At 55.9% G+C, this 57,671-nt stretch carries 49 protein-coding genes (2 of these 49 cut by a window edge); 39 read left to right on the top strand and 10 right to left on the bottom strand.

The window, feature by feature from the left end; genetic code table 11:
• Positions 1 to 965, top strand: partial view of an ATP-dependent chaperone ClpB gene (gene clpB, locus IE156_RS02455; RefSeq protein WP_189390890.1) — the 3' portion only. Its footprint begins 1,627 nt before the window's first position; the window shows 965 of its 2,592 coding nt (coding positions 1,628-2,592); its start codon lies off the left edge, out of view; its stop codon occupies positions 963 to 965.
• Positions 966 to 1,218: 253 nt separating this feature from the next.
• On the opposite strand, the gene IE156_RS02450 is transcribed toward clpB, so the two are convergent.
• Both IE156_RS02450 and glnE read right to left on the bottom strand, forming a co-directional pair.
• On the bottom strand, positions 1,219 to 1,917 hold the full coding sequence (locus tag IE156_RS02450; RefSeq protein ID WP_189390889.1) for an epoxyqueuosine reductase QueH: 699 nt from the start codon (positions 1,915 to 1,917) through the stop codon (positions 1,219 to 1,221).
• A 102-nt stretch (positions 1,918 to 2,019) separates the two neighbouring features.
• The gene (gene glnE, locus IE156_RS02445) at positions 2,020 to 4,773 is read right to left on the bottom strand and encodes a bifunctional [glutamate--ammonia ligase]-adenylyl-L-tyrosine phosphorylase/[glutamate--ammonia-ligase] adenylyltransferase (protein ID WP_189390888.1); all 2,754 of its coding nucleotides are present in this window, start codon (positions 4,771 to 4,773) and stop codon (positions 2,020 to 2,022) included.
• 100 nt (positions 4,774 to 4,873) lie between these two features.
• On the opposite strand from glnE, the gene IE156_RS02440 reads away from it, so the two are divergent.
• Both IE156_RS02440 and bla read left to right on the top strand, forming a co-directional pair.
• Entirely contained in the window at positions 4,874 to 8,479 is a 3,606-nt protein-coding gene (locus tag IE156_RS02440) for a YhdP family phospholipid transporter (RefSeq protein ID WP_189390887.1), read from the top strand.
• A gap of 107 nt (positions 8,480 to 8,586) precedes the next feature.
• Complete coding sequence (bla, locus tag IE156_RS02435) at positions 8,587 to 9,462, top strand: class A beta-lactamase (protein WP_189390886.1); 876 nt, start codon at positions 8,587 to 8,589, stop codon at positions 9,460 to 9,462.
• A 40-nt stretch (positions 9,463 to 9,502) separates the two neighbouring features.
• Here bla and IE156_RS02430 read toward each other — a convergent pair whose 3' ends face one another.
• Both IE156_RS02430 and IE156_RS02425 read right to left on the bottom strand, forming a co-directional pair.
• Positions 9,503 to 10,183: a GntR family transcriptional regulator gene (locus tag IE156_RS02430; protein WP_189390885.1), complete on the bottom strand. Its 681-nt coding sequence runs from the start codon at positions 10,181 to 10,183 to the stop codon at positions 9,503 to 9,505.
• On the bottom strand, positions 10,176 to 10,685 hold the full coding sequence (locus IE156_RS02425; RefSeq protein WP_229840906.1) for a V4R domain-containing protein: 510 nt from the start codon (positions 10,683 to 10,685) through the stop codon (positions 10,176 to 10,178). Before IE156_RS02425 ends, IE156_RS02430 begins: the two co-directional genes overlap by 8 nt.
• 160 nt (positions 10,686 to 10,845) lie before the next feature.
• Between IE156_RS02425 and IE156_RS02420 the strand changes: the two genes are divergently transcribed.
• From IE156_RS02420 to IE156_RS02390, 7 genes are all read left to right on the top strand, one after another.
• Positions 10,846 to 12,369 (top strand): ABC transporter substrate-binding protein, encoded by a 1,524-nt coding sequence (locus IE156_RS02420; protein ID WP_189390884.1) that lies wholly within the window; start codon positions 10,846 to 10,848, stop codon positions 12,367 to 12,369.
• Between the two features lie 82 nt (positions 12,370 to 12,451).
• Positions 12,452 to 13,465: an ABC transporter permease gene (locus IE156_RS02415; protein ID WP_189390883.1), complete on the top strand. Its 1,014-nt coding sequence runs from the start codon at positions 12,452 to 12,454 to the stop codon at positions 13,463 to 13,465.
• Complete coding sequence (locus tag IE156_RS02410) at positions 13,462 to 14,346, top strand: ABC transporter permease (protein WP_189390882.1); 885 nt, start codon at positions 13,462 to 13,464, stop codon at positions 14,344 to 14,346. The genes IE156_RS02415 and IE156_RS02410 overlap by 4 nt, the downstream gene beginning before the upstream one ends.
• Positions 14,346 to 16,232 (top strand): dipeptide ABC transporter ATP-binding protein, encoded by a 1,887-nt coding sequence (locus IE156_RS02405; protein ID WP_189390881.1) that lies wholly within the window; start codon positions 14,346 to 14,348, stop codon positions 16,230 to 16,232. Before IE156_RS02410 ends, IE156_RS02405 begins: the two co-directional genes overlap by 1 nt.
• Before the next feature lie 32 nt (positions 16,233 to 16,264).
• On the top strand, positions 16,265 to 17,578 hold the full coding sequence (locus IE156_RS02400) for an aromatic ring-hydroxylating oxygenase subunit alpha (RefSeq protein WP_189390880.1): 1,314 nt from the start codon (positions 16,265 to 16,267) through the stop codon (positions 17,576 to 17,578).
• Positions 17,575 to 18,207: an aromatic-ring-hydroxylating dioxygenase subunit beta gene (locus IE156_RS02395; RefSeq protein WP_189390879.1), complete on the top strand. Its 633-nt coding sequence runs from the start codon at positions 17,575 to 17,577 to the stop codon at positions 18,205 to 18,207. Before IE156_RS02400 ends, IE156_RS02395 begins: the two co-directional genes overlap by 4 nt.
• A 7-nt stretch (positions 18,208 to 18,214) precedes the next feature.
• Complete coding sequence (locus tag IE156_RS02390; protein WP_189390878.1) at positions 18,215 to 18,826, top strand: flavin reductase family protein; 612 nt, start codon at positions 18,215 to 18,217, stop codon at positions 18,824 to 18,826.
• Positions 18,827 to 18,922: 96 nt separating this feature from the next.
• Here the strand turns inward: IE156_RS02390 and gdhA are convergent, their stop codons facing one another.
• From gdhA to trxA, 3 genes are all read right to left on the bottom strand, one after another.
• Positions 18,923 to 20,263, bottom strand: a complete 1,341-nt coding sequence (gene gdhA / locus IE156_RS02385; RefSeq protein ID WP_189390877.1) for an NADP-specific glutamate dehydrogenase — start codon at positions 20,261 to 20,263, stop codon at positions 18,923 to 18,925.
• Positions 20,264 to 20,404: 141 nt separating this feature from the next.
• Positions 20,405 to 21,661 (bottom strand): transcription termination factor Rho, encoded by a 1,257-nt coding sequence (rho, locus tag IE156_RS02380; RefSeq protein WP_189390876.1) that lies wholly within the window; start codon positions 21,659 to 21,661, stop codon positions 20,405 to 20,407.
• A gap of 69 nt (positions 21,662 to 21,730) precedes the next feature.
• Positions 21,731 to 22,057 (bottom strand): thioredoxin TrxA, encoded by a 327-nt coding sequence (gene trxA, locus IE156_RS02375; protein ID WP_189390875.1) that lies wholly within the window; start codon positions 22,055 to 22,057, stop codon positions 21,731 to 21,733.
• 234 nt (positions 22,058 to 22,291) lie between these two features.
• Here trxA and IE156_RS02370 point away from each other — a divergent pair, with 234 nt between their 5' ends.
• The 9 genes from IE156_RS02370 to IE156_RS02330 all read left to right on the top strand — a co-directional run bounded on the left by IE156_RS02370 (position 22,292) and on the right by IE156_RS02330 (position 33,676).
• Entirely contained in the window at positions 22,292 to 24,253 is a 1,962-nt protein-coding gene (locus IE156_RS02370) for a DNA topoisomerase IV subunit B (RefSeq protein WP_189390874.1), read from the top strand.
• Between the two features lie 20 nt (positions 24,254 to 24,273).
• Positions 24,274 to 26,583: a DNA topoisomerase IV subunit A gene (gene parC / locus IE156_RS02365; RefSeq protein ID WP_189390873.1), complete on the top strand. Its 2,310-nt coding sequence runs from the start codon at positions 24,274 to 24,276 to the stop codon at positions 26,581 to 26,583.
• A 61-nt stretch (positions 26,584 to 26,644) separates the two neighbouring features.
• Positions 26,645 to 27,679, top strand: a complete 1,035-nt coding sequence (locus IE156_RS02360) for a CDP-6-deoxy-delta-3,4-glucoseen reductase (RefSeq protein ID WP_189390872.1) — start codon at positions 26,645 to 26,647, stop codon at positions 27,677 to 27,679.
• 37 nt (positions 27,680 to 27,716) lie between these two features.
• Positions 27,717 to 28,970: a D-amino acid dehydrogenase gene (locus tag IE156_RS02355; RefSeq protein ID WP_189390871.1), complete on the top strand. Its 1,254-nt coding sequence runs from the start codon at positions 27,717 to 27,719 to the stop codon at positions 28,968 to 28,970.
• Between the two features lie 7 nt (positions 28,971 to 28,977).
• The gene (locus IE156_RS02350) at positions 28,978 to 30,291 is read left to right on the top strand and encodes an extracellular solute-binding protein (RefSeq protein WP_189390870.1); all 1,314 of its coding nucleotides are present in this window, start codon (positions 28,978 to 28,980) and stop codon (positions 30,289 to 30,291) included.
• Between the two features lie 104 nt (positions 30,292 to 30,395).
• A complete protein-coding gene (locus tag IE156_RS02345) occupies positions 30,396 to 31,214 on the top strand; it encodes a TcpQ domain-containing protein (protein ID WP_189390869.1) in 819 nt (272 codons plus the stop codon).
• Positions 31,211 to 31,783: a hypothetical protein gene (locus IE156_RS02340; protein ID WP_189390868.1), complete on the top strand. Its 573-nt coding sequence runs from the start codon at positions 31,211 to 31,213 to the stop codon at positions 31,781 to 31,783. The genes IE156_RS02345 and IE156_RS02340 overlap by 4 nt, the downstream gene beginning before the upstream one ends.
• The gene (locus IE156_RS02335) at positions 31,780 to 33,213 is read left to right on the top strand and encodes a hypothetical protein (RefSeq protein ID WP_189390867.1); all 1,434 of its coding nucleotides are present in this window, start codon (positions 31,780 to 31,782) and stop codon (positions 33,211 to 33,213) included. The genes IE156_RS02340 and IE156_RS02335 overlap by 4 nt, the downstream gene beginning before the upstream one ends.
• The gene (locus IE156_RS02330; RefSeq protein ID WP_189390866.1) at positions 33,158 to 33,676 is read left to right on the top strand and encodes a hypothetical protein; all 519 of its coding nucleotides are present in this window, start codon (positions 33,158 to 33,160) and stop codon (positions 33,674 to 33,676) included. The genes IE156_RS02335 and IE156_RS02330 overlap by 56 nt, the downstream gene beginning before the upstream one ends.
• A 162-nt stretch (positions 33,677 to 33,838) precedes the next feature.
• Here the strand turns inward: IE156_RS02330 and IE156_RS02325 are convergent, their stop codons facing one another.
• Entirely contained in the window at positions 33,839 to 35,068 is a 1,230-nt protein-coding gene (locus IE156_RS02325) for a urate hydroxylase PuuD (RefSeq protein ID WP_189390865.1), read from the bottom strand.
• A 58-nt stretch (positions 35,069 to 35,126) separates the two neighbouring features.
• Entirely contained in the window at positions 35,127 to 35,480 is a 354-nt protein-coding gene (gene uraH / locus IE156_RS02320) for a hydroxyisourate hydrolase (protein ID WP_189390864.1), read from the bottom strand.
• Positions 35,481 to 35,685: 205 nt separating this feature from the next.
• On the opposite strand from uraH, the gene IE156_RS02315 reads away from it, so the two are divergent.
• The 7 genes from IE156_RS02315 to trmD all read left to right on the top strand — a co-directional run bounded on the left by IE156_RS02315 (position 35,686) and on the right by trmD (position 42,437).
• Positions 35,686 to 36,441 carry a GntR family transcriptional regulator gene (locus IE156_RS02315; protein ID WP_189390863.1) on the top strand — a complete coding sequence of 252 codons (756 nt, stop codon included), beginning with the start codon at positions 35,686 to 35,688 and terminating at the stop codon, positions 36,439 to 36,441.
• Between the two features lie 11 nt (positions 36,442 to 36,452).
• The gene (gene puuE / locus IE156_RS02310) at positions 36,453 to 37,385 is read left to right on the top strand and encodes an allantoinase PuuE (RefSeq protein WP_189390862.1); all 933 of its coding nucleotides are present in this window, start codon (positions 36,453 to 36,455) and stop codon (positions 37,383 to 37,385) included.
• A 284-nt stretch (positions 37,386 to 37,669) separates the two neighbouring features.
• Positions 37,670 to 40,297, top strand: coding sequence for an alanine--tRNA ligase (gene alaS / locus IE156_RS02305; protein WP_189390861.1), 2,628 nt, complete (start codon positions 37,670 to 37,672; stop codon positions 40,295 to 40,297).
• Positions 40,297 to 40,551 (top strand): sulfurtransferase TusA family protein, encoded by a 255-nt coding sequence (locus IE156_RS02300; protein ID WP_189390860.1) that lies wholly within the window; start codon positions 40,297 to 40,299, stop codon positions 40,549 to 40,551. The genes alaS and IE156_RS02300 overlap by 1 nt, the downstream gene beginning before the upstream one ends.
• A 143-nt stretch (positions 40,552 to 40,694) precedes the next feature.
• Positions 40,695 to 40,955 carry a 30S ribosomal protein S16 gene (rpsP, locus tag IE156_RS02295; protein ID WP_189390859.1) on the top strand — a complete coding sequence of 87 codons (261 nt, stop codon included), beginning with the start codon at positions 40,695 to 40,697 and terminating at the stop codon, positions 40,953 to 40,955.
• A 32-nt stretch (positions 40,956 to 40,987) separates the two neighbouring features.
• Positions 40,988 to 41,587: a ribosome maturation factor RimM gene (gene rimM / locus IE156_RS02290; protein ID WP_189390858.1), complete on the top strand. Its 600-nt coding sequence runs from the start codon at positions 40,988 to 40,990 to the stop codon at positions 41,585 to 41,587.
• A 91-nt stretch (positions 41,588 to 41,678) separates the two neighbouring features.
• Positions 41,679 to 42,437 carry a tRNA (guanosine(37)-N1)-methyltransferase TrmD gene (gene trmD / locus IE156_RS02285; RefSeq protein WP_189390857.1) on the top strand — a complete coding sequence of 253 codons (759 nt, stop codon included), beginning with the start codon at positions 41,679 to 41,681 and terminating at the stop codon, positions 42,435 to 42,437.
• Positions 42,438 to 42,613: 176 nt separating this feature from the next.
• Here trmD and IE156_RS02280 read toward each other — a convergent pair whose 3' ends face one another.
• The gene (locus IE156_RS02280) at positions 42,614 to 45,466 is read right to left on the bottom strand and encodes a valine--tRNA ligase (protein WP_189390856.1); all 2,853 of its coding nucleotides are present in this window, start codon (positions 45,464 to 45,466) and stop codon (positions 42,614 to 42,616) included.
• A gap of 254 nt (positions 45,467 to 45,720) precedes the next feature.
• Between IE156_RS02280 and ndk the strand changes: the two genes are divergently transcribed.
• From ndk to hflC, 13 genes are all read left to right on the top strand, one after another.
• Entirely contained in the window at positions 45,721 to 46,146 is a 426-nt protein-coding gene (gene ndk / locus IE156_RS02275; protein WP_189390855.1) for a nucleoside-diphosphate kinase, read from the top strand.
• A 151-nt stretch (positions 46,147 to 46,297) separates the two neighbouring features.
• Positions 46,298 to 47,446, top strand: a complete 1,149-nt coding sequence (gene rlmN, locus IE156_RS02270; RefSeq protein ID WP_189390854.1) for a dual-specificity RNA methyltransferase RlmN — start codon at positions 46,298 to 46,300, stop codon at positions 47,444 to 47,446.
• Positions 47,443 to 47,937 (top strand): helix-turn-helix domain-containing protein, encoded by a 495-nt coding sequence (locus IE156_RS02265; protein ID WP_189390853.1) that lies wholly within the window; start codon positions 47,443 to 47,445, stop codon positions 47,935 to 47,937. Before rlmN ends, IE156_RS02265 begins: the two co-directional genes overlap by 4 nt.
• Positions 47,934 to 49,220: a flavodoxin-dependent (E)-4-hydroxy-3-methylbut-2-enyl-diphosphate synthase gene (ispG, locus tag IE156_RS02260; RefSeq protein ID WP_189390852.1), complete on the top strand. Its 1,287-nt coding sequence runs from the start codon at positions 47,934 to 47,936 to the stop codon at positions 49,218 to 49,220. Before IE156_RS02265 ends, ispG begins: the two co-directional genes overlap by 4 nt.
• A 42-nt stretch (positions 49,221 to 49,262) precedes the next feature.
• On the top strand, positions 49,263 to 50,546 hold the full coding sequence (gene hisS, locus IE156_RS02255) for a histidine--tRNA ligase (protein ID WP_189390851.1): 1,284 nt from the start codon (positions 49,263 to 49,265) through the stop codon (positions 50,544 to 50,546).
• A gap of 2 nt (positions 50,547 to 50,548) precedes the next feature.
• Entirely contained in the window at positions 50,549 to 51,184 is a 636-nt protein-coding gene (locus IE156_RS02250) for a YfgM family protein (protein WP_189390850.1), read from the top strand.
• 3 nt (positions 51,185 to 51,187) lie between these two features.
• Positions 51,188 to 52,366, top strand: a complete 1,179-nt coding sequence (gene bamB, locus IE156_RS02245; RefSeq protein ID WP_373296476.1) for an outer membrane protein assembly factor BamB — start codon at positions 51,188 to 51,190, stop codon at positions 52,364 to 52,366.
• Positions 52,367 to 52,428: 62 nt separating this feature from the next.
• The gene (gene der, locus IE156_RS02240) at positions 52,429 to 53,721 is read left to right on the top strand and encodes a ribosome biogenesis GTPase Der (RefSeq protein WP_229841008.1); all 1,293 of its coding nucleotides are present in this window, start codon (positions 52,429 to 52,431) and stop codon (positions 53,719 to 53,721) included.
• Positions 53,721 to 54,803: a histidinol-phosphate transaminase gene (hisC, locus tag IE156_RS02235; RefSeq protein WP_189390848.1), complete on the top strand. Its 1,083-nt coding sequence runs from the start codon at positions 53,721 to 53,723 to the stop codon at positions 54,801 to 54,803. Before der ends, hisC begins: the two co-directional genes overlap by 1 nt.
• Positions 54,804 to 54,919: 116 nt before the next feature.
• The gene (gene hfq / locus IE156_RS02230; protein ID WP_003799329.1) at positions 54,920 to 55,156 is read left to right on the top strand and encodes an RNA chaperone Hfq; all 237 of its coding nucleotides are present in this window, start codon (positions 54,920 to 54,922) and stop codon (positions 55,154 to 55,156) included.
• A gap of 78 nt (positions 55,157 to 55,234) precedes the next feature.
• Positions 55,235 to 56,323, top strand: coding sequence for a GTPase HflX (gene hflX, locus IE156_RS02225; protein ID WP_189390847.1), 1,089 nt, complete (start codon positions 55,235 to 55,237; stop codon positions 56,321 to 56,323).
• Positions 56,307 to 57,623: an FtsH protease activity modulator HflK gene (gene hflK / locus IE156_RS02220; protein WP_189390846.1), complete on the top strand. Its 1,317-nt coding sequence runs from the start codon at positions 56,307 to 56,309 to the stop codon at positions 57,621 to 57,623. Before hflX ends, hflK begins: the two co-directional genes overlap by 17 nt.
• Before the next feature lie 9 nt (positions 57,624 to 57,632).
• A protein-coding gene (hflC, locus tag IE156_RS02215; protein ID WP_189390845.1) for a protease modulator HflC crosses the window boundary here: on the top strand, positions 57,633 to 57,671 show its 5' portion. Its footprint extends 852 nt past the window's final position; the window shows 39 of its 891 coding nt (coding positions 1-39); its start codon is at positions 57,633 to 57,635; its stop codon lies off the right edge, out of view.

Raw genomic sequence — 57,671 nt, 5'->3', positions numbered from 1 at the left:
TCGTGTCACGCGCTACCGGTATTCCTGTGTCCAAAATGATGCAGGGCGAGCGTGAAAAGCTCTTGCAGATGGAAGATTATCTGCACAAACGTGTGGTCGGTCAAAGCGAGGCCGTACGCCTGGTGTCGGATGCGATTCGTCGCTCGCGTGCAGGTCTGTCCGATCCGTCCCGTCCTTATGGTTCCTTCCTGTTTCTGGGGCCAACCGGTGTGGGTAAGACCGAGCTGACCAAGGCTTTGGCCAACTTCCTCTTTGATTCCGAGGATCACATGATTCGCATCGACATGAGCGAATTCATGGAGAAACACTCGGTGGCTCGCTTGATCGGGGCGCCTCCCGGCTACGTGGGCTATGAAGAGGGTGGTTATTTGACCGAGGCCGTGCGCCGTAAACCGTATTCGGTGATTCTGCTCGATGAGGTTGAAAAAGCGCACCCTGATGTCTTTAACGTGCTCTTGCAGGTGCTGGACGATGGCCGTTTGACCGATGGTCAGGGCCGTACGGTGGACTTCCGTAATACGGTGATCATCATGACCTCTAACCTGGGTTCGCAGCATATCCAGCGTTTGTCGGGCGAGCCCTACGAGGTGATCAAGGAAGTGGTGTGGGAAGAAGTGAAACAACACTTCCGTCCCGAGTTCCTGAACCGTATCGACGAGGTGGTGGTGTTCCACGGTCTGGAAGCAAAACACATTGAGTCTATTGCTCGTATCCAGCTGCAACGTCTGGATCAACGCCTGGCTCAGCGCGAGATGCATCTGGAAGTCAGCGAGGCTGCTTTGGAGCAGTTGGCCAAAGCCGGGTTTGACCCTGTGTTCGGTGCACGTCCGTTGAAACGTGCTATCCAGCAGCACATTGAAAACCCAGTAGCACGCTTAATTCTGGAAGGCCGCTTTGGTCCTAAGGATGTGGTGCCTGTGGACTGGAAGGATGGCGAATTTGTGTTTGATCGCAGTATCCAGTGATGAGCAGGGACTGATTGCGGCTGTGCTGCCGGATGGTTTGAATAGCTCCTTCGTGTATCGATAGAGCTATTTTCCAAACAGTCGATGACGTTGTGGTAGCGAAACAGACTGTAGGGCAGCACGCCGTAGTCAAAGTGCTGTAATCAAAAACCGCCTTGGATTTCCAAGGCGGTTTTTTTGTGTCTATTGCTATGTCCAGCGTGGGGGGCCTTGCTGCGAAATAATCAATCCAGCCGCCAGCTTATTCCTGCTTTCAAGCACTCTCTTGTGCAGGAGCCGGAGGAGGCGTCAGATCCAGCTCATCCTTGCCGTAGAACTTCACGCCAATCTCGACACGTGGACGGCCCTGCGAGCGGCGGTGGCGATTGGTATCGCGCAACGAGTACACGCAGCCGCAGTACTCCTGTTGGTAGAAGTTCTCGCGCTTGCTGATCTCCAGCATGCGTTGCGAGCCGCCTCCTTTGCGCCAGTTATAGGTCCAGTACTTCATTTCCGGGTAACGGCCCACGGCGCGTTCGCCGCAGTCGTTGATCTGGTCCATGTCTTTCCAGCGCGAGATCCCCAGTACGCTGGAAATAATGTCGTAGCCATTTTCATGGGCATAAAGCGCAGTGCGCTCAAAGCGCATGTCAAAGCAGACCGTGCAACGCTCGCCACGTTCGGGGGCGTGTTCCAGGCCGCGTACGCGCTCAAACCAGTTATCAACGTCGTAATCCACATCGATAAATTCAATGCCGTGTTCTTCGGCAAAGCGGATGTTTTCCTGCTTGCGCAGTTCGTACTCGCGCGCGGGGTGAATATTGGGGTTATAGAAGAAAACGGTGTATTCAATGCCCGAGGCGTGTAAAGCCTCCATAACCTCGCCCGAACAGGGGGCGCAGCAGGAGTGCAGCAGCAATTTCTCGCGCTTTTCCGGCATGGTTAAAACTGGACGATTGAGCTGAGTGGACATGAATCTGAATCCGAGAAAAAAGGCGTCCCGAGTCGGTCGCACAGTAAATCAATGCGGCTATTGTAGATTCTTGGCAAAGTTTAGTGAAATCAATCTGTTGCCTTAATACCCCAGCACCTCGTCCCAGAGCCGTGTTACGGCCTGTCGTTCTTGCGTCAGCTCGGTCTGCGGTACACGGGCTTTTTCAGCGCCTTCCAGACGCAGAGCGTGCTGACGACGCCGCAGGCTGCGGTAGGCGTCAGCCACTTCCTGGGCGTGATCAACCTTGATCAAGCCTGCTTGGGCAGCAATGCCCAGCAGGGCGATATTGCCCAGGTTTTCCAGGAGCTTGGGATGCTCGCGGCTATGACACAGCACCAGATATTGGGTAATGAACTCCACATCCACCATGCCGCCACGGTCGTGCTTCAAATCAAACAGCTCGCTGCGGTTGGGGTGTCCCGCACTGATCTTGTCACGCATGTCCAGGATGTCGGCGCGCAGTTTGCGGCGATCACGTTCCATTAGCAAGATGGAGCGGCGGATTTCATCAAAGCGTTCTTTAATTTGGGCATCGCCCGTCACAAAGCGGGCACGGGTAATGGCTTGATGCTCCCAAGACCAGGCGCTGCGGGTTTGGTACTGCTCGAATGCATCCACACTGACAGCCAGCAAACCGGCATCGCCATCGGGACGTAAGCGCAAGTCAATATCGTAGAGCCGGCCGGAGGACGTCATGGCGGAGAGCCAACTGGTCATGCGGCGGGCCAGCTTGATGTAACGCTCCACATTGTCCTGACTGGGATCGTCGTAGAGAAACACCAGATCCAGGTCCGAGGCGTAGCCAATCTCTTTGCCACCCAGCTTGCCATAGGCAATAACGGCAAAGCGAGGCGGGGTGTCGTGCTCCGGTCCCAGCGTGCGGGGGCGGGTCAGGGGCCAGGTGCGCTCCAGCGTCTCAGCCAGCATCATGTCGGCCAGTGCGGAGAGCTGGTCGGCCAGGGCTTCAACTGTCAACACTCCTTCCAAATCCTGAGCCAACAGCTGGAACGTGATCTGGTGTTGCCAGTCACGCATCATATTCATTTGCTGCTCGACATCGGCTTGGCCATTGGGCAAGCAACAGGCATCCAGGTCGCGGCACATTTGCTCAGACAGAGCTGCAAAGTCCGGGATCTCCATCAGTGAATGCCATTCAATCAGGCTGTCCAGCAACAGCGGGTATTGCGCCAGATATTGCGCTGCCCAAGGGCTGGCCGAGACGATACGAGCAACACGGGCCAGCGTTTCCGGGTATTCGGCTAGCAAGGCCAGATAAGCGCTGCGCTGGGCGATCAGCTCAATCAGGTTGAACAGGCGGGTGGCGGTCATCTCCGGGTTTGCGGAGCGGCAGGCGTAATCTTCGGCCAAGGGAATCAAGCGTTGTACGCGGTCCAGGCTGGCATTGGGCAGGCTGCGCAGGCGATGGCTGTTCAGCAGGGCCTGACGCAGTTGTTCAATACGCTCTTTCAAAGCCTGATCCTGCTCGGCGCGAGGTTCGGGGGTGGGGCCCGCTGCAGCGGGCGGTTCAGCCGCCGCTTCTTCGCCCATGCCGGCCAGCCGGAATGCATTGCGGAACGTGTGGGAGACAAACTTTCTGTGCTGGCTGAGCTGCTCGTCAAAGTCAGCCAGACTCAGGCCCAGGGTCGCAGCTAGCTCAGTGCGGAGTTCATCGTCTTGGGGTAGTAAATGAGTTTGTTCGTCTTCACGATATTGCAGACGGTGTTCGACACGCCGCAAGAAGGTATAGGCCGCCAGCAGCTTGTCACAGACTTCCTGGTCTAGCAGGCCGGCTGTGCATTGCCCTTGCAGTGCTTTGTGCAGGCTGGGTGTTTGTAAAGAAGGCTGTCGTCCACCACGAATCAGTTGATTCAGTTGAACCACGAACTCGATTTCTCGAATTCCGCCGTCCCCCAGCTTGATGTTTTGCCAGGTCTCCACGCCATTACGGTTCAGGGCTCGGCGGTTCCAGTCTTGCCGAATGCGCTCGCGCAGGCCGCGCAGGGCGGACAGGGCATCGAAGTCAAAATACTTGCGGTATACAAAGGGAGTGCGCAATGCCTCGAAGTGGTGCACATCGCTGGCGTTACGGCTGCCTTCAAAAGCCTGGGCCTTGATGGGACGAGCCTTGATCCAGGCATAGCGCTCCCATTCCCTACCTTGATTGACCAGATAGTTTTCCAGTGCTTGCATGCTCCAGGCCAGCGGGCCTGCATCGCCATCTGGACGGAGTCGTAAATCGGTACGGAACACTTGCCCGAAAGCATCGGTATCGGACAGCACGGGCATCATGCGCTGGGTAACTTTGCCGTAAAACTCGTGATAGCTGAGGGGGCGGCGACCATCGGTTTCGCCGTCCTCGTCGTAGAGCATGATCAGGTCAATGTCCGAGGAAACGTTTAATTCGCACCCGCCCAATTTACCCATTCCCAAAATAATCATCTCTTGGGGCAGGTCGGATCCGGAATTCATGGGCATGCCGTGTATCTCGGCCAATTGCCGGGCGACGGTTTCATACGCCTGCGCCACGGCCAGATCAGCCAGGCTGCTCATGGCAATCATGACTTCTTCCAGCGGAGCCTGGCCATTGATATCTCGAATCATCAGCACCAGAAACACCCGTTCGCGCAGCTGGCGCATCGCCTGACGCACTTGTGCCAGACGATCATTATCCGGCTCGGGCAGTAAAGTCCTATACCATTGCGTAATGAGTGTGGGGGTGACGGGGTGTGTGGCCTGCTGCTCCAGCCAAGTTCCAAATTGTGGCTGAGCGTTTACTTTTCGACGCAAGGGGCCAGACCATTGCATCACGGGCTTCAATATAATGGACGGGCTCATACGATAAGAGGCTTTTCGGAGAAGGGGGAACGGCAAGTGCCATTGCTTGTCTGACAATGCCGGAAATGACCGCATCTAACTATACTCGGGAATTGATTGCATGGTAGTTCGAGGGCTTGTGCGACTGGCGCTACTGCTCTATTTTGCGCTGATGCTAAGCCTGGTCGGGCTGCGTTATCTGCTCGTTCCCCAACTGGATAATCTGCGTCCCTATCTGGCACAGAAAATCAGTGAGCAAACGGGTCTGCACGTCCAACTACAAGAATTAAAAGGCGACTGGCAGGGCTGGAATCCCCATATTTCCGTGATGGACCTGTCGCTTGCCGAGCCGGGCCAGGAGCCCATGCTACAGCTGCCCAAGCTGGAAGCCGATATCAGCTGGAAGTCTCTGTTCAGTGGTTCGCTGCAATTACGTCAGCTGGATGTGCAGGGTTTGACGATTCCCGTACGGCGGGACCCTCAAGGGAAAATCTGGGTGATGGGGCAGGTACTGGATCTGGATGATGACAGCCAGGATACCGAACCCCAAGCCTGGCAAGGTCCGGCACGATGGTTGCTGCAACAACGTGGTATCCGGATTCAAGGCACCTCCTTGCAATGGCAAGATGAGTTGCGTGGCGCGCCTGCCTTGAGTCTGCCCGCTATCGAACTGCAGATGGGATATAGACAGGGCTGGCATGAACTGACGATGGCAACGGCCTTGCCGGCCAATCTGGGTGAGTCGCTGGCATTGGAATTGCGCGTGCAAGGCAAACGTCGTTTGCCTGACAGCGTTGATGTCACCGAACTACCTTGGGAGCTGAAGGTTCAGGCTCTGGGTGTTGATACGCCTGCATTGCGGCCGTGGCTGGATGTACCTAGCGCCTTCGATAAAGGCTGGATTGATCTGCGTGCACAAGTCAGTCAGCCCAAGCTAGACCAAGCCATCCACATGCAGCTGGCGGCACAGGTTCGCGATGTGGGTGTGCTGACCGAAAGTGGTGAGCGTCTGCAAGTGGAACAGGCGACGCTGGAGCTGGATGGCGGGCTGGATGCGATGCAGGCAATGGTGCAGGGCAAACGCAGTGCTGATGTGCGGTGGTCCTTGGGCATGAGTGGTTTTGGTCTGCGACTACCGGATTTGTTTGCCGATTATCTGGCCGTAGACCAGTTAACTGCGCAAGGTTTGGTGGGCCGTGATGAGCAGGCTCGACTGAGTGTGGGACAGATGCAGCTTGGACTACGCAATGCGGATCTGGATGCTCAATTAAGCGGCAGTTGGCGTGAAGACGCTCACTTCGAGGCTGGCGTGGCGGATTGGCAGGGTCAATTCAAATACCTGAATCTGGCCGCCTTGGTGAACTACCTGCCCTTGACGGTTAACCCTTTGGCTCGTGAATGGATGCAGGCAGGCCTGGTGCAAGGAGCCGTGCGCGATGGCACGATTCGCGTAGAGGGTGGTCTGGATACTTTTCCTTATGGCCTGAGCCCGGATGATGGCAGTTTTGAAGTGGCGGGGGCTTTGGATAACGGGATTGTGGATTACCAACCCGCACGACTCAAGCGTCTGGCATGGCCCCGTTTGGAAGGAGTGCAGGGCAGTATCCGCATGCACAATGACAATCTGGATATTATGGCGCAGCAGGCACGCATGCCTATTGCCAAGCACCAAGACATTGCCTTGCGTGATATCCAGACTCACATCACCGCTTTGGAAAAAGAAAGTTTCTTGAAGCTGGAAGGGCTGTCTCAGGCGCCGGCCACCAGCTATCTGGCCCTGGTGCACCAGTCCCCCTTGGATGCCTTGCTGGATGGTCTCCTGTCTGAGAGCCGGGTCCAGGGTGATTGGACCGTCCCTATCAAGCTGCAGATCCCTTTGGATAATGCAGAGGATGCGCAGGTTCAGGGACAAATCCAGATGAGTAATGGCGAGTTTCAATACATGCCTCAGGCCCCGTCCTTTACGGCCTTGAGGGGGGAACTGGCCTTTAACGAGAGAGGCGTTAGCGCCCAGAACTTAACGGGCAAGATTTTGGGGGGCGATACCCAAGTCAGTGGTGTGCTGGAACCGGGTAAACCCGGCTTGCGTCTGACTGGTGTGCTGACAGCCCAAGGTCTGGAACAGTATCTGGAATTGAAAGGCCTACAGCGTTTAAAAGGGCAAACACCCTATAGTGTGCTGATGAAGCTGGATTCCAAGGGCTCTTTTTCCTTGGGGGCAGAATCTGAACTGACAGGTCTGGAGTTGAATCTACCTGAGCCGTTCCACAAGCCTGCTGAACGTGCGGCCAAATTGAAGGCGGATTGGCGTAGTGATTTGGCTACCAAAATGGATCGTTTACAGGTCAGTCTGGAAGACCGACAGACCTTGTTATTGAATCTGCAACATGCGCAAGGTTCTCGTCAGGGCAGCTATTTTCAAAGTGGCAGCGTCGGTACTCCTGGGCTGACGACTTGGCCAAATCGTGGTTTGGAGCTGCACAGTCGCTATGGGCAGATTGATTTGGATGCTTGGGAATTGGTGGTGGAGGAGTTTGCCCAGAATCTGGACGGCAGCCCCATGAAGACCACCGGGCGAGCCTTGCTGCCCCTGTTGGAGCGTGTGCGCCTGAAAGCGGATCAAGCTTTTTTTCGGGGTCAGTTGCTGGATCAGTTGGAGTTGGACAGTACTGAAGATGCCAGCGGTAAGCTTTATCTGAGCCTGAAGGCGACACAGGCTGAAGGGCGCTTGCAAGCCCAGCACCAGGATGGACGTTTTACGGGATTGTTCAGTGCCAATTTCTCTCGTTTGTATATTGATAACCGTCGCCCTGATTGGGCTTGGCCAGATGCCGAGCTACCGATGGATGATGATCTGCACGTGCCAGCCATCTCGCTCAAAGTGGACGACCTGCAGATTCACGGTATGCATTTTGGCCAGTTGGAAGCCAAGGGTAAACCGGCTGGAAAAGGTCAGCAATGGAAGCTGGAAAACTTTGTGCTGAAGGCCCAGGGGATGCAGCTGCAAGGTTATGGCACTTTAGCCTTGCGTGGTCCCCAGCGCGGGCTGGAGTTGATTGCCAATAGCCATATCGACAATCTGGGGCGCTTTGTTGATACCAGTGGTGTGCTGACTGAATCGATTAAAGATGGCGACGGGACGGTGCAGGCGGCTTTGTTCTGGAGCGATTTTCCCTGGACTTTGGACAAGCGGAAAATCAGTGGTCAGTTCAATGTGGATTTGAAGAAAGGGCGTTTCATCAGCTTGAAATCGCGCTCGGCCAAATTACTGGAATTACTAAGCCTGCAATCTATTTCACGCCTGAGCCGACTGGACCTGGATTTGTTCGGTGCGGTCAAAGAAGGCTTTGCCTTTGACAGTCTGACCGGTCGCATGAATTTGGCTCAAGGCAAGCTGGAACTGGATAATTATCAGATTCGCGGGCCAGCCGGGGCGATCAGTCTGAAGGGATGGATCGACATCAAGGACGAGACGCTGGATTTGGTGGCTGTGGTTCAGCCCAATCTGGATATGAGCGGGGCGGCGATTGCGGCTTATTTCACGGTCAATCCCTTGGTGGGAGTGGGTGCTCTGCTTACCCAGTGGCTAATGCAAATTCCGATGCGCAGCCATTTGTCGGTCACCTACGCCGTGACAGGCAACATCGATGATCCTCAGCTGAAAGAGATGGATCTGCCTGCCGTCAGTACAGCCAAGAAAGAGAGCCGGCCGCGGATTGAGCCTTGATGGGCAGAGGGTCTTGGCGGGGCAGCGTTATATTTGGCTGGCACCCGCATCAGGTAGGTTTTCAAGCCGGGATGAAGCGGGCCTCACCCTCCATAAAGGATAGGTAGATGGCAGTGTGGAAATTTAAACAATTATGGGCGGCGCTTGTTTTTGCTGGTTTGCCTTTCAATACGCTGGGTGCTGAGCCCCATCTTTTGATTCAGGCTGCGCAACAGGCTGAAAGCAGCCTGCAGGCCCGTGTCGGGCTGGCTGTGCTGGATACGGCCGACGGACAGCGTTGGCAATACCGTGCGGATGAACGTTTCCCCATGGCCAGCACCAGCAAAGCGCTGATTTGTGCGGCCTTGCTGGCCAGAGGGCAGGGGGCGATGAAAACCGCATGGCTAGTTCAACAAGAGGCCATACAGTCCTACGCCCCCACCACCGAAAAGCTGATTGGCGAGTATGTGCCGGCCGCTCAGTTGTGCGCTATTACGATGCGCAATAGTGACAATACCGCCGCCAATGGAGTTCTGGAGATGTTGGGCGGGCCTGCCGCCGTCACTTCTTTTGTACGCACCGTAGGCGATTCTGTGACTCGCCTGGATCGTAACGAACCCACACTGAATGAAGCCAGGCCCGGCGATCCGCGCGACACCACTACACCACAAGCCATGGTGCAAACCTTGCAAAACCTGGTCTTGGGTGATGCGCTGGAGCCGCACGCTCGGGAACGTTTGATTGCCTGGTTGCGCAATAACAAGGTGGGCGGGCCTTTGCTGCGAGCCGGGGTACCTGAAGACTGGACGATGGCAGATCGAACAGGTGCAGGTGGTTTTGGTACGCGTGGAGTGGTGGCGGTGATTTGGCCACCCAAGCGCGCGCCTTTGATTGCAGCGGTTTATGTGACAGAAACCGAGGCTTCAATGGAAGATAGCAATACAGCAATTGCCATGATCGGTAAGGCGATTGCGGCAAGCGTTGCTCAGAAGGATCAGCCTTAAGGCGATGGGGGCGAGCAAAAATAGCTAGCGAAATGTTTGCCTAGCCGGCCTGACGCTCCAGCATTTCATCCAGCGTGGCGTAGTAGCTCATGGACGCATGGCGCAGATTCGTGCGCACATGCTCCCGCGCTTGTTCCGGGTCTTTATCCAGAAAAGACTGCAAAATACCGCGCGTTGCCTGCATGGACAGCTCCCGGTAGCGCGTATCGCGCAAAGTAGCTAAACGTACTGCTTCCACATGGTCGCTCAGGCGCAGAATCATGGTGCTCAAGTGCGGGTTGGGGCAAAGCAAAATCCAGCCTTCCCGAAACGCATCGTTGGCAATCATGTACTGCATCGGATCTTGAGCGGCATGAGCCTTTTCGGCGGCAATGGCGGCCTTGTTCATCAAGGCCAGTCCTTCCAGGCTGGCCTGCAGACACGCGGCGGCGGCCGCTTCGGGCTCCAGCAACATCCGTATCTCGAAGATCTGGGCGATGTCGGCGGGCGTGAAGCGCCGCAGCATAAAGCCGCGCGATGTTCCTTCCAGCAATCCTTCGTTGGTCAGTTGCAACAGGGCTTCACGCACAGGCATGCGTGAGACTTGCAGCTCGGCAGCAATTTCATGGTCGACCAAGCGGTTGTCATAGCTGATATCGCCACTGCGCATGCGACTGCGTAAATGGCGATAGACCTGCTGGCGTATGTTCAGTTTAGGGGCGGCAGGCTGGGTTTTACTCATTGGTTTTGGGCATGACGGTGAACAGGCAGTGGGCAGGTCGGCCCTGTGCGCAGCAGTGAATCTCCTGCACCTGGACGTGCTGATCGTAGATCAGTTTGCCAACGGCTGTAAGCATACCAACGATAGGGCGGCACAGGGGCTGATCGTGTTCGCCAAAACCCCAGGCAAAGGGACTGTTTTTCACCTGAACCTGCAAACCACCGGTTCCCCCCGGCTGGATGTCCCAGCTTCCCCAGCCCAGCTGCGCGGAGATATCGGCAATGCTGTTCAGCAAGGCCTGTGGGTCGTGATGGATGGCGTCCCAATAGGCTTTGGCGGATAAGCCCCCCTGTTCCATGACGGCTTGTCCCAGCGCGTCCAGCGCCTGAGTTCGGGTGGGGTCATCAAGGCGGCGAAATAGTCCCATCAGAACATCGGCGCGCATCATCAAGTAGCGCCGATCCTCATCCAGAATCTGTCCCTGAGCCGTATCCCAGCTCAATCTATCTTTAAATTCGGTCATTTTTAATAAAAAGTATATTGTTTCGTTTGTAGATAATATATTGATATTAAAGGGTATAAATTATAGGGAAAACCATTATCCATTTAATTTAAGAATAAACTATATACTTTTTAGCAAGGCGGACTCCCGCTGGGATGAAGTGCATAACAAAAGGGGACACATGGTGAAAGCGTTGCGAAAAAGCGTAATGGGGCTGGCCTTGGGGGCAGCCTTGATGATGGGCTGGGGGACGGCCAGCCTGGCAGCCGGGGACGAGTTGAAAATTGCTTTCCCTGTGGACATTCCATCTTGGGACCCGACCTCGGTCACTTTTCCGGCTGGGCAGTCGATCTATAAAGCCGTATTTGATTCTCCGCTGTTTGTCGGGGACGATCTGAAGGTGGCACCTCGTCTGATCGAGTCCTGGGAATGGGCGGATGAGAGTGGTCAGGCTTTGAAGGTCAAGCTGCGCGACAAGGTGAAGTTTCATGACGGCAGTGACATGACAGCCGAAGATTTGAAGTTCACCTTTGATCGTGCCATCAACAAGAAAACCCTGGCCTTGAACGGCATGTTGCCTACGTTGAAGTCAGTGGAAATTACAGGTCCTTTGGAAGTGGTGATTCACTTCAGCTCACCCACACCGACGGCACCGAAAGGGCTGGCTTTCCTGTCCGCCTATATCCTGCCCAAAGCCTATTTTGAGAAAGTTGGCGAAGCGGAGTTTTTGAAGCGTCCTGTTGGCGCTGGCCCCTACAAACTTAGCGACTATCAGCGTGGTTCGCGTATTACCCTGGAAGCCTTTGAGGACTACTGGCAGGGCGCTCCGGCCTTAAAGCATGTGGTGTTCGAAATTGTGCCGGACTCGTCCGCGCGCGTGGCTGCGGTGGAGTCCGGTCGGGCCGATGTGTCTGTGCAGATTCCGGTGCGTGAGATCAGCCGCCTGGAAAAAAATCCCAAGCTGGAAGCTAAGGTCTACCCCTACAGCGAGATCTACATTCTGCAAATGCCCAGCTATGTAGACAGCTTCAAAGATGTGCATGTGCGTCGTGCCATGAATATGGCCATCGACAAGGCAGGCTTGTCCCGCGCTTTCTATAAAAATGTGGCCCAACCATTGTCGGTTCTGGCGACTAAAGGTTCGCCCGGCGATGTGCCTGATCTGAACGTGCCCTTTGATAAAAAAGCGGCTATCGAGGAATTGGCCAAGGCAGGCTACAGCACAGAGAAACCGCTGACCATCACCCTGTACTCCACCAATAACACCTTCCCGTCGGACTATGACGTGGCCCGTGCGGTGGCACAGATGTGGAGCCAGATTGGTGTGCAAACCACAGTCGAAGAAATTACCGTGGCCAAGTATCTGGAGCTGAGCCATTCGTCCAAGCTGACTGGCGTGATGCTGTATAGCTGGGCCAATGCAACGGGCGACCCGGAGATTTTCACAGGCCGCATTCTGGACCCGCGCCTGCGTTTTTCTACCTGGAAGGAAGAGCGTCTTGCAGGCACGCTGGATGAGCTGAACCGTCAGATGGATGAGGACAAACGGGTTGCGGGCTACCAAGCCTTGAACCGGGAAGCGGCAGAGCAGGCCTGGAGTCTGCCAGTGCTGCAGTCCATCTCCACCATTGCCTACAAAAAGGGCCTGAAACTCAACACCTACCAGACGGGCTACATCTTGCCGCAGGAATATTCCTGGCAGTAAGCCGTTCGTGTATCTCGCCGTGTCATGCGGCGGGATGCTTGGCCGGGGCTATCCCGGCGCATTTTCTCCTGCGGTTCTCTTCATGAAAAACGTTTGCTTCTTGATGGCGCGCAAGCTCGTCTTCGTGCTGGTGACGGCGTTCCTGCTGTCCATGATCGTGTTCTTCATGCTGCGCGTCATTCCGGCGGATTCTCTGGGCATGATGCTGCCTCCTTCGGCAACGGAAGCCGATGCACAGGCACTGCGTGTTGAGTTGGGTATGGATGGCTCGGCGCTGCATCAGTACCAGGTTTGGTTGAGCGGTGTATTTCGCGGCAATCTGGGCAACTCCATCTTCTTTCATCAGCCCGTAACGGGTTTGCTGGCCCAGGCCTTGCCGCCCACGCTGGAGCTGGCCTGTATCAGCTTGTTGATGGCTTTGTTGATCTCTATCCCCGGCGGCATTGTCCTGTATTTGCTGGACAAGAAAAAAATTGAATTTGTGGCCGACTTTGTCTTGGTGCTGCTCTTGTCCGTTCCCTCTTTTCTGTGGGGCATCATCCTGATCGTGGTGTTTGGCGTGCTGTTTCCGGTGCTGCCGTTTATGGGCCGCATGGAAGGTACCCCTGCAGTGGATGGCGGCACAGGTTTTCTGCTGTTTGATCTGCTGGTGCGTGGTCAATGGTCGGCCTGGTGGGATGCCTTTTCGCATTTGCTCTTGCCCGCCTTGGCGCTGGCACTGGCCTTCAGTCCTATCGTGATTCGGGTTCTGCGCTCTAGCCTGATTGAGACGGCTACCAGCCAGTACGTGAATGTGGCCCGCTTGCGTGGTGTGCCTGAATGGCGGGTGCTGCTATTTCACATGCTCAAGAACGCAGCGCTGCCCACCCTGACCTTGATTGGCGTGCAATTTGGCTTTTTGTTTGGCGGCACCTTGCTGATTGAGCTTATTTTCTCTTTCCCCGGCATTGGCAATTTGATGGTGCAAGCCATCAAGAACCATGATCTGCCCCTGATTCAAGGTGTGGCTCTGGTGTTCTGTTTGATGGTGCTGGCTGTCAACTTCTGTGTCGATGGCTTGTACAGCGTTATGAATCCACGTTTGAGGTCTGCATGAGCGCGCATCTATCTTCTTTTTGGCAAGCGCGGCTGCGGCCTGTGTTGGCCCATCCCAAAGTGCTGGTCGGTGGCACCTTGGTACTGATCTTTGCTCTAGTGGCTCTGTTCGCACCTTGGCTGGCACCCAATGATCCCAATGCCCAGGACTTGCTGGCAACTCTCTTGCCACCTGCCTGGCAGGAGGGCGGCTTGGCTCAATATCCTTTGGGTACTGATGGCTTGGGCCGATGTATTTTGTCGCGCCTGATCTATGGCAGCCGCGTGGCCTTTCAGGTGGCGGTAACGGCGGCGGCGGGCACCATGGTGCTGGGTACGGTACTGGCTATTTTGGCTGGTTATATCGGTGGCTGGTTTGACCGGGGTGTCAGCTCTCTGGTGGTGCTGTGGATGGCCTTTCCACCCGTGGTCTTTTCCATGATGTTGATGGTGGGTCTGGGAACTGGCCTGTTCAACGTCATCCTGGCGGTGGTGCTGGTGGACTGGACACGTTTTTATCGCGTTGTCCGCGCCGAGGTTCTGGTGGTGCGTCAGCGTGATTATGTATACGCGGCGCACCTGCTCGGTTTTTCCCATTTGCGCATCATGCTGCGCGAGGTGCTGCCTAGCGTGGCTCCCTTGATCGTCACCTTGTTCAGCCTGCAAATGGGCGTGGCCATAGTGGTCGAAGCCATTCTCAGCTTTGTGGGCTTGTCGGTTCCGTCGGATGTGGTGGCCTGGGGAGTGATGCTGGCCGATGGCCGTGACCAGATTTACCAGGCGGGCTGGGGGCTGATGGCACCAGTCATTGGCATTGTGTTTGCAGTGCTGGGTTTCAATTTGCTGAGTGATGGTTTGCGCACCACGCTGGATCCTCGGCTCAAGCAACGGGGAGCACACTGATGAGCGTGCCGGTTATTGAATTCAAGCAAGTCAGTGTGTCGGTGCCCGTGCAAGGCCAGCCGGTAGAGCTGTTGCGCAAGGTGTCGTTCGCTGTGCAAGCGGGGCGTACTCTGGGGTTGGTGGGCGAGTCGGGAGCGGGCAAGAGCATGATAGGGCGGGTGATTTCGGGCATGCTGCCCAGCAATCTACGTCTCTCTTCAGGGCAGGTCTGTTTTCAGGGTTCGGTCGTGACGGGAGCGCAGATGCGCCGCCTGCTGGGGCGCAAGATCGCCTTTGTGCCGCAAGAGCCTTTGTCCTCTTTAAATCCTGTGTTGACCATCCGTCAGCAGATGTTCGAGCACTTGGCACGGCTGGACATACCGCGTGCCTCGCGGGAGCAATATTGTCTGGAGCGCCTGCATGAAGTGGGCCTGCCAGACCCACCGTCCATGCTGGGCCGTTATGCGCACGAGCTCTCCGGTGGGCAGTGCCAACGTATCTTGATTGCGATGGCTTTTTCTGGAGACCCGGAGCTGATTGTGGCCGACGAGCCCACCACGGCCTTGGATGTGATTACGCAGGCGCAAATTATCCGCATCTTGCGCGATGTGCAGCAGCGTCATCAAACCGCTGTGATCTTGATTACGCACGATCTGCGTATGGCTGCTCATGTTTGTGATGAGGTCGCCGTTCTGTATGCCGGGGACGTAGTCGAACAAGGCCCGGCGGCCGATGTGCTGGATACGCCGCTGCATCCGTACTCCTGGGCCTTGAAGAACGCGACTCCAGCGCTGAATGGCCCCTTATATGCCTTGCCGTCTTTGGCCGACATCATGCCCGGCCTGAAAGACATGCGGGATTTGCCGGGCTGTCGCTTCGCGCGTCGTTGCCCGACTCGTAATGCGCTGTGTGAGCAGCGTGCTCCTGAACTGGAGGCGGTCAAACCTGGCCATTGGGTCAGTTGTGCTGGTCCCTGTATGACAGGAGATACCACGACCCAATCTGAGCTGCATGTTCTGCCACAAGGCCCCACTGAGGAGTCGGCCCCGCTGATGGAGTTCCAGAATGTGGAGCGTAGCTACCGTGTGACGCGCAATGGACGTCGCAGCCTGATGTATGCCTTGCGGCCCTTGTCGCTGAGCGTACGTCCCGGCGAGATGGTGGGTGTGGTGGGTGAGAGCGGAAGTGGCAAGAGTACGGTTGCCCGTTTGATGGTGGGTTTGTTGCAGCCCAGCGGTGGCCAGGTGCTGGTGCAAGGCAAGCCACGTGAACAGTTTGCAGGCGGGCAGGGCGAGTCCTTGTCGCAGACGATTCAGATGGTGTTCCAAGACCCGGACTCGGCTTTGAATCCACGTCGCAGTGTGCAGCAGTTGGTGACGCAGGTATTGGAGTTGCAGCCGGGCATGACACCCGAGCAGCGCCGCCTGAAAGCCGATGAACTGATGGCGCAGGTGGGGATAGCCCAGGATGCAGGCTTGCGTTTCCCTTCGGAGTTGTCCGGCGGGCAAAAACAGCGCGTGAATATTGCCCGTGCCTTGTGTGTGCAGCCGCGTTTATTAGTTGCCGATGAGATCGTCTCGGGCCTGGATGTGTCTGTACAGGCGTTGATCTTGAATCTTTTGCTGCGTCTGAATAAGGAACTGGGGGTGGCGGTGGTGTTCATCTCTCACGATTTGTCCGTGATTCGCTATTTGTGTACGCGAGTGCTGGTGATGAAAAACGGGGAGGTCGTCGAGCAAGGTAATACGGCCGAGGTGTTTGCCAAGCCTCAACATCCCTACACCCGTCTTTTGCTGGGCAGTGTGCCGCCGGATGACTCCAGCCAAACTTGGCCTGCACCGGTGGACTGTCCGTCCCCAACTCTGAATGAGGCTGCTCCCGCTGCCTTACCCGCCTTGGCGGTCTGAATCCCGTTTTACTCGTATTTACAGGAAGCACTATGAGTTATGCCCATAACGAGGCCGCTTTGTCTGGCCTGACCCAGGACCACCAAGTTCATCGGGATGCCTATCTGGACGAGGAAGTTTTTCAACTGGAAATGGAGCGGCTGTTCAGCCGTGCCTGGCTCTATGTGGGCCATGAAAGTCAGGTACCCAAGACGGCCGATTATGTGTCGGTGACCTTGGCCCAAAGCCCGGTCATCATGTTGCGCCATAGCGATGGTTCGGTGCGGGTGGTGATGAACCGTTGTGCCCACAAAGGGGCCAGGCTGGTCAGCGAAGCCAGTGGCAATGTGGGCAAGATGCTGCGGTGTCCTTACCATGCCTGGACCTACAAGCTGGATGGCTCGCTCTTGGCGGTACCGCTAAAAAATGCCTATGAAAACACGGAGTTTTCTCAGTGTCCGGCAGCTGGGGGCTTGTCTACACCGGGGGCAGTAGAAAACTATCGCGGCTTTGTATTTGCCCGTCTCAGCAAAGAAGGTTTCAGCCTGCAAGAGTATTTCGGTGATGTGCTGCAGGCATTGGACAATATGGCGGATCGCTCTCCAGAAGGGGAGTTGCAGGTGGCGGGCGGTTCTATCCGCACCGTCATTAACTGCAACTGGAAGATGTATATGGAGAACATCAACGACACCGTACATCCCATCTCTACGCACGAGTCCGCCGCTAGTTCGGCCGCTAAAGTGGGCGAGGTTTTCAAGGAAGAAGACCCCACTGCGCTGGAGCAATTGCTGCCTTTTGGTTCGGGTTACGACTTTTACTCGCGCATGGGGGTGGAAACTTATCCGAACGGACATAGCATTTTGGGCACCAAGTTCAGCATTCATACCGACTACTCCGGAATTCCGGGTTACGAGGCCATGATGAACGAAGCATGGGGCGAAGAAAAAGCGGCTCGTGTGTTGGGATTCAATCCGCAAAACGTGGTGTTTTATCCCAGCATGGCGGCCAAGGGCTCGCCGCAGATTATTCGCGTGCTGCGTCCTTTGGCCGTGGACCGAACCTTGTTGGAAGTCTGGGTGTTCCAGCCTAAAGGCGCGCCGAGCGAAATGCTGGATCGCGGCCTGACCTATAGCCGCTTGGTCTATTCGCCCATGAGCGTTGTTGCACATGACGACGTGCATTTGTTCGAGAGCCAACAAGCCAGCCTGAAAGCCCAAGGCAACCCTTGGATCAATCTGTTGCGTCAATACGATGCGCAGGAAGGGGAGCAGGGCAAAGGCACGTTTGATGATGCCAATAACGAATGGGTAATACGCAATCAATACCGTGCCTGGAAGCAGGGCATGACGCAGCAGGAGCAGGAATGATGGAGATGACGCAAGAACCGGGTGGTCAACAGAACGGCCAAAGACAAGACGCACAGCAAGGCCAGCAACAGGAACAATATCGGAGTCAGGTCCAGCAGCCGTTGAATTCGCAGCAAAGCCAAGAGCAAGGTCCGTTTCAGGATCAAACGCAAAGTCAGAGACAAAGCTTGCAGGATTTTGTGTGGCAGGAGAACGCCTTGCTCGATCAGGGGCGCTTTGATGAATGGTACGAGCTGTTTGCACAGGACGGCCTGTACTGGATTCCGGGTGAGTCTGGCCAGGAAAGCCCGGAAGGGCGTATGAGCATTGCCTTGGAAAACCGTATGTTGATGCGCTTGCGTATTGATCGCTTGTCGCACCATCGCGCCTTTTCCTTGCAGCCGGGTGTGCGTGGCTTGCGGGTCATTCAACACCCGCGCCTGCAATCCGATCAGCCTGATGAAGACGGTTGCTACACCGTTCGTACCAATCTGATTTACTCGGAGTATCAAAAGCAAAAGACGGAGGTCTTGCCTGCGACGGCTTCTTATCGCTTGCGTGCGGTGGGGCAAGCTTGGGAAATCGTGGAAAAGCGGGTGGACTTGCTAAGCGTGGATGGCTATTTGCCCACCATCCAGCTGTTCATTTAGGTTGGCTATGAGCGCATCGCTTCGCTATCGCAGCCTCTCTTGTGAAGGCATGGATGACAGCATGGCCTACCGCCTGCTGACATCTCTGATCGTGCCGCGTCCGATTGCCTGGGTGTGTACCTTGGAGGAGTCGGGTAGCGTGAATCTGGCGCCGTTCAGCTCTTTTAACTACGTGGCGCACAGCCCACCCATGCTGGCGATCAATATCAACCGCAATGAGGATGGCAGCCTGAAGGATACGGCCCGTAATTTGCAGGCGAATGGGGAATGTGTGGTGCAGCTATGCCGCCAGTCTGATCTGGCGGCGGTCCATGCCAGTGCGGCGGCTTTGCCGCCCGGCCATAGCGAAGTCCGAGAACTGGGTAAAAGTCTGGTGCCTAGCCAGTATGTACGCGTACCTCGCTTGGAGGGGGCGGCGGTGCAGATGGAGTGCAAGCTGGATCAGGTGGTGGACTTAGGACGCGGAGTGAACCAGCTGCATATTCTGGAAGTGCTGGCTTTTCATGTCGATCCGGCTTTGATGGATGAGCAGGGCAAGGTGGATATGGAGGTCTATCAGCCTTTGGCTCGTTTGGCGGGGCCTTACTATGCCGTGCCAGGAGAGATCTTGCAGCCTTGAGAAATTCCATCGCTTTCTGCATTTTCCTCAAGTAAAGAGGAATAAAAAAAACCGCCTTGTGGGCGGTTTTTTTGACTACTGAGCAAGGCGCAAAACTTAATAAACACCTTGATGACGCATGGCATTGGCGACTTTGACAAAGCCGGCAATATTAGCGCCGTTAACGTAGTGGATGAAGTCGCTTTCTTGACCATAGTTCACACAATTTTCGTGGATGTCACGCATGATGGAGTGCAGCTTTGCGTCAACTTGTTCGCGTGTCCAGCTTAAACGCTGGGCGTTTTGGCTCATTTCCAGACCGGATACGGCTACACCGCCCGCATTGCTGGCTTTGCCTGGGGCATACAAGATCTTGGCGTGGATAAAAGCATCAACCGCATCGAGCGTGCTGGGCATATTGGCGCCTTCAGCAACGCAACGCACACCATTTTTGATCAGGATCTCGGCATCTTTGCCATCCAGCTCGTTTTGGGTTGCGCAAGGCAGAGCGATGTCCACAGGGACGTGCCAAGGACGTTTGCCTTCTTCAAAGAGCAAGCCGTGTTCTTTGGCGTAATCCACCAGACGACCACGTTGCACATTTTTAACGTGCATCAGGGAAGCCAGTTTTTCGCGGGTAAAGCCATCCATGTCCACCACGCAACCTTGCGAGTCGGAAACGGTGACTACTTTCGCGCCCAGATCCAGGCATTTTTCAATGGCGTATTGAGCCACATTGCCCGAGCCGGAAACCGAGACTGTCATGCCATCAAAGGACAAGCCTTTGCGAGCCAACATTTCTTGTGCGAAATATACGGTGCCATATCCGGTGGCCTCAGGACGAATCAGACTGCCGCCAAAGCACAAGTCTTTACCGGTGAAGACACTGGCTGCATTGTTGGAGAGCTTTTTCATCATGCCAGCCATAAAGCCGACTTCACGCGCGCCCACGCCGATATCACCTGCAGGAACGTCTGTGTCTGGACCCAGATGACGGTACAGCTCAATCATCAGAGCCTGGCAAAAGCGCATCACTTCGCCGTCTGATTTGCCCTTGGGATCAAAATCCGAGCCACCTTTGCCGCCGCCCATAGGCAGAGTCGTCAAGGCGTTTTTGAACGTTTGTTCAAAGGCCAGGAATTTCAAAATGGACAGATTCACGGAAGGGTGAAAGCGCATGCCGCCCTTGAAAGGACCGATGGCATTGCTGTGCTGAATGCGAAAACCGCGATTAACCTGAACCTGACCGCGATCGTCTACCCAGGAAATACGAAACTGGATAGCGCGTTCGGGTTCAACCAGACGTTCGAGCAGACCATGATCGGCGTACTGGGGGTTTTTCTCGATGAAGGGCCACAAGCTGGTCATCACTTCTCGTACGGCCTGCATGAATTCAGGCTGATGAGGGTCGCGGGACTGCACTCGGGCTAGGAACTGTTCTAGAGAGATAGGTTTCATTGCAAGCGAACTCTGTTTGCAATACTGAGATTTCGAGTAGAACTCAGCAGATTGAAAGAATGGATGCATGGGAATGCACCCGATCATACGCCCATCGCAAGCAAGCCTCTCGTATAGAGAGGCTTGCGCAGGATGTTCGATTTACTTCTTCATCATGTCGAAGAATTCGGAGTTGGTCTTGGTAGCCCGGATTTTGTCCAGGATAAACTCCATGGATTCAATTTCATCCATCCCATGGATGAACTTGCGCAGAACCCAGACCTTTTGTAGAAGGTCTGGCTTGATCAGCAACTCTTCACGACGGGTACCTGATTTGTTCAGGTTGATGGCAGGGTAAATACGTTTCTCGGCCAGACGGCGTTCCAGATGGATTTCGCAGTTGCCGGTGCCTTTAAATTCTTCATAGATGACTTCGTCCATACGGCTGCCGGTTTCGATCAGGGCAGTACCGATGATGGTCAAAGAACCACCTTCTTCCAGATTACGGGCAGCGCCAAAAAAGCGTTTGGGGCGCTGCAGGGCGTTGGCGTCTACACCCCCGGTCAATACCTTGCCAGAAGCAGGGACCACGGTGTTGTAAGCGCGAGCCAGACGGGTGATGGAGTCGAGCAGAATCACCACGTCTTTTTTCATTTCAACCAGGCGTTTTGCCTTTTCGATCACCATCTCAGCCACTTGGACGTGACGAGTCGCTGGCTCATCGAAGGTGGAGGCCACCACTTCGCCGCGCACGGTGCGCTGCATTTCGGTTACTTCCTCGGGGCGTTCATCCACCAGCAGAACAATCATGGTGGCTTCGGGGTAATTGGTCGTGATGGCGTGGGCCATGTGCTGCATCATCACGGTTTTACCCGATTTGGGGCTGGCTACGATCAGGGCGCGCTGGCCCTTACCAATTGGCGAGAAGATATCCAGGATACGACCTGTGATGTTTTCTTCGCTTTTGATGTCGCGCTCCAGGCGCATGGGCTGATCAGGATGCAGAGGCGTCAGGTTCTCAAACATGATGCGATGTTTGATCGCCTCGGGCTGCATGCTGTTAACTTTGTCTACCTTGACCAGGGCAAAGTAGCGCTCGCCGTCTTTAGGAGTGCGCACTTCACCTTCAATCGAGTCGCCCGTATGCAGATTGAAGCGACGAATCTGTGAGGGAGAGATGTAAATATCGTCTGTGCTGGCCAGGTAGGAGGTTTCTGGCGAACGCAGAAAACCGAAACCGTCTGGCAAGACTTCAAGCACCCCGTCGCCGAAAATCTGCTCGCCTTTTTTGGCGTGCTTTTTCATGATGGCGAACATCAGCTCTTGCTTGCGCAAGCGGTTCGCATTGTCGATTTCCAGAGTGGCAGCCATTTCTAGCAGCTGCGAGACGTGCAGAGCTTTTAATTCGTTCAGGTGCATGGGTGTGGGGAAGGGCTTTCAGCAGCAGACCGCAGGCCAGCAAAGGGCCTGCGTGCGGTTAATCAGAGATTACAGGGAGCTGTCGAGAAACGCGCTAAGTTGGGACTTGGAAAGTGCACCGACTTTAGTTTCGGCCACTTTGCCGTCTTTAAACAGCATGAGCGTTGGAATACCGCGAACACCATATTGAGCAGGCGTGTCGGGATTTTCATCGACGTTGAGCTTAGCGATGATAACACGACCTTGGTATTGTTCGGCAGCCTCGTCAAGCAAAGGAGCAATCATTTTACAGGGACCGCACCAGGCAGCCCAGTAATCGACCAGAACAGGAAGGTCGGCTTGGAGGACGTCAGACTCGAAAGAGGCGTCCGTAACGTGTTTGATGAAGTCGCTCATGGCAAGATGCAAAAAAAATGAAGGATAACGAAAAACTATACGTGTGGCGTGACCTGAGCACAATGTATTCTACGGCCAATTGTGATGGTCTTGTTGCCAATTTTTGACAGGATACCATTGCCTCTGGCTGAGAAAGTGCATTCGCTGCGCAACGCGCGCCAATAAAGCGTTTCCCCACTGTTGCCTAACCACTCGTAAAATAGCGTTTTTCTGTACGATCTACCGGGAATCAAGTTGTCTACTACACGTTACGACGAATCTTCTATACGGGTGCTCAAAGGGCTGGAACCGGTCCGTCAGCGCCCGGCCATGTATACCCGCACGGATAACCCCTTGCACATTGTGCAAGAGGTCATCGATAACGCGGCCGATGAAGCCCTGGCGGGTTTTGCCCGTACCTTGACGGTGACTTTGCTGGAGGACGGCGGCATACAGGTCGAGGACGATGGGCGCGGTATTCCCGTCGGCTTGCACCCTGAAGAGAATGCGCCGGTGGTGGAGCTGGTCTTTACCCGCCTGCATGCGGGGGGCAAGTTCGACAAGCTCAATGGTGGGGCCTACGCCTTTTCCGGCGGTTTGCATGGGGTGGGTGTGTCCGTGACCAACGCCTTGTCACGCCGCCTGGAGGTGCTGGTATGGCGCGATGGGCAGGCCAATGAAATTGTGTTTGCCGACGGCGAGCTGGAACAGCCTCTGGCCCAAACCGGGACGGTTGCCAAACGCAAGACCGGCACCCGTGTACGGGTCTGGCCGGACCCCAAGTATTTTGACTCGCCCCAGATTCCCCTGGCTCAACTGACGCATATCCTGCATAGCAAAGCGGTGTTGCTGGAAGGGGTGACCGTGGAGCTGGTGCAGCAAAAAACCGGCCAGCGCCAGCAGTGGTGTTATCAGGACGGTTTGCGCGGCTACCTCCAGGAGGAAATGGAGGGCGTGGAACTGTTGGTGCCTCTGTTTGAAGGCCGCCAGTATGCCCCGCAAGATGATGATAATTTCTCCCCGGGTGAAGGGGCCCATTGGGTTGTGGCCTGGACTCTGGACTCCGGTATTACGCGTGAGTCCTACGTCAACCTGATTCCGACCAGTGCTGGTGGCACACATGAGTCGGGTTTGCGCGATGGCCTGTATCAAGCCGTGCGCAGCTTTGCCGAACTGCACAGCCTGATCCCTAAAGGCGTCAAACTGCAGGCCGAGGACGTATTTGCCCGGGCCAGTTTTGTCTTGTCGGCCAAAGTGCTGGACCCGCAATTTCAGGGGCAGATCAAGGAAAAGCTCAATAGCCGCGATGCGGTGCGCCTGGTCAGTGGCTATGTGCGCAATGCGCTGGAGCTGCATTTGCATGCCAATGTGGACCAGGGCCGCAAGCTGGCTGAAGTGGCGGTCCGTCAGGCCCAGGCCCGTACTCGTTCGGCGCAGAAAGTGGAGAAACGCAAAAGCTCAGGCGTGGCCGTATTGCCGGGCAAGCTGACGGATTGCGAGTCCCACGATCTGGAAAACTCCGAACTGTTTCTGGTCGAGGGTGACTCGGCAGGCGGCTCGGCCAAAATGGGCCGCGACAAGGAGTTTCAGGCCATTTTGCCCCTGCGCGGCAAGGTCTTGAATGCTTGGGAAGTGGACCGTGATCGACTGTTTGCCAACCAGGAAATTCATGATATTTCCGTGGCTGTCGGTGTGGACCCTCATGATGCACAGTCCGAACCCGATTTGTCGGGTTTGCGCTACGGCCGCATCTGCATCTTGTCCGATGCGGACGTGGACGGCTCGCACATTCAGGTGTTGTTGCTGACCTTGTTTTTCCGCCATTTCCCCAAACTGATCGAGGCTGGCCACGTCTATGTCGCCCGTCCTCCCTTGTTCCGCGTGGACGTGCCCGCCGCTGGCAAACGCCCAGCCCGCAAAATTTACTGTCTGGATCAGGGCGAGCTGGACGCAACCCTGGAAAAGCTGCGCAACGAAGGGATACGCAACGAATCCTGGAGCATCAGCCGCTTTAAAGGTCTGGGCGAAATGAGCGCGGAGCAGTTGTGGGATACCACCATGAACCCGGATACCCGTCGTCTGTTGCCCGTGCATTGGGGCGAAGATGGCTTGGATGGCACGCACGCCATGTTCACCATGCTGATGGGTAAGGGCGAAGCTTCGGCGCGCCGTGCCTGGTTGGAAGAAAAAGGCAATTTGGCCGATTTGGACGTCTGAGCCCGACTTAAGAGTTATTTATGGATAGCAATCAATTGGATTTTGAACCGGCGGGATCGGACGATAGCATCACGCTGGCCACCTACGCAGAACAGGCTTATCTGGATTACGCTGTCTCGGTGGTGCGCGGGCGCGCTTTGCCCGACCTGACCGACGGCCAGAAGCCCGTACAGCGCCGCATCCTGTACGCCATGGACGCCATGGGTCTGGGGCCTACCGCTAAACCTGTCAAATCCGCCCGTGTAGTGGGGGATGTGCTGGGTAAGTATCACCCGCACAGTGACCAGGCGGCCTATGACGCCATGGTACGTATGGCGCAGGACTTTGTGCTGCGCTACCCACTGGTGGACGGGCAGGGTAACTTCGGTTCCCGTGACGGCGATAATGCCGCGGCCATGCGTTATACGGAAGCACGCCTGACGCCGTTCTCGCGCCTGCTGCTCGACGAGCTGGACGAAGGCACGGTGGACTTTGTTCCTAACTACGATGGCAGCCAGAAGGAGCCTGTGGCTCTGCCGGCACGTTTGCCCATCATGTTGCTGAATGGTGCCTCGGGGATTGCCGTAGGGATGGCGACGGAGATCCCGTCCCACAACCTGCGCGAAGTAGCCCAGGCCTGCGTCAGCCTGTTGCGTAATCCCAACCTGAGCGATCAGGAGCTGTACGAGATTGTTCCAGGTCCGGATTTCGCCGGTGGTGGTCAGATTATTTCTTCCGCGGCGGATATTGCTGCGGTGTATGCGCAAGGCCGGGGCTCCATCAAGACTCGTGCCCGCTGGGTATTCGAGGAAATGGCGCGTGGCCAGTGGCAATTGGTGGTGACGGAATTGCCCCCAGGCAGCTCTTCCCAGCAAATTCTGGAAGAGATCGAAGAGCGTACCAACCCCAAGGTTAAAGCGGGCAAGAAGACCCTGAGCACTGAGCAGCAGCAAACCAAAGCCTTGATGCTGAACATGCTGGATGCCGTACGCGACGAGTCCGGCAAGCAAGCTGCGGTGCGTCTGGTGTTTGAGCCTAAGTCTCGCGCTATTGACCGCGACGAGTTTGTGACGACACTGCTGACACAGACCAGTCTGGAGCGCGGTGCTTCTATCAATCTGGTGTGTATCGACGTCGATGGCCGTCCCGGCCAACGTTCTTTGCGTCAGGTTTTATTGAGCTGGCTGGATTTCCGTCGTCATACGATGGAGCGTCGCACCCGTTACCGTCTGGATAAAGTCACCGATCGCATTCATGTGCTGCAAGGGCGCATGGTGGTGTACTTGAATGTGGATGAAGTGATCCAGACCATTCGCGAGTCCGACGAGCCTCGTGCCGCCTTGATGGAACGCTTTAATCTTAGTGAGCGTCAGGCTGACGATATTCTGGAAATGCGCTTGCGCCAGCTGGCACGTCTGGAAGGCTTCAAGATCGAGAAAGAGCTCAAAGAGCGCCTGGATGAGCAAGAGGCCTTGCAAAAGCTGCTGGACGATCCGAAAGCCTTGAAACGCTTGATGATTCGTGAAATTGAGGCCGACGCTAAAACCTATGGGGATGAGCGCCGTACCCTGATTGAGGCCGCAGAACGTGCCGTGCTGGAAACTAAAGTGGTCGACGAGCCCGTCACCGTGATTGTGTCTCGTAAAGGGTGGCTGCGTTCACGCCAGGGTCATGGTCATGATGCTACGCAGTTCAGCTTCAAGACGGGTGACGACTTGCGCGACTCGCTGGAGTGCCGTAGCACCACGGATTTAGTGGCGATTGGTACCGATGGCCGGGTCTATACTGTGCCGGTTTCCAGCTTGCCTTCAGCCCGTGGGGATGGTCAGCCCATTACCTCCATGATTGAAGTCAGCCCTAGCGCGCCTATCGAACATATTCTGGCTGCGCCTCTGGAGCAAAACTACTTGCTGGCCGCGTGTGATGGTTACGGCTTTGTGGCCTCTCAAGGGGACATGAATACGCGCCAGAAAGCGGGCAAGCAGTTTGTCACCATCGAAGAAGGCAAAACGCTGCTCAAACCTCTGGCTTTGCGCCCGGACGACCAGTATGTCGGCCTGCTCAGCGAGCAAGGGCGTTTCCTGGTGGTGGATATCAAAGAGTTGAAGGTGCTCTCCAAAGGGGGGCGCGGCACCGTGCTGATCAAGTTGAATGAGGACGACAATTTAAGTCAGTGGGTGGCCTTCGGCGAAGCAGGTCTGGCAGTCAGCGGGGTGAACCGCAAGCGTCCGTCCACGGTCGTGATGGATCTGGATATGCTGGCTAATTACCTGGGCAAGCGGGCGGGCAAGGGCAAAACCTTGTCGCTCAAGCTGAGCGACCCTGTCTTGCATCGGCCTGAAGAATCCTGAGTGTTGATTGACGCCGGAGGCTGGCCCTCCGCCTGATAGATTTCTTTTTTGAGTGTGGGATATGAGTTTCAAAGTCACGGTTCAGCCCAGCGGGCACAGTTTCGAGGTGCAGCCTGGGCAGTCTGTCCTGGATGGTGCGCTGAATGCAGGGATTGTGTTGCCCTACAGTTGCCGTAATGGCACCTGTTCGTCTTGCCGCGGCAAGGTCATTGAAGGTGAGTACGATGCAGGTCGTGCGCCCGAGCAGCTGCTGAGTGAAGACGACCGTGCGGCGGGCTATACCTTGTTTTGTCAGGCCAAACCCAGCAGCGATATGCTGATTGAGTCCCATGAAATCCGCATGGCCACTGACATCCAGATTCGTAAAATGCCTTCGCGCGTGGTGGGTCTGGAGAAAGTGCGTGATGATGTGATGGTAGTACGCCTGCAAATGCCATCCTCCGAGCCTTTCCGCTACTATCCCGGTCAGTATCTGGAATTCATTCTGAAAGATGGCAGCCGTCGCAGCTATTCCATGGCCACACCGCCACGGGAAGACAATCAGGTTGAACTGCACATCCGCCACATGCCGGGCGGTGTGTTTACCGACCATGTATTTGGTGCCGGTGCCACCGCCATGAAAGAGCGTGAAATCCTGCGAGTAGAAGCCCCCTTGGGTTCATTCTTCTTGCGTGAGGATAGTGCGGCGCCAATGGTGTTTCTGGCTAGCGGTACTGGCTTTGCTCCGGTCAAGGCCTTGATCGAGCGCCTGATTCAAACCGGCAGCCAGCGTGAAGTCGCTTTGTACTGGGGCGGTCGTCGACCCAAGGACCTTTACCAGTCGGACCTGGCCGAGCAGTGGGCTGGCGAACTGCCTAATCTGCGTTTCATTCCTGTCATCTCTGACGCCCAACCCGAGGATTGCTGGACCGGTCGCACTGGTTTTGTGCATCAGGCGGTACTGGCTGATTTGCCTGATCTGTCCGCGTGGCAGGTGTATGCCTGTGGTGCGCCGGGTATGGTGGAGGCGGCGCGCAAGGATTTTGTGGAGCAGGCCCAACTGAATCCCGATCATTATTTTGCAGATGCCTTTACGTCTCTGGCAGACGTAAAGTAAGTGTCTTGATCAATAGCTCAACAAGCGGACAGTACACATGAAAGTAGCAGTTCTGGGCAGCGGCATTATTGGGGTATCAACTGCCTGGTGGCTGAGCCAGCAAGGTTGTGAGGTGGTGGTCGTGGATCGGGGAACCGGGCCCGCGCAGGAGACCTCGCGCGCCAATGGCGGACAAATCTCGGTGTCTTATGCCGAGCCCTGGGCCAACCCGAAAATGCCGTTCAAACTGCTGAAATGGTTACTGCAGGACGATGCTCCTTTGCTGTTTCGTCCGCGTCTGGACCTGCGCCAATGGCGTTGGTGTCTGTCTTTTCTGCGTGAGTGTTTGCCGGGCCGGGTAGCGCCCAATGTGCGTGCTTTGGTGGCCATGGCCGAATACAGTCGCAGCACGCTCAAGCAACTGCGTCCTAGTCTGGATTTTGATTATCGCCATCAGGAAAAGGGCATCATTACCTTTTATCGTGATGCCCAAAGCTTGGACGATTCCCAGCAAATGGCGGATGTCATGCGCGATATGGGCGTGGACCGGCGCATCATGAGTCTGGATGAATTAGTGCAGATCGAGCCTGCACTGGCTACAGCCCGCGATCAGATTGTGGGCGGTGACTACACCAAAGACGATGAGTCCGGTGACGCCAACCAATTTACCTGCGGTTTGGCAGCCATGGCTGAGCGGGCCGGGGTAGAGTTCCGCTTTTCTACTCAGATCACCCGTTTGCTGACGGCCAAGGGGCGGGTCGTAGGGGTAGAGGTGATAGGGCCCGATGGTGCTTACGAGTCGGTGCAGGCCGATGCCTTCGTCGTGGCCATGGGCAGTTTCAGTCCCGCCCTTTTGCAGCCGCTGGGTATTTCTTGCCCGGTTTATCCGGCCAAAGGCTATTCGGCCACCTTCCCGGTGCTGGTGCCTGAGGGGGCGCCCACCGTCAGCTTGACGGATAAAGACAGTAAGCTGGTTTTTTCTCGCCTGGGCGACAGCCTGCGCGTGGCGGGAACGGCTGAGCTGTCAGGTTACTCCCGCAGTTTGAACCCTGCCCGTTGTCAGGCTTTGTTAACCCATGTCGCAGATTTGTTCCCAAGCGCATTGGATTTTGATAATGTTCATTTCTGGTCAGGATTACGTCCTGCCACAGCATCAAATGTCCCACTGATAGGCCGTTCTTCCATTCCCAACCTATACCTGAATACGGGACATGGCCCCTTGGGCTGGACGATGGGCATCGGCTCCGGCCGAGCCTTGGCTGACCTGGTCATGGGACGCCAACCCGAACCTGAATTTCCTTTTTTATCTTGAAGGATGTATGAAAAATCTACGCGGATTACTGTTGAAACGTGGTGTTATGGCTTTGGCGATGGCAGCGGGTGGCTCAGCCGCTTTGCTGTTTGGGTCCACTGCCCTGGCAGCCGTTGATATTCAGGTCTGGACCGCTTTGAACTCGCACAATCAGGACGAGTTTGAAAGCTTGGTTCGGGATTTCAATCGTAGCCAGAAAGACGTCAAAGTGACGGTCAAGGCGCATGATACTGAAGCCTCTTTGGATCAGGTCATGCAAGCGGGCAAAGACTTGCCCAATCTGGTGCAGTTAGGTGAGATGTCCGGTCTGGATGAGGTCGCTGACCGCCCCTACATCTTGCCCATGCACACCTTGCTGGCGCGGGAAAAAATGGACAATGTGTCCTGGTTCCTGGCCTCGAATTCGTTTGTGCGCAGCGGCCGCGGGCAACTGCAAGGTTTCCCCTTCATGGCGGAAATCCCGGTTATGTACTACAACCTGGACGCCTTTGCTAAAGCCAAGATTGAACCGGCTGTTCCTAGCCGTGTCTGGCTGGACTTGCAGGCCCAACTGGTGGATCTGGCCAATAATGGGTCGCGCCGTTGTCCTTTGACCTCTGACCAGTCTGTCTCTATCAATCTGGAGAACCTGGCTGCGGTCAATAATCAGATCTATGGTCTGGCCCCCGGTGCCCAAGTCAAAGGCAAAGTCGGTTTTGATTTTGACGTCATGTATATCCGCCATTTGTCCATGATGATCAGCTGGGTGAAATCCGAGTTGATGGTCAAGCCAGGCACCTTGCCTGAATCACCCCAGCGTTTTGCCAAGGGGGAGTGCGCGGTCATGTTCTCGAACTCCGGCCATATTGGCGAATATAGCGACACGCGTGGCTTGAAGTACGCCGTGACTGGCCTGCCGTACTACCCCGAAGTGACCCAGACTCCCGGTAAACCGTTTGTGACCGGTTCTGCCTTATGGGCGCTTAAAGGTCATAATGCCGAGCAGAATCAGGCGTCGGCCCGTTTCGTCAATTGGTTGGCTCAGCCTGAAAACGCAGCGCGCTGGTATCAGAAAACCGGTTTCTTGCCTGTCAGCCGCGAGGCCTTTAACGCGACCGGTAGCGATTACTACAAGGACAAGGGCGACTGGATGCACTTGGTAGGTGCGTACAGCAGCGGTGCATCGGGTACCGCTAAAGGTAATTTCCGCAATTACCGCCAGATTCGTGCCGTGTTCAACCAGAGTCTGGAAAGTGCGCTGGATGGCCAACAGCCTGCCATGACAGCCTTGCGTACAGCCGCGACTGAAGCCAACCGTCTGGTGGCCCAGAAAGGACGCTGATTTATCGCTGCGTATAAGCCGATCTAGCGCCATGCGCTGGCATCACTGAAGATAAACCCCATGCCCTCTCCAGGGGCGTGGGGTTTTTTCTTTGGGTGCCTGTGATGCTTTGTTTTGTCCGTTTCAGCGTGTTGGTGATGTGTTGGCTCGGGCTGTCTGCCTGCCAGACCACTCAAGGCCCCGATGGCCTGTTGGCTGACCCTGGCACCCGTGTCTTTAACTTTGACTGGCGCCTGTCCGGTGACCCGCAGGTCGGCCCCTTGCAGGTTTTTGATAACGGGACCCGTACTTGGCTGCATTTTGCCCCGGAGCAGATTTTGCCGGCTGTTTTCGGACGACGGAATGGGCAGGAAACACTGTTGTCCTTAAAGCCATCCGGGCAGTTTCAGCTTATCGATGGTCTATGGACGGAATTGCTGTTCCGGGCGGGGCGTGCACAGGCGCAGGCAAGCCAAAGTTTAAAGCAGGGTGGAAGAGGCAGAGAACAAGCTGAGTCCGGGCTGATACCCGTGCTTGATCGAGAGAAGGGTGAAGCCCCTGCGGAGTTAACGCCAGCGTCCACGTTCCAGGCGACCACGGGCCTGCTACCAGTGCATGCCTCTGCCTTTGGGGATCAGCCGCAGGAGCTATCTTTTTTTGAGCTGCGTTTGAAGGATAAGACGCTGAGACAAGCGCTGATTCGCTGGGCTAAACAAGCGAAATGGATATTTGACTCTGAGCATTGGACCTTGGACGTTGATTTCCCCATTCAGGCTGCTGCTCGCTTTGAGGGGGGCTTTGAGTCCGCTGTGGCTCAGCTGTTGGCGGCAGCCCAACTGAATGCTCATCCTTTGCAAGCCTGTTTTTATTCCAATCAGGTGCTACGAGTTCTAGCTGGGCCGCAAACCTGTGATCCAGGGGTACAGAAGCAGGAAGGCGTATGAAATACCTCGTTTTGCCGCTTCTTGTTTCGATAACGGCTTGTGCCGTACAACCCACCACTCGTCATCTGGATCGTCCGTGGCTTGACAAGGCCATCCCACTGGATAAGACAGGACTGCAGTTCGGGCTGGCTACACAGTCTGTCGATAAGCCGTGGCTGGTGGGGGCCGCCGTGCCCTTAAAAAAACCGACTGTGTGGCCAGCGGCACTGCGTTCTACGCAAACTTTTAGTTTTTCTTTGGAAGAGCCTTTACCCAATTTGGATGAGCTGGCGCGCCGTCTGTCCCTCTTGTCCGACTTGGCTGTCTTTGTCAGCCCGCAGGCTCGTTTGCCGCCAACTCACGTTCGATCGAATCTGCAGACACCGGGGCTTGTCGATGAATCAGCCCAGCGTGGGGGTGTGATTCTGGAGCAACTGCGTTTGCCAGATTTACTCCATCAAATTGCAACGGTATACGGCCTGAGTTGGCGTTATCAACAAGGCCGTCTTGAGCTCTACCGCAGCGAAGCGCAGCCCTTTCCTTTGCCGGTTGATGTGGCACCAATGCCTGTCAGCAGGAGTTCACCATGAGCTCCCGCCCCGTTCAAAGAGAGTATTGGTTTGGTCTGCAATGGGCGAACGCTGGGCAGGGCTCACGGCGGGCTCAGAAGCAGCAAGCGGCGCAATCGTATTGGACTTGTTCTATCGGTGCTGACGCACAGGCGGTGGGGTGGGTACAAAATGGCTGGCTTAAAGCCAGGCAGGTTCATTCGGTATTGCGCTTGGCCCAGGAAGGCCCCACACGACGCAGACTGGCGGGGATTCAGGCCTATTCCGCAGCAGCCTGTCTGGCAGCCCACCACCCTCAAGAGAGGATTTTTCTTTTATGGACAGTGGCTCCGAAGTGCTTATGGTTTCTGGTACTGGATCAAGGCTTGGTGGTGGAGGGGAGCGATTGCCTGCTGGCTCAGGTCGGGCAGGTGCAGGCATTGCGTCAAGCGATGCAAGAGCGCTATCCAAGCATCCGGGAACTGCGGCAGCCCGATGATTTATGGGTATGTCTGGAACAGGGCAGACGTCCTCATGGTGGTTTGCGCCAGCAGACACGCAGGCGTGTCTGGCGATTCAAGAAGCTCTCTGTTCATCTGCTTGTTTCGACCTTATTGGTGGTGGCTGCGCTATGGGGAATATTGTCGGCGGATTTGATGGGGCAGTTAACTACCCGTGTGTCGGATCAGGGCCCAATATCAACTCCTGTGGAGTTAGCTTCCAGGAGTGCGCTTTCAGTGCTGGGATTGCTGGAAGAACTGCCCTATCAGGGCGTCAATTGGCAGTTGCAGCAAGTTGATTGTCAGCGCCGGTCCGCTGATTGGGAGTGCCAGGCGCCGTACGGGTTTGAGGACGTGCAGAGCTTCAGTCTGGCCATGCAAAGTCAGATTCGGGCATCCAGTGTGCTTGAGTTCTCGGGCCAGGGGCAGGCCACCCTGCAAGTTCGACGAGTCTATCAGGACTTGCCTGCTACTTCAGTGGCGGGGCTGAAACTGGGGGATCGGCGGTATGCCCAGACTGGGCTTCTTGCGATAGATGCCGTGTTGAATGAAGGCGAGGTCAATGCCGATGCGGAACAAGCAGACTTCTTGCAGCCAGCTGCTTTGTTCGCTGAGTTAGAGGCTTTGCGACCCGCGTTTATGCGCTTTTCACTGGCTCAAGCACGGCCTGTTGAATCCGGTGATGTCGATGAATCAGCTGGAGTCGGCAGGTGGCACCGATCCTGGCGCAGCCAATCCCCATTGCGTTCGGCCTATCTGCTGGCTGCGCAATTACCTGATCTGCAATGGGACAGGCTCCGGTTGGCCTTGAACTCACAGGCTTATCCCTCGCTGCTGGGCAGCACTTTTATTGTGGAGTTGGAAGGCGATGTTTATGAACAGGAAGATCTGGACGAGGCTGCTCGTGCCAAGGTGTTTGAGCACTCTGTCTGGTCTGATGCTGATGCTGACTACTCCGGCTCAAGCGACTGAAACCGTGGTGTCCCTTGTGCGCGATATGTTGCTTTTGGAGGCCGAGCAGGCCCGTCAGAATATGTCGACCTGTACACCAGCCACGACACGTGGCGAGGAGAGCGACACAGCGCAGATTGCTGAGTCCCGGAGCAAAGCGCTCACAGCCGTGTCCTCGCTCGAGCTAAAGGCTATCTATGGGCGCGATACCCGACTGCTGGCTGAGGTACGGCAGGGTCAGCGTCTACTGGTGTTTCAGCAAGGGCAACTGTGGCCAATTGGGCGTGATCGTGATCAGCATATGCGTTTGTTGTCTTTGAGCAATCGTTGCATAGAGCTGGAGATAGGGCAGGTGCAACAGCAGACTGAAAGTCAGGGTCAGGGTCAGGGTCAGGGTCAGGGTCAGACGCCGGCCTTGGCTAACACTGCGCCCAGGTCTGAACAACTGCCTCCTCAAACGATCAAGCTCTGCCTGGCTTCCTGATGTCGGGGCGTGCCTTCGCCCGCTTTGTTCGTTTCGTCCTGGAGGGTCGAGAGGAAATCGTGCCGCCTAGCACCCATAAAAAACCCCGACATGGTTTTCACCATATCGGGGTCAGGGACTACGGAGCTTATTGCTCAAGCAGGTATGACACCTTCTTGTGCATTAATCGCGCTTGCCGCTCCAGGCTGCTATATCGGCACGCTCTTCATCAGTCATTTGGGTCATATTGCCCAAAGGCATGTACTTGGAATGCACAACGGTTTTGACTTGGTCTGCATGTAAGACAGTGTTGTCGATGGTATCGAGCAACATGCCAGACGGGGCAGCAGTAAAGCCGAAATCCGCATTGGGCTTGACGGCGTGACACTGCACACATCGAGCATCCATAATTTCCTGAATGCGCGCCACACTGACGGTTTCGGTCGTACTACCACTGGCTTGAGTGCCAGCATCACCCTTCAGGTTGGCGGGGGCGGCAAGCCAACCCACGATCAGCAGCAGGACCACACCCGCAGCGGGATAGGCCGGCTTTTTGATACCAGCGTGCATCAAGACAAAATATTGACGGATCAGGGCACCAGCGAAAATGAACAGCACCATGATGATCCACGCATTCGGATTGTTATACGTGAACGAATAGTGGTTGCTCAGCATCAACAGCAAGACGGGCAGCGTGAAGTAGGTATTGTGTACCGAGCGCTGTTTACCGCGTTTGCCATCCAGAGGGTTAGGCGCCTCGCCTGCTTTCAGTGCTTTGACCATGCGGCGTTGGCCGGGAATGATCCAGAAAAACACGTTAGCCGACATGCTGGTGGCCATGACGGCACCGGTCAGCAAGAACGCTGCGCGACCCGAGAAGATGTGGGTGCTCAGGTAAGCGACTACAACCATCATGATGGCAACGGCAATGCTCAGCAGCCCGTCACGGTTCATATTGGGGCTGATCAGACGACACAGGCCGTTATAAACCACCCAACCCAGAGCCAGGAAGGCCAGGGCCATGACGTTGGCTTGGGTGCCGCTCATTTGGGCGGCCCATTCCCAGGGACTATTAGGGTTGACCAGGTAGAACTCGGGCTTGGTCAGATAGAGCAGGGCAAACAGGAAGAAACCGGACAGCCAGGTGGTGTAGGACTTCCAGAATGACCAGTGCAGGTCATTAGGAAGTTCAGCCGGGTTGGTCAGGTATTTCTGGCTGTGATAGAAGCCGCCGCCGTGGACAGCCCACATCTCGCCGAATACACCGCGTTTTTTGCTTTCTTCGCCTTTAGGGGGCTTTAAGCCATTGTCCAGCATCACAAAGTAGATGGACTCGCCAATCCAGGCGACAGCGGCGATGACGTGCAGCCAGCGCAGCAGCAGGTTGCCGTACTCAAGTAGGTAAGCGTACATAAAGATCTCGTATCAGAGTGGTTTCGTATAGAAGCGAAAAGTCGACTTGGATACGCGATCAGCTGCCGCGATAGGTAGACCAGGACCAGGGGGTCACGACCAGGGGTACGTGGTAGTTGGCATTGGCATCAGCGATACCAAAGCGAATGCCCACCTGATCCACAAAGCTGGGCTCAGGTACGGCCACGCCATTGGCTGCAAAGTAAGCGCCTGCATGGAAAACCAGTTCAAAAACGCCCGTGTGCATGGCCTCGCCTTGCAGCAAAGGCTCATCACAGCGACCGTCGCTATTGGTGTGAGTCGTTTTGATCAGAGTGCGTTGATCGTTTTCGATTGTGTATAGATCGACGCGTACGCCGCTGGCTGGGCGACCTTGAGTCGTGTCAAGGACGTGGGTTGATAGCTTTCCCATAAATGTCTCCGGTTTATGGTGATCAAAAAAGGTCCAGCGAGCCCAGTTTTGAGAACCGGCCGGGGGCCAGCGGTGCAAGGATCAGTGCGCTGGGTTGAGGCCCCGAAATCATCGCTCTGTTTGAGGAATCAGATTGTCGACAATTTATGTTGACGATTTTGTCGGGGTACCGAATAATTGTCAATAGTCAATAACGAGAAATTCTATGCTTCAGATACGGCGGCAAGAGGGGACGACGAGCGAATCCCAAGCGCCAAGCGCCTCCTCGCTGCTAGAGGGTGGTTTGGCAGATACTGAGGTTGGGCGTGTATATAGCCAAATCTTCGATGCGGTCGTTGATCGGCGTCTCTTGCCTGGAACCAAACTGACGGAAGCGACGCTGTGCACCATTTTCGAGTGTTCGCGAGCAACCGTACGTGCCGCTTTGGCGGCCCTTGAGCATGACAAGATTGTGGTGATCGAACCCAATCGCGGCGCTTTTATCTGGAAACCTACAGCCAAGCAGACACGAGATGTGTTCGAACTGCGGCGCGATCTGGAAGCGCTGATCCTGAAAAAGTTAATCAGTTATCCCGATCTGCCAGAGCGTCTGGCCGGCCTGTATGAACTGGTGGAGCGAGAGCAACTCGCGTTTGAACAGGGTGATCGCATCAGCTGGTTGCGCCTGTCCAATGCATTTCACGTGATGCTGGCGCGTTGTGCAGGAAATGACGAGCTGACCGAGCTGATGCACACCCTGTGTGCGCGCACCACGCTCATCATTGCCTATCACGATACACCGGGCGAACAAGCCTGCTCGTTCTACGAGCACAAAGAGATTTTGGACAAGCTTAGCCAGGGCGATGCCGACGGTGCGCATCTGGCTATGCATCATCACTTAAGTGATTGTGAACATCGCATGAGCGAGGCGGGTGATGGCAGTGCTGCCGATCCTTGGCTGGCACTCAGCGTAAAACGCTAAACGGAGACGGTATGTCCTTGAGTAAGTACCCTCGTGACCTGATTGGTTACGGTAAAAACGCGCCCCATGCACAATGGCCTGACCGGGCGCGCATTGCGGTGCAGTTTGTTTTGAACTATGAAGAAGGCGGCGAGAACTGCGTCTTGCACGGTGATCCGGGCTCCGAGCAGTTTCTGTCCGAAATCATTGGTGCCGCGGCTTATCCCGACCGTCACCTGTCCATGGAATCCATCTATGAGTACGGCTCGCGTGCCGGAGTTTGGCGGATTCTCAAGGAATTTGAAAAGCGCGGTTTGCCCATGACCGTGTTTGGTGTGGGCATGGCGCTGGAACGCCATCCCGAGTTGGCTCAAGAATTTGTCCGCCTGGGTCACGAGATCGCTTGTCACGGTTACCGCTGGATTCATTACCAGAACGTGTCCGAAGAGGTGGAGCGCGAGCATATGCGTCAGTGCGTAAAAGTGCTGACGGACTTGGTGGGCCATCATCCCGAGGGCTGGTATACCGGCCGCGACAGCCCCAACACTTTGCGTCTGGTGGCTGAAGAGGGCCAGTTCCTGTACAGCTCCGATTACTACGGCGACGACCTGCCTTTCTGGGCCGAAGTCCCGATGAGCGACGAGAGCATCAAGCCTCAGCTGATCGTGCCTTACACCCTGGACAGCAACGATATGCGTTTTGCGGCTCCGCAAGGCTTCAACACAGGCGATCATTTCTTCTCCTACCTGAAAGACGCGTTTGACGTGCTGTACGAAGAGGGTGAAGAAGCCCCCAAGATGCTGTCCATCGGCCTGCATTGCCGTCTGATTGGCCGCCCAGGTCGCTTCCGTGCCTTGCAGCGCTTCCTGGATTACGTGCAATCGCACGAGCGCGTCTGGGTGTGCCGCCGTGTGGATATTGCTCGCCATTGGGCCGAGCATCATCCCTATCAGCCCAAGGCTTGATCGGCCCCAGACCAGGGTCTACGCATCCTGGTCTGTCATGGCAGCATCCTGCAATCCAGGCTGTGTGGCTCACGTTCCGACTCTCCGGGGTCGGAATTGTTGTTTCTGCCCGCTGAAAACAGTACTATTTGACGCTTACGCAGCCGCTCGTACAGGGAGTGTGGCGTCCGGGCTTCTCACTGCTATGCCGGGGCGGCAGGTGTTGTGCCAGCGCAGCGCGCGCATGGGCTGCAAGGCTGATCGTCTTATAATAGGCAGTTAAATTTTCCATCGCGTTGCATGTAATGAAAACCTCAGAAATTCGTCAGAAGTTTCTTTCTTTTTTTGAATCCAAGGGACACCACATCGTTTCCTCGGCTTCGTTGGTTCCAGGTAATGACCCCACCTTGCTGTTCACTAACGCAGGGATGGTGCAGTTCAAAGATGTGTTCACGGGTAAAGAAACCCGCCCCTACAACCGTGCAACCAGCTCGCAGCGCTGTGTCCGTGCCGGTGGTAAGCACAATGACCTGGAAAACGTGGGCTATACCGCCCGCCACCATACCTTTTTTGAAATGCTGGGCAACTTCAGCTTTGGCGATTACTTCAAGCAAGACGCCATTCGCTATGCCTGGGAACTGCTGACGACTGTCTACCAACTGCCTGCAGAAAAACTCTGGGTCACCGTTTATCAAGAAGATGACGAAGCCTACGATATCTGGGCCTCGGAAATTGGTGTGCCCAAAGAGCGCATCATCCGTATTGGTGACAAGGGCGGCGTACGCTACAACTCGGACAACTTCTGGCAGATGGCCGATACCGGCCCCTGTGGTCCTTGCTCGGAAATTTTCTACGATCACGGTGCAGACGTTTGGGGTGGCCCTCCCGGATCGCCCGAAGAAGACGGCGACCGTTACATCGAAGTATGGAACCTGGTGTTCATGCAGTTCGAACGCTCTGCGGATGGCTCCATGACGCCGCTGCCCAAGCCGTGTGTGGATACGGGCATGGGTCTGGAGCGTATTTCGGCTGTGTTGCAGCATGTGCACTCCAACTACGAAATCGACCTGTTCCAGTCCCTGATTCATGCCGCCGCGCGTGAAACCAAGACTAACGACCTGAGCAATAACTCACTCAAGGTTATTGCTGACCATATCCGTGCCTGCAGCTTTTTGATCATTGACGGGGTCATCCCCAGCAATGAAGGCCGTGGCTATGTGTTGCGCCGTATTATTCGCCGTGCCTTGCGGCACGGCCACAAGCTGGGTCAGAAGGGTTTGTTCTTCTACCGTTTGGTTCAGGATCTGGGCCAAGCCATGGGTGAAGCGTATCCCGAGCTGATTCAGCAACGCGAACGTATTGAACAAGTGCTGCGTCAGGAAGAAGAGCGCTTTAGCGAAACGCTGGAAAACGGCATGCGCATTCTGGAAGGGGCCTTGGCCGCTTTGCCAGCGAGCGCCAAGCTGGACGGCCAGACGCTGTTCACCTTGTACGACACCTACGGTTTTCCGGTGGATCTGACGGCTGACATCTGCCGTGAGCGCGGTATTGAGGTTGATCTGGATGGTTTTGAAGTGGCCATGGAAAACCAGCGTCAGATGGCGCGGGCATCCGGCAAATTCAAAACAGCTGAAGGCCTGAGCTACTCCGGTGTGCAGACCCGTTTTGACGGTTACACCACCTTGGAAGGTAAGGGCACGGTCACGGCGTTGTATGTGGACGGTACGTCCGTTCAATCCGTGGCTCAGGGCCAGCAAGCCGTTGTGGTTCTGGATGCCACGCCTTTCTATGCCGAGTCTGGTGGTCAGGTTGGTGATGCCGGTATCTTAAGTGGCGATAATGGTCTGTCCTTTGACGTTCAGGACACTCAGAAAATTTCCAATCAGGTTTTTGGTCACCAAGGCGTGTTGAGCGCTGGCACCTTAAGCGTTGGTCAAACCGTTCAGGCCCAAGTAGATACCGAGCGTCGTGATCGCGTGATCCGTAACCACTCGGCCACCCACTTGATGCACAAAGCGCTGCGTCAGGTATTGGGTTCTCATGTTCAACAGCGTGGTTCGCTGGTTGATGCCGAAAAGACACGTTTTGACTTTGCGCACGATGCCGCCATGTCGGCCGAGCAAATTGCTCAGGTTGAGGCCATTGTGAATGATCAGGTCCTGGCGAACCAAGCTGTACAGGCTCAGCTGATGTCTTTTGATGATGCCGTCAGCGGTGGTGCCATGGCCTTGTTTGGCGAAAAGTACGGCGATGAAGTGCGCGTACTGGATATTGGGTTTTCGCGAGAGCTGTGCGGTGGTACCCACGTTCAGCGCACGGGCGATATTGGTTTGTTCAAGATTGTCTCTGAAGGTGGTGTTGCCGCTGGCGTGCGTCGTATTGAGGCCATTACTGGCATCAATAGTCTGCACTGGGTGCAGGCCCAGGAGCGTCTGCTTAATGAGGCCTCTGCCAGTCTGCGGACCCAGCCTGAAGGTTTGGCTGCCCGTATCAGTGCCTTGCAAAGCCAGGTCAAGGATCTGGAGCGTGAACGTGAGCAAATGCAGTCCAAGTTGGCCGCGTCTGCAGGCCAAGATCTGCTGGCTCAGGCTGTGCCTTTGAATGACAGCAGCCGCTTGCTGGTGGCCACGCTGCAAGGTGTGGAAGCCAAAGCCTTGCGTGAAATGGCGGATCAGTTGAAGAACAAGCTGCAGTCTGCTGTGATCTTGCTGTCCATCGTTGCCGACGGCAAAGTCAGCCTCGTGGCGGGCGTAACGCCCGATCTGACCTCCAAGGTCAAGGCAGGTGATCTGGTGGGCTTTGTGGCCTCGCAAATGGGCGGTAAGGGCGGTGGTCGTCCTGACATGGCCATGGGCGGTGGTAATGATGCCAGCGTCTTGCCACAGGCCAATGCCTCGGTCCAGGCCTGGGTTGAAAGCAAGCTGGGTGCATAATGACAGCCCCGCAAACTGGTGCTTTGCCCAATAGCGACCTGCAGGTTGATGCCAGTGGGCTGAAATGCCCGCTGCCTATTTTGCGTGCCAAGAAGGCCTTGGCACAGTTGGAATCTGGACAGGTCCTGCTGGTTATTACAACCGACCAGCACGCTGTGCAGGATTTTCAGGCTTTTTGTCGCCAAACAGGCAATGAATTGTTGGTTCAAGAGCCTGAAGCTGAAAAAACTCTGCATTTTTTACGCCGTCGTTAAGCCGACGGCGGTAGAATACTGCTTTGTATGTTGCGTATCTAGCACTGAATCTGCTATCTTTGCGTGTTGCTTTTGGCATGCATGCCGGAATAGTGCTAGAATTTTTTGTTTACCGTTTACCTTACACAATAAAGGGATTATCAATGGTGGTAATTCGCTTGGCCCGTGGTGGCTCCAAAAAGCGTCCTTTTTACAACGTAGTAGCCGCCGAGGCGCGTGAACGCCGTGATGGTCGCTTCATCGAACGTTTAGGTTTTTACAATCCAGTTGCTGGCGAAGGTCATGAAAACCTGCGTCTGCAAATGGATCGTGTAAAGCACTTCACCGACAACGGTGCTCAGGTTTCGCCTGCTGTGGCTCGCCTGTTGAAAGAATACTCGGCTAAGGTCGCTTCGGCTGCCTAAGTTGATTCACCTGTTTTTTTGTAGCGTTTAGTGTGAAGCAATCCACGATTCCTGCTGACCTTGTTGAGCTTGGTCGTATTGTTTCCGCCTATGGTGTGCGTGGTTGGGTGAAAATCCAGCCGCATTCTATGCAGACCCAAGCGCTACTGAATACAAAAACATGGTGGTTAAAAACGCCCCGGCCTGAAGCTCAGGCGGGCGTTTTTGCGTCTGCGTCACCCAGACAGATACAAACGGCGAAGCAGCATGGTGCAACCATTGTGGCGCAGTTTGAAGGTTTAGATAATCGAGAGCTGGCTCATGCTCTTAAGGGGCAGACTGTTTCGGTCTCCCGCGCCGCTTTTCCCAAAGCGGACGAAGATGAATTTTATTGGGTCGATCTAATCGGCTGCCGTTTCTTTGGCGAGCAGGATGGCCAGTCGGTGTGCGTGGGTGAAGTGGTGGAAGTACTGGATAACAGTGCTCAGTCCATCCTGGTCGTGCATCGTGGTTCCTGGAGTGCCGAGGGTGTCTTTACACCCGAAAAAGATGAGCAGGGCAGGCCGCTGGAAGAGCTGGTCCCCTTTGTGCAAGCTATTGTGCATTCGGTGGATTTGCCTGCGCGCGAGCTGCATAGCCACTGGTCGGTTTGATCGTTTCAATCAGATGGTCTGAAGCCAGCAGCTCCCCAGCGGATTGCTGCTACTTTCAATGCCAGCCTGTCTTTTCTTCTGCCGAGTCCCCATGCGATTTGATGCCCTGACCTTGTTCCCGGACATGTTTAATGTGGTCAGCGAGGCTGGCGTCACGGGCCGTGCGCATAAGCAGGGTATTTGGCAAATGCGTACCTGGAACCCGCGCGACTACACCACAGACGTGCATCGCACCGTAGATGATCGTCCCTACGGTGGTGGTCCTGGCATGGTCATGTTGGCCGATCCCCTAAACGACGCTTTGGATCAGGCGTTGGCCGATCGCGGCGATAGCCCTGAAGTCATTTTGCTCAGCCCCACTGGGCGGCGCTTTGATCAGGCTGTGGCTCAGGAGTTGGCTCAAGGTCCGGGCGCGGTTCTGGTTTGTGGCCGCTATGAAGGGATAGATCAGCGTTTTATTGATGCGCGTATTACCCTGGAATTGTCTTTGGGTGACTTCGTACTGTCGGGTGGGGAAATTGCTTCCCTGGCCATTATCGACAGTGTGGTGCGTTTACTGCCGGGCGTTCTGAATGACGCCGACTCGGCGCGCCAGGATTCCTTTCATGCAGACAATAGCGGTTTGCTGGATAGTCCCCATTTCACTCGCCCTGAGGTCTACCGTGATCAGGCTGTGCCTGAAGTGCTGATGTCTGGCCATCACGGTCGTATTCAGGTCTGGCGGCGCGAACAGTCTCTGCGTTTGACCGCTTTGCGTCGTCCTGAGTTGATTGAGCAAGCCCGCCAACGAGGTGAGCTGACTAAAGCAGACGAGCGGTTTCTGGCTGCCCTGGCTTCGTCGACGGTCTAAAACCCTACTGAGGGATACCCCCCCCTCTGTTTATTCCATCTCCTGGGGCGCAAAGAGCCGGCAAGGCAGAGGGCGGCGCAGACTCAGTGCCGCCTGGGTGAAAATATACGGAATGCTCGCTTGGTGGAATAAAAAAAGCCCTGCAAAAATGCAGGGCTTTTTGTTTGCTTTGGCGATTAAGCCAGACGATCAAACTGCTGTTTCACCTTGGTCAGCGTTTCACCGAACTGGGCCACGCGCAAGCGCTCTTGTTCGACGACGGCGGCTGGGGCGCGTTCGACAAAGCTGGCATTGCACAGCTTGCCTTGGGCCTTACTGATCTCGCCTTGCAGGCGCTCGATTTCCTTGGAAAGGCGGATACGTTCCGCTTCCACGTCGATCTCTACATGCAACATCAGTTGAGCGGAGTCCACGACTTGCACAGGCGCGCCTGCATCGGTAGGCAACTGATCCACGATGTCCACGGTTTCCAGTTTGCACAAGGCTGCCAGATAGGGGCTATTGGCTTTCAGGATGGCGGCATCGCCTTGAGCGATCAAGGGCACGCGCTGAGCAGGCGAGATGTTCATTTCGCCACGCAGGGCGCGAATGGCGTCTACCTGGGCTTTCAGCTCTGCAACCTGGGCCTGGGCTTGCTCGTCAATGGCGGCAAGGTTGGCAACAGGATAAGGCTGGACCGAAATACTGACGGCTTCATCAGCAGCGCGCTTGCCTGCCACTACCGATACTTTCTGCCACAGCTCTTCGGTGATGAAAGGAATGATAGGGTGGGCGACGCGCAATACCACTTCCAGTACGCGGATCAGAGTGCGGCGGGTGCCCAGCTGCTGCTCGGGCGTGCCGTTCTGGATCTGGGTCTTGGCCAGTTCCAGATACCAGTCGCAGTATTCATCCCATACGAAGTGGTAAATCGCATTGGCGACGTTGTCGAAACGGTAATCCGAAAAACCACGCTCGGCGTCTTGTTCCAGGCCCTGCAGCAGGCTGATGATCCAGCGGTCAGCAAAGCTCAGCTCGGCCTGGGCGTCAGAGTGCAGGTCATGGCCTTCGGTGTTCATCAGCACAAAGCGGGTGGCGTTCCACAGCTTGTTGCAGAAGTTGCGATAGCCTTCGCAACGCTTCATATCGAAGTTGATGTTGCGGCCCAAGGTGGCGTAGGCCGCCATGGTGAAGCGCAGCGCGTCCGTGCCGAAGGCGGGGATGCCGTCCGGGTAGTCTTTCTTGGTGCGCTTGGTAATGCTTTGTGCCTGCTTGGGGTTCATCAGGCCAAACGTTCGCTTGTGCAGCAGGCTTTCCAGATCAATGCCGTCGATCAAATCCACCGGGTCAATGGTATTGCCCTTGGATTTGCTCATTTTCTTGCCTTCCATATCGCACACCAGTCCATGGACGTAGACGGTGTTGAAAGGAACGCGGCCGGTCAGGTGCATGCTCATCATGACCATGCGGGCGACCCAGAAGAAAATGATGTCAAAGCCGGTGACCAGCACGCTGGAGGGCAGGTAACGGGCCAAGTCTGGAGTTTCTTCCGGCCAGCCCAAGTCGGTAAACGGGACGAGGGCGGAGGAGAACCAGGTGTCCAGCACGTCTTCGTCGCGACGCAATGGGCCGGTCACGCCAGCAGCGCGAGCTTGTTCCAGTGCTTCTTCTTCCGAGCGGGCCACAAACAGGCGGCCGTCTTCGGCGTACCAGGCGGGAATCTGGTGGCCCCACCACAGTTGACGTGAAATACACCAGTCCTGAATGTTGTTCAGCCACTGGTTGTAGGTGTTGGACCAGTTGTCAGGGTAGAAGCGCACACGGCCGTCGGCCACTACGTCTAGGGCAACCTGGGTAATGCTTTTTCCTGGGTGCAGCGAATCCTCAGGCGCGGGCTTGCTCATGGCAACAAACCACTGGTCTGTCAGCATGGGTTCGATAACCGTATTGGTACGGTCGCCACGGGGCACCATCAGCTTGTGTGGTTTGACGGCGTTCAGCAGGCCTTGGGCTTCCAGATCGGCCACAATCTGCTTGCGGGCAGCAAAGCGCTCCAGGCCTTGGTAGGCTTCGGGCGCGGTGTCGGCAATATGGGCATCCAGCGTCAGGATGCTGATCATGTCCAGACCGTGGCGTTGGCCGACGGCGTAGTCATTAAAGTCGTGGGCAGGGGTGACCTTGACCACGCCCGTGCCAAAGGCCGGGTCTACGTAGTCGTCCGCAATAATCGGGATGGAGCGTCCCACCAGCGGCAGCGTTACTGTCTGACCGATCAAGCCGATATAGCGCTCGTCTTCAGGATGCACCATCAGGGCAACGTCGCCCAGCATGGTTTCAGGGCGGGTTGTGGCAACGGTCAGGTGGGTAAGCCCGCCTTGAGGCGAGGTCAGCGGGTAGCTGATTTCCCACAAATGGCCGTCTTCTTCTTCGCTGACCACTTCCAGGTCGGATACGGCGGTGCCCAGTACGGGGTCCCAGTTCACGAGGCGCTTGCCACGGTAAATCAGGCCTTGCTCGTACAGGCGAACAAAGGTTTCCAGCACACCACGGGACAAATTGTCGTCCATAGTGAAGTATTCGCGGCTCCAGTCACAGGACGCGCCCAGGCGACGGAACTGGCCGGTAATGGTGCTGCCTGATTTCTCTTTCCACTCCCAGACTTTTTCCAGGAATTTCTCGCGGCCCAGCTCGTGGCGGCTGATGTTTTGGGCATCAAGCTGGCGTTCCACAATGATCTGGGTGGCAATCCCGGCATGGTCGGTGCCGGGAATATAGACCGTGTCGTCGCCTTTCATGCGGTGGTAGCGCGTCAGGCCATCCATGATGGTCTGGTTAAAAGCGTGACCCATGTGCAAAGTCCCGGTCACGTTCGGTGGCGGGGATTGGATCACAAAGGGTTCGGACTGGTGCTCACCCAAGGGCTGGACATGCTGGCCAGCCTCGAAAAGGCCGGCTTGCTCCCAGCGCGCATACCAGCGCGTTTCGATTTCCTGGGGTTCAAAGCTCTTGGATAGCTGGTCGTCGGGGGGTGTTGCGGATGAGTTGGTCATGGTCATGCGGTCTGTCGGCCCGCCAGTGCGCTTTTGGGCGCAGCGTCGGGCTGGACTAATCCTGGGTAAAAAACGAATGTAAGATGCGCTATTTTAAGATGTGGCCGTGCGTCTTTGGCGTGGTAAAATGCCGGGTTGCCGTAAATCTGATGAAAGTGCTTGTTTTCATTAAAAAATTTAGCGCGAACCGTCGGATCTGCATTTTGCTTTACGCAGCAAAGACTACACTATATTGTTCTTAATTGGATTTTCACATGGCTATTGAACGCACTCTGTCCATTATCAAGCCCGATGCCGTTGCTAAAAACGTGATCGGTCAGATTGTTTCCCGCTTTGAAGGCGCTGGCCTGAAAGTGATCGCCGGTCGCCTGGTTCACCTGTCGCGCGGCGAAGCCGAGCGCTTTTACGGCGTGCACGCCGAGCGTCCTTTCTTCAAGGATCTGGTCGACTTCATGATTTCCGGTCCTGTATTCGTACAAGTTCTGGAAGGCGAAGGCGCCATTGCCAAAAACCGCGAACTGATGGGTGCTACTGACCCTAAGAAAGCTGACGCTGGCACCATCCGCGCTGACTTTGCAGAAAGCATCGACGCTAACGCAGTTCACGGCTCTGATGCCCCTGAAACTGCAGCGGTCGAAATCGCTTTCTTCTTCCCAGAGTGCAACGTTTACAGCCGTTAATTTGCTAAACCGCGCAGTATGGGCGGCACTCTGAGCAAGACTTGCCCGGCTCACTGGAACTTCGGTGTGCCGGGTAAATCGAACAGCAGGGGGCTTTTTTGCGGTTTTGCAAAAAAGTAAAAGCCGTACAGCGTGAAGGTACTAATTTTTTATGTCATCGCTCGAACCTACCAATCTTCTGGGCCTGGGCCCGGAGCAACTTGTTGAACTGGTCGCCCAATGGGGTGGCAAGCCTTTTCGAGCGCGGCAATTGCAGCGCTGGATTCACCAGCGTCAACAAAGCGATTTTGGGCAGATGACCGATCTGGCGCGCGAGTTCCGCGAACAGCTGACCGCTCATTGCGTTGTCACCGCGCCCAGCATGTCGCATGAACATATTTCTACCGACGGCACCCGTAAATGGCTGTTTGATGTAGGCAGCAATAATGCCGTCGAAGCGGTTTTCATCCCCGAAGACGACCGGGGCACCTTGTGCATCTCCAGTCAGGCCGGTTGTACGGTGGCCTGTCCGTTTTGCTCTACGGGTTACCAGGGCTTCAACCGCAACCTCTCGACATCGGAGATCATCGGCCAGCTTTGGTTTGCTCGCCGTGCATTGCTGGGCGCGCCTGAAACGGCTCGCATTGGCGATGCCGCGCAAACCAGCACGCGAGTGATCAGCAATGTGGTCATGATGGGTATGGGCGAGCCCCTGCTTAATTATGATCAGGTGCTGGGTGCGTTGCGCCTGATGCTGGACGATAATGCTTACGGCCTGTCGCGTCGTCGCGTTACGGTGTCCACCTCCGGTGTGGTGCCCATGATGGACCGTCTGGCCAAAGATTGCCCGGTAGCCTTGGCGGTATCACTGCATGCGCCTAATGATGCTTTGCGTGATCGCCTGGTGCCGTTGAACAAGAAGTACCCGCTGGCCGAGCTTCTGGATGCCTGTAATCGCTATCTGGAACACGCTCCGCGTGACTTCATCACGTTTGAATACATCATGCTGGACGGTATTAACGATACCGACCAGCATGCGCAGGAACTGTTGGATATCGCACGCATTGTGCGTTGTAAATTTAATTTGATTCCTTTCAATCCTTTTCCGCAGTCCGGTCTGAAACGCTCCTCAGCTGCACGGGTCAAACAGTTTGCCCAAAGGCTGATGGATGGTGGGGTGGTAACCACAGTGCGCAAGACGCGTGGCGACGATATCGCCGCTGCTTGTGGACAGTTGGCGGGCGATATTCGTGATCGCACCCGTATCGAACAGCGTTTGCCTGATCGTGCTGTTATTCAAATCAAACAGGAACGTGCATGAGCGAGACCTTGGTCCCCTCCCACCAAACTGCTCCGGAAGCGGGCGCAGGTGTAGGCCCTACATTGCGTGAGCTGCGTCTGGCGCGGTCCTGTACGCTGAACGAAGTCTCCACCCGCTTGAAGTTTTCGGTCCGGCAGCTCGAGGCCCTGGAGGGCGAGGAGTGGGACCAGTTGCCCGGTGGGCAGCCCTTGCGTGGCATGGTGCGCAATTACGCCCGCTTTTTGGACGCCGACATTGCCGCTGTGCTGGTCTTGCTGGAGAGCCAGGTTACGGATACGACTGCTCCCAAGCCGGTGCCGCGCAGCAACGCCGGTGCGAGCTTGTCCAGCGCCGACTTAAGCCTGTATGCCGATTCGCGTGCAGGCTTTTCCTGGATCTGGATTCTTATCATTATTGCGTTTTTGCTGGTAGCTGGTTTTTACGCCATTGATCGGGGCTGGATTCCCGAAGAGTGGCTGTTTTTTGACTGGCTCAAGGAACTGAAGAAATGACGCAGGGCCCCGATATTTCCTCTGCTTGCCAACCCTTGCCTGTTGGTGCTCAAGCCAAACGGGTGACGCGCGCGGTTGACGTGCGCTGGGGGGATCACGTGGTGAAGCTCGGGGGCTCGGCGCCGGTGGTGGTTCAGTCCATGACCAACACCGATACGGTCGATGCCATCGCAACGGCTATTCAGGTTAAAGAGCTGGCCCGTGCCGGTTCCGAGTTAGTCCGCATTACCGTTAACACGCCGGAAGCCGCGCGCGAAGTTCCTGCTATTCGTGAACAGTTGGATCGCATGGGGGTGAACGTTCCCCTGGTGGGCGACTTCCACTACAACGGCCATAAATTGCTGGCCGACTTCCCGGAATGTGCGCAAGCCTTGTCCAAGTACCGGATCAATCCCGGCAATATGGGCGGGGGCAAGCGTCGGGACGATAATTTTGCCAAGATGATCGAAATCGCCTGCCGTTATGACAAGGCCGTGCGTATTGGCGTGAACTGGGGCAGTCTGGACCACGAGCTGATGGCTCGCATGATGGACGAAAATAATCAGCGGGCTCGTCCCTGGACGGCACAGGCTGTCATGCGGGATGCTCTGGTGTTTTCGGCCATTAGCAATGCCCAGCGCGCCGAAGAGCTGGGTTTGGATGGCAAGCGCATTGTGTTGTCCTGCAAAGTCAGTCATGTGCAGGATTTGATTACCGTTTATCAGGATTTGTCCTCGCGCTGCGATTACGCTTTGCATCTGGGCCTGACTGAAGCGGGGATGGGCAGCAAAGGCATTGTGGCCTCTACCGCCGCCTTGTCTGTCTTGTTGCAACAAGGCATTGGCGACACCATCCGTATTTCCCTGACCCCCGAGCCCGGTGGCGATCGCTCCCGCGAAGTCGTGGTGGCTCAGGAGATCTTGCAGACCATGGGTCTGCGTGCCTTCACTCCTATGGTGGTGGCGTGTCCAGGTTGTGGGCGCACCAGCAGTACGGTGTTCCAGGAGCTGGCCAATGATATTCAAAGCTATTTGCGCGACCAGATGCCTGTCTGGAAAAATCAGTATCCCGGCGTGGAATCCATGAACGTCGCGGTGATGGGCTGTGTGGTCAATGGTCCAGGGGAAAGCCGCCATGCCGATATTGGCATCAGTTTGCCGGGGACCGGGGAAGTGCCTTCGGCACCGGTCTATGTGGACGGCGAGCGGGTCGTGACCCTGAAGGGTGATACTATCGCTCAGGAATTTCAGACCATTGTCCAGAACTACGTTGAGCGCCGCTACGGCAAAGCTCCAACGGTTTGATCAACACGCTTGTCAGTCTATGGCGAGCAAACCATTAGAATTATGACGCAGCAGTTTCAAAAGCTCCGCGCCCTGACGGGCATGAAAGACACCTTACCGGGTGAAAGCGCACAGTGGGAAGCCCTGGAGGCACTAGTGCGGGAATGGTTGGCCAGTTATGGCTATCGCAATATGCGTACGCCCGTTCTGGAACATACCCAGTTGTTTGCCCGTGGTATTGGTGAGGTTACCGATATTGTCGAAAAGGAGATGTATTCCTTTACTGACTCCTTGAACGACGACAAGCTCACCATGCGCCCCGAATTTACCGCGGGGATGGTGCGTGCCGCTATCGAACATAATCTTCTGTACGATCGGCCCCATCGCGTGTACGCCCTGGGTCCCGTGTTCCGTCATGAACGTCCGCAGCGCGGCCGCTATCGCCAGTTCCACCAAATTGACGTGGAAGCCTTGGGTTTGCCCGGGCCAGACGTGGATGCCGAGCTGATCGTTATGCTGGCTCGCTTGTGGAAGCTGTTAGGCCTGAAGGATATTCGTCTGGAATTGAACTCGCTGGGCCAGGCCGAAGAACGTGCCGCTCACCGTGCCGCGTTGATCGAGCACTTGGAAGCCCACAAAGACGTGCTGGACGAAGAAGCCCAGCGTCGCATGTACGCCAATCCCTTGCGCGTGCTGGATACCAAAAATCCGGCTATGCAGGAAATGGCGAATGCGGCTCCGCGCCTGTTTGATTTCCTGGGTGAAGAGTCACGTGCCCACTTCCAGGGTGTCTGCGACCGCCTGGATGACGCCGGCATTGCCTACACGCTGAACCCGCGTCTGGTACGTGGTCTGGATTATTACAACTTGACCGTGTTCGAGTGGGTTACCGATCGCCTGGGTGCTCAGGGCACCGTGTGCGGTGGTGGTCGTTACGACGGTCTGATCGAATTGATGGGTGGCAAACCTGCCCCAGCCGTGGGTTTCGCCATTGGTATGGAGCGTTTGCTGGATCTGTGTTCGCAAGATGGCGAGCAGCAGGCCGTGCCCGAATGCCAGGTTTATATGGTTCACCAAGGCGAAGCAGCACAACGCAAGGCTGCGCTGTTAGCCGAGCAATTGCGTGATGCCGGTTTGCAGGTGATTGTCCACGCAGGCTCCAGTGGCTTTAAGTCCCAGTTCAAACGGGCTGATGCTAGTGGCGCGCAGGCTGCCGTTATTTTGGGTGACGATGAAATCCAAAAAGAACAGGCCAGTGTGAAATGGTTGCGTGCTCCGGATGGCGCCGAGCAGCAACAGTCTGTTGATTTTTCTGAACTCGCCAGTGTTTTGTCAGCAAGGATTTGAGCATGGCCTACGATCTTGAAGAACAGGAAAAACTAGATGCCATGCGGGCATGGTGGGACCGCTGGGGTACCTTGTGCATTGTGCTGGCCTTTGTCGCCGTCGCCGCTGTTGCTGGCTGGCGTGGTTGGCAGTGGTACCAGGGCCATCAGGCAGCTCAGGCAATGGGCTATTTTGAAGCCCTGGAAGGCGCGGCTGCTCAGACTGGTGAGGAAGCCGATACGCGTATTCTGGCTGCCAGCACGACCTTGCGTAACGATTTTGCCAAGTCCGGCTACACCTCGCGTGGTGTCTTGCTGGCTGCGAATGCCTTGCAAAAACGTGGCAATCTGACCGCTGCTCGCGAACAGCTGGAGTGGATGGTCAAGACCAACCATGACCCGGCCTTGACGCCTTTGGCTCGCTTGCGCCTGGCTGGCATCTTGCTGGAGCAAAAGAATTACGACGAAGCCCTGGCTCAGTTGACTAATCCTCCGGCCAGCTTTGCCGGTCTATTTGCGGATCGTAAAGGCGATGTTCTGGCCGCTCAAGGCCAGAACGAGGCTGCCCGCGACGCTTGGAAACAAGCCGTAGAGCTGCTCAAGCAAGACCCTATTTCGCAGTTGGTACAGATCAAACTTGATGCCTTGGCAGGAGCTTAATTCATGTCTCTTCCTACTATTCGCAAATCCCCGTCCTCTGCCATGCGCGCTTTGCGTCTGAGCGCTCTGGCCTTGAGCCTGACTGCTTTGGCCGGTTGTTCCATGTTCTCCAGCAAGGACCCGCGCTTTGAGCCTACACCTTTGACGGAATACACCCCCGGTGTGGCCGCCAAAATCAGCTGGAGCACCTCGATCGGTAGCGGTGCCGATTCCGGCTTTGCTCCTCAGTTGACTGGTTCCTCGGTGTACGCCGCCACGGTGTCGGGTCAAGTCAGCAAAGTGGATCTGGATACGGGTCGGGTGCAGTGGTCTGCCAATGCGGGCAAGAAGTTGACTGCCGGTGCCGGTTCGGATGGCGTGGTGACGGCTGTGGCCTCGGTAGATGGCAATGTGATTGCCTTTGACGACTCGGGCAAAGAGTTGTGGCGTAGCCGCAGCAGCAGTGCGGTGAATGTACCGCCCGTTGTCGGTGCCGGTGTAGTGGTGGTGCGTACCAGCGATTACCGTTTGCAGGCTTTTGATGCCAGCACCGGCGATTTGCGCTGGAGCTTGCAGCGCCCAGGTCCTGCCTTGTCGCTCAAAACCAGTATGCAAATGCGTATCGTCGATGGTTTGCTCTTGGCAGGTATGCCCAATGGTCGTTTGATGGCCATCGATGCTGCCCAAGGTCATTTGGTATGGGAAGGCAGTATTTCTGTTTCCCGTGGTGCTACCGACCTGGAGCGCATCAATGATGTCGTGGGTGCGCCCCTGGTCATCGATCCCTTGCTGTGCGGCGCAACCTACCAAGGTCGTGTTGCCTGCTTTGACGTCTCCCAAGGTGGGCGTCTGGTATGGGATAGAGAATTTTCTGCCGGTACCGGTATCGCAGCGGATCAGCATATGTTGTATGCCGCTAATAGCCGCGACCAGATTGAAGCGTTTGCCATGACGGATGGGCAAACAATCTGGACGCAGAATGCTTTGCGTAACCGTGGTCTGGCTCCTTTGGCCGTCCTGCCCCAGGCGCTTGCCGCCGGTGATCAGGAAGGCTATGTTCACTTTCTATCGCGATTGGACGGCACCTTGTTGGGCCGGGTCAGTGTCGGCGGTGGTGCCATTGTGTCGCCTTTGATTGGAACCTCGCGTGGGGTTCTGGTGCAGACCGGCAATGGTAATTTGGTCTTGGTTGGAATCAATTGAAAAGCGTTTCTTTTAAGCCCGTAGTGGCTTTGGTCGGTCGGGCCAACGTTGGCAAGTCCACGATGTTCAATCGCTTGACGCGTTCGCGCGCGGCCTTGGTGGCGAACTTCCCTGGTCTGACCCGCGACCGTCATTACGGCGAAGGCCGGATTGGCAGCCGTCCCTATATCGTGGTCGATACGGGCGGTTTTGAGCCTGTGGCCAAAACCGGCATGTTGCTGGAGATGGCTCGCCAGACTCAGCAAGCGATTGCCGAAGCGGACGTGGTTGTCTTTCTGGTCGATGCCCGTGAAGGCATCAATGCACTGGATCTGGAAATTGCACAGCTGCTGCGCAAGCTGGGTCAAAAAGTGGTGCTGGCCGTCAATAAGGCCGAAGGCATGCGTTACGAGGCCGGCGGTGCAGAATTCCACGAACTGGGTCTGGGCCAGCCTTACCTGATCTCGGCTTCCCACGGCGACGGGGTGGAAGAGCTGATCAACCTGGCATTGGAACAAGTTCCTAGCCCCGAGTCGGACGGTGATGACCAGGATGACGATGAGTTCCAGCACCGTATTAAGCTGGCGATTGTAGGCCGCCCCAACGTGGGTAAGTCCACGCTGATCAACACCCTGGTGGGTGAAGAGCGTGTTATTGCTTTTGACCAGCCCGGTACCACCCGCGATGCCATTGAAATCGAGTTTGAGCGTAATGGGGTGGAATACACCCTGATCGACACGGCTGGTTTGCGTAAACGCGGCAAAGTGTTCGAAGCGGTCGAGAAGTTTTCCGTGATCAAGACCTTGCAGGCCATTGAGGCGTGTAACGTGGTCTTGCTGATGATCGATGCACACACCGAAATTTCCGACCAGGACGCCAGCATTGCCGGTTTTGTGGTGGAAACAGGTCGTGCGCTGGTTGTGGGCATCAATAAGTGGGATGGCCTGGACGAGTACCAGCGCGAATGGATCCAGCGTGAGTTCGATCGCAAATTGCGTTTCCTGAACTTTGCCAAGATGCATACCTTGTCCGCCTTGAAAGGGCAGGGGATCAACCCTGTACTTAAGTCGGTCAATTCCGCGCACGCTGCCGCGTTTGCCAAGCTGTCTACGCCCAAGCTCACGCGTGTGTTGCAAGAAGCGGTAGAGCAGCAACAGCCACCGCGTAAAGGCATTTTCCGTCCCAAGTTGCGGTATGCTCACCAAGGTGGCATGAACCCTCCGATCGTAGTGATTCACGGCAACGCTCTGGATGCTATTTCGGACAGTTACCGCCGCTATCTGGAAACGCGTTTCCGCGAGGCCTTCAAGTTGGAAGGCACGCCTTTGCGAATCGAATTCAAATCATCTAAAAACCCTTATCTGAAGGATGTGTAATGAGTCGTTTGTGGAGTGACCATGTGGCTGGGCTTTCTCCTTATGTACCCGGAGAGCAGGTCAAGCTGGATAATCTCTTGAAGCTGAACACAAACGAACATCCTTTCGGTCCGTCGCCTAAAGCGCTGGAAGCGATCCGCCAGGCGGCGACCGATGATTTGCGTCTTTACCCCTCTTACAGTGCGCAAGAACTGCGTGACGCCGTAGCCCATGCACACGGCGTAAAAGCGAACAATGTCTTTTTGGGCAATGGCTCTGACGAAGTGCTGGCCCATGTATTTAGCGCCTTGTTCCTGCGTGGTGTGCGCCCTGTGCTGCTGCCTGATATTACCTACAGCTTCTACACCACCTACTGTTCGTACTTTGGTGTGCCTGCTGATATCGTGCCGCTGCGCGAGGATTTCACACTGAACGTGCAGGACTATGTGCGCGAGCGCAGCCTGAAGCCGGCCGGCATTATTTTTGCTAATCCCAATGCGCCAACCGGCATTCCCTTATCTCTGACGGATATTGAAGCCATCCTGGCCGCCAACCCCGACACCACCGTTGTGGTGGACGAGGCTTATGTGGACTTTGGTGGTACGTCTTCGGTGGGCTTGCTGGAAAAGTACGACAATCTGGTGGTTATCCAGACCATGTCCAAGTCGCGTGCCCTGGCGGGCTTGCGGGTGGGCTATGCCTTGGCCAGCACTGAAATCATTCAGGCCCTGGAGCGCGTTAAAGATAGCTTCAACTCCTACCCCATGGATACGGTTGCGCAGGTTGGTGCGGTGGCCTCTCTGAAGGATACAGAGTACTTTGAGCGGCAGTGCCAGGCTGTGATTGATGCGCGCGAGCAATTGCGTGCCGATCTGGAGCAACTGGGTTTTGAAATTTTGCCTTCCAAGGCGAACTTTTTGATGGCTACGCACCCTAAGCATTCGGCAGCCGGTATTCAGCAGGCATTGCGCGAACAGGGGGTTTTGGTGCGTCATTTCCGCCAGCCACGAATTGAGCAGTATTTGCGTATTACCGTAGGATCGCCCGAGCAATGTGCCCGACTGTGCAACAGTTTGAAGCAGATTCTGGGTCAAGGCGCCTGATATACACCTATTAGATAAATATCTCCAGTTTGGAACGTGCGGATTCAGGGAAAACCCGGTAAAGTAGTGGGATTCGCTTCCATTTCTGGAAAAACAACATAACCGGAGCCTCACCAATGAGCAATAAAGGGCAAATTCTACAAGACCCGTTTTTGAACGCGCTGCGCAAGGAACATATCCCTGTGTCGATCTACCTGGTCAACGGCATCAAGCTGCAAGGTCAGATTGAATCCTTCGATCAGTATGTCGTGCTGCTGCGCAATACAGTCACTCAAATGGTGTATAAGCACGCGATCTCTACCGTCGTTCCTGCACGCCCTGTTACTTTGGCTGCGGATGAGCAGGCTGAATAAATCCTCACCCAGTTCTTTGTACTCTGAAAGACCCGTCTCGCGGTACCCGTGGGCGGGTCTTTGTTTCTGGAGCAAGCGTTGAAGGCACTGGTTATTAGTGTGGATATGGGCGAGCTGGACTACAAGGCTCACGCCGAAGAGTTCGTTATGCTGGCTGAAGGTGCTGGCGCCCAAATTGTTGAGCTGATGGTCGTACGTCGGTCTCGGCCGGATGCGGCCTACTATATCGGCACAGGCAAGCTGGACGAGGCTGTCGCCCTGGCGAAAGCCTTGGAGGCTGAGGTGGTGCTGTTTGACCACGCCTTGAGCCCTGCTCAGCAGCGTAACCTGGAGCGCAAGCTGGAGCTTCGGGTGGTCGATCGGGTTGCCCTGATTCTGGATATTTTTGCCTTGCGTGCGCAAAGCCACGAAGGCAAATTACAGGTCGAGCTGGCTCAGTTGCAGCATCTGACCTCCCGCTTGACCCGGATGTGGTCTCACCTGGAGCGTCAAAAAGGCGGTATCGGGATGCGCGGGCCGGGTGAATCGCAGCTGGAAATGGACCGTCGCATGATTGGCGACAAGGTCCGTACCCTGCGCGAACGTCTGGCCAAGGTGCAGCGTCAGCGCAGCACCCAACGTCGGGCACGTACACGCAGCGGCACGTTGTCAGTGTCGCTGGTGGGCTATACCAATACGGGCAAATCCACCTTGTTCAATGCACTGACACGGGCTGACGCGTATGCGGCAGACCAACTCTTTGCTACCTTGGATACCACCACGCGTCGTATCTGGATAGAAGGGGCAGGGCAGGTCGTGGTTTCGGATACCGTTGGTTTTATCCGTGAATTGCCACCCACCTTGATCGCCGCTTTTCGGGCTACTCTGGAAGAGACGGTACATGCAGATTTGTTGCTGCATGTGGTCGATGCGGCCAACCCCCAGCGCGATGAGCAAATCGCCGAAGTTCATAAGGTTCTGGAGGACATCGGGGCCCATGAAATACCTCGCATTCTGGTCTATAACAAAATTGACCAGGCAGGCTACGAGCCACGGGTAGAGCGAGACGAACATGGTACTATTGCCCGAGTCTTTGTTAGCGCTTTAGAGCGCATCGGATTGGATGGATTGCGTACAGCAATCGTCGAATCAGGTCATTTCGCGGAAAACAATGCGTCTGAACAATAAAATATTCAATCTCAATGATCCCGGTTGGGGACGAGACAGTGGCAAAAACGGTTCTGAGCCACCTCGCCGCCCCGAGAAACAAGATGGCCCGCCTGACCTCGACGAGGTATGGCGTGACTTCAACAGTCGCTTGGGATCTTTATTCGGCAAGAAGGGACGTCGTTCCCCTCCCGGTGGCATGCCTCCTGGTGGCAGCAGCGGCCCATCTCTTCCTAAGGGTTCGCCCAAGCTGCTGGTTATTGGCGGTGTGGTGGCGGTAGGCCTTTGGATGGCTAGCGGCTTTACCATCGTGCAAGAAGGTCAGGTGGCTGTGGTGACTCGCTTTGGCGAATACACAAAAACCCTGAACCCCGGTCTGCAATGGCGCTGGCCTGCTCCTATCGAGGATCACCAAACGGTCAATATTTCCCAGCTGCGTACCTTTGAGGTGGGCTTTCGGGGCAGCGCACGCAATAAGGTATTGCCTGAGTCCCTGATGCTGACCACCGACGAGAACATCGTCGATATGCAGTATGTGGTTCAGTACCGCCTCTTGCCTACTGGCGCACCGGATTACCTGTTCAATACCAATAATCCCGACGAGTCAGTCCGTCAGGCGGCAGAAACCGCCATGCGTGAAGTCGTGGGTAAGCAGCCTATGGATTCGGTGCTGTATTCCGGCCGTACCCAGATCGCTGTGGATGTGCAGCAGTTGGCCCAGTCCATTCTGGACCGCTATCGCACAGGTATCCAGATCAGTACCGTCGCTATTCAGAACGTGCAGCCGCCCGAGCAGGTTCAGGCCGCATTTGATGATGCCGTCAAGGCTGGTCAGGATCGTGAGCGTCAGATCAATGAAGGTCAGGCTTATGCCAACAAGGTGTTGCCAGAAGCCGCCGGTCAAGTTGCCCGCATGATGCAGGAGTCGGAAGGTTATAAGGCTCGTGTATTGGGTGACGCCAAGGGTGATACCGCGCGATTTGGCAGTGTTGAAGCTGAATACGTGAAGGCTCCTGGTGTAACTCGGGATCGTATGTATTTGGCTACGATTCAGGAAATCCTGGAAAGCACTAGCAAGGTATTGGTCGATACACGTAGCGATAACAACATGATCTATCTGCCTTTGGACAAGATCGTGCGTCAGGTTGGCAGCCGGGCTGATATGGAGCCTTCCGCTCCTGTCACAACAGCCGCCTCTCAAGGACAAGTCAGCCGTCCAGCTCCGGCTGCGGTCCCCAAAGCGCCTGCGCCAGCCAATCCAGCTAACCTGGATACCTCGCTGGGCTCTTTGGTCAGTCCTTATTCCCCATACGCACGCTAGGAGAGCTTGATGCAACGTTTATTTCCTGCTCTAGTGGCCCTGGCGGTA

Origin of the sequence: Alcaligenes pakistanensis (genome assembly GCF_014652815.1) — a bacterium.
GTDB classification, from domain to species: Bacteria; Pseudomonadota; Gammaproteobacteria; order Burkholderiales; family Burkholderiaceae_B; genus Alcaligenes; species Alcaligenes pakistanensis.
This window is presented reverse-complemented; position numbering and strand designations above follow the sequence as displayed.

Bases quoted from the DNA above. Each gene is read 5' to 3' on its own strand.
- gdhA (WP_189390877.1), bottom strand. From the start codon at position 20,263: ATGAAACCTATCTCTCTAGAACAGTTCCTAGCCCGAGTGCAGTCCCGC.
- hisC (WP_189390848.1), top strand. From the start codon at position 53,721: ATGAGTCGTTTGTGGAGTGACCATGTGGCTGGGCTTTCTCCTTATGTA.
- IE156_RS02325 (WP_189390865.1), bottom strand. From the start codon at position 35,068: ATGTACGCTTACCTACTTGAGTACGGCAACCTGCTGCTGCGCTGGCTG.
- IE156_RS02390 (WP_189390878.1), top strand. From the start codon at position 18,215: ATGAGCGCATCGCTTCGCTATCGCAGCCTCTCTTGTGAAGGCATGGAT.
- IE156_RS02405 (WP_189390881.1), top strand. From the start codon at position 14,346: ATGAGCGTGCCGGTTATTGAATTCAAGCAAGTCAGTGTGTCGGTGCCC.
- IE156_RS02400 (WP_189390880.1), top strand. From the start codon at position 16,265: ATGAGTTATGCCCATAACGAGGCCGCTTTGTCTGGCCTGACCCAGGAC.
- ndk (WP_189390855.1), top strand. From the start codon at position 45,721: ATGGCTATTGAACGCACTCTGTCCATTATCAAGCCCGATGCCGTTGCT.
- IE156_RS02410 (WP_189390882.1), top strand. From the start codon at position 13,462: ATGAGCGCGCATCTATCTTCTTTTTGGCAAGCGCGGCTGCGGCCTGTG.
- rlmN (WP_189390854.1), top strand. From the start codon at position 46,298: ATGTCATCGCTCGAACCTACCAATCTTCTGGGCCTGGGCCCGGAGCAA.
- bla (WP_189390886.1), top strand. From the start codon at position 8,587: ATGGCAGTGTGGAAATTTAAACAATTATGGGCGGCGCTTGTTTTTGCT.
- IE156_RS02340 (WP_189390868.1), top strand. From the start codon at position 31,211: ATGAAATACCTCGTTTTGCCGCTTCTTGTTTCGATAACGGCTTGTGCC.
- IE156_RS02335 (WP_189390867.1), top strand. From the start codon at position 31,780: ATGAGCTCCCGCCCCGTTCAAAGAGAGTATTGGTTTGGTCTGCAATGG.
- trxA (WP_189390875.1), bottom strand. From the start codon at position 22,057: ATGAGCGACTTCATCAAACACGTTACGGACGCCTCTTTCGAGTCTGAC.
- IE156_RS02250 (WP_189390850.1), top strand. From the start codon at position 50,549: ATGGCCTACGATCTTGAAGAACAGGAAAAACTAGATGCCATGCGGGCA.
- der (WP_229841008.1), top strand. From the start codon at position 52,429: ATGTTCAATCGCTTGACGCGTTCGCGCGCGGCCTTGGTGGCGAACTTC.
- IE156_RS02360 (WP_189390872.1), top strand. From the start codon at position 26,645: ATGAGTTTCAAAGTCACGGTTCAGCCCAGCGGGCACAGTTTCGAGGTG.
- IE156_RS02430 (WP_189390885.1), bottom strand. From the start codon at position 10,183: ATGAGTAAAACCCAGCCTGCCGCCCCTAAACTGAACATACGCCAGCAG.
- parC (WP_189390873.1), top strand. From the start codon at position 24,274: ATGGATAGCAATCAATTGGATTTTGAACCGGCGGGATCGGACGATAGC.
- IE156_RS02280 (WP_189390856.1), bottom strand. From the start codon at position 45,466: ATGACCAACTCATCCGCAACACCCCCCGACGACCAGCTATCCAAGAGC.
- IE156_RS02315 (WP_189390863.1), top strand. From the start codon at position 35,686: ATGCTTCAGATACGGCGGCAAGAGGGGACGACGAGCGAATCCCAAGCG.
- trmD (WP_189390857.1), top strand. From the start codon at position 41,679: ATGCGATTTGATGCCCTGACCTTGTTCCCGGACATGTTTAATGTGGTC.
- bamB (WP_373296476.1), top strand. From the start codon at position 51,188: ATGTCTCTTCCTACTATTCGCAAATCCCCGTCCTCTGCCATGCGCGCT.
- uraH (WP_189390864.1), bottom strand. From the start codon at position 35,480: ATGGGAAAGCTATCAACCCACGTCCTTGACACGACTCAAGGTCGCCCA.
- IE156_RS02450 (WP_189390889.1), bottom strand. From the start codon at position 1,917: ATGTCCACTCAGCTCAATCGTCCAGTTTTAACCATGCCGGAAAAGCGC.
- IE156_RS02350 (WP_189390870.1), top strand. From the start codon at position 28,978: ATGAAAAATCTACGCGGATTACTGTTGAAACGTGGTGTTATGGCTTTG.
- IE156_RS02395 (WP_189390879.1), top strand. From the start codon at position 17,575: ATGATGGAGATGACGCAAGAACCGGGTGGTCAACAGAACGGCCAAAGA.
- puuE (WP_189390862.1), top strand. From the start codon at position 36,453: ATGTCCTTGAGTAAGTACCCTCGTGACCTGATTGGTTACGGTAAAAAC.
- ispG (WP_189390852.1), top strand. From the start codon at position 47,934: ATGACGCAGGGCCCCGATATTTCCTCTGCTTGCCAACCCTTGCCTGTT.
- IE156_RS02300 (WP_189390860.1), top strand. From the start codon at position 40,297: ATGACAGCCCCGCAAACTGGTGCTTTGCCCAATAGCGACCTGCAGGTT.
- alaS (WP_189390861.1), top strand. From the start codon at position 37,670: ATGAAAACCTCAGAAATTCGTCAGAAGTTTCTTTCTTTTTTTGAATCC.
- rho (WP_189390876.1), bottom strand. From the start codon at position 21,661: ATGCACCTGAACGAATTAAAAGCTCTGCACGTCTCGCAGCTGCTAGAA.
- IE156_RS02265 (WP_189390853.1), top strand. From the start codon at position 47,443: ATGAGCGAGACCTTGGTCCCCTCCCACCAAACTGCTCCGGAAGCGGGC.
- IE156_RS02440 (WP_189390887.1), top strand. From the start codon at position 4,874: ATGGTAGTTCGAGGGCTTGTGCGACTGGCGCTACTGCTCTATTTTGCG.
- IE156_RS02420 (WP_189390884.1), top strand. From the start codon at position 10,846: ATGGTGAAAGCGTTGCGAAAAAGCGTAATGGGGCTGGCCTTGGGGGCA.
- rpsP (WP_189390859.1), top strand. From the start codon at position 40,695: ATGGTGGTAATTCGCTTGGCCCGTGGTGGCTCCAAAAAGCGTCCTTTT.
- IE156_RS02425 (WP_229840906.1), bottom strand. From the start codon at position 10,685: ATGACCGAATTTAAAGATAGATTGAGCTGGGATACGGCTCAGGGACAG.
- IE156_RS02345 (WP_189390869.1), top strand. From the start codon at position 30,396: ATGCTTTGTTTTGTCCGTTTCAGCGTGTTGGTGATGTGTTGGCTCGGG.
- glnE (WP_189390888.1), bottom strand. From the start codon at position 4,773: ATGAGCCCGTCCATTATATTGAAGCCCGTGATGCAATGGTCTGGCCCC.
- IE156_RS02415 (WP_189390883.1), top strand. From the start codon at position 12,452: ATGAAAAACGTTTGCTTCTTGATGGCGCGCAAGCTCGTCTTCGTGCTG.
- hisS (WP_189390851.1), top strand. From the start codon at position 49,263: ATGACGCAGCAGTTTCAAAAGCTCCGCGCCCTGACGGGCATGAAAGAC.
- hfq (WP_003799329.1), top strand. From the start codon at position 54,920: ATGAGCAATAAAGGGCAAATTCTACAAGACCCGTTTTTGAACGCGCTG.
- IE156_RS02355 (WP_189390871.1), top strand. From the start codon at position 27,717: ATGAAAGTAGCAGTTCTGGGCAGCGGCATTATTGGGGTATCAACTGCC.
- hflK (WP_189390846.1), top strand. From the start codon at position 56,307: ATGCGTCTGAACAATAAAATATTCAATCTCAATGATCCCGGTTGGGGA.